Consider the following 57,671-nt stretch of genomic DNA (forward strand, 5'->3'; position numbering starts at 1 on the left):
ATCCAGGTTTCCCGAAAAAAAATTGGCCTAAGGACCAAAAAATCACCCCGGAAAAACGCAAAGCTTTCCCAGCTAAGCGGGTGCAAATATAATCATGTTATTTTTTACCGACAAATAGTTTTGGGGCATTTTTTTTCAAAAAAAATTCCTTACAATGTAAGTCACTGTTTATCAATCCAAATCTTATTGGCATTAATGGAACTTTAAGAAAAGAAATTCCAAACCAGGCCAAAGCGAATCACAAAATCGCGATAGGGATAGTTTGGCGCTGAATAGTAGTTGGGCTCGGAGAAAATGGAATTGAGGTGTTCGGCCTTGAGGTATATCCTTGTCTGGCGTACCTTGGCATTGATAAAGACATCAATCAACGGATATGCCCCAAACTCTTCATTGTTCTGGATGTAAAATTCTCCCAAAAGAGGGTTGTAGGCATTCATATTATATGAGGTAAAGTATTTGAACGTAACCCCTGTTTGCAAAAACATGGCTTTTTTGAATACATCGCTTGAAAAGTAAAGGGTGTTCCTTGTAAGCAATTGCGGAAGATTCAAAACATTCTCGTCTTGGGTGACCTCTTGATATAATAAGGTATTGGCCAACGCCCATTTTCTCCATTTAAATTCTTTGGTATATTTTACCCGAAGGTGATTAACCGTATTGGCTTGCTGGAAAGGCCTTACGAATGCCGTCTCCTGAAAGGCATCGATTTGCTCCTGGGTAGCTGTGGAGGCAAAATAGGTGTAATTGTCGATAGCACTGTATTCGGCTTCCAGCAGGCCCAACCATTTTGAGTCAAGGCCGAATTTAATGTTCTGTATCTGTTGCTTTTCAAAAGAATCGGCATTGAACCAGTTGAAATTCCTGTATTCACTCTGGTAGAGCAGATAGTTGAAATCGGGCATTCGGGATGATAGGTTTATCCCTGCCAGTATCTTATTGTTTTCATTGATTTGATATGAGGCCCGCGCATCCAGACTGTTGCCCGTGAGTGACCCGGAAACTGTATAGTTTAAATCGCCATCTAGTGACAAGGGACCCACGGTTTTGGCATAGGTGCCATTTATTACGATTTCCTCACCCTCCAATTTGTTGGGTATGGTGCCCTCATCTGTAATCAATATACTGTTGAAAAAGTAATTGTAATTGTACAGTCCCACCCCGGCCGATATATTGCCCAACAATCGGTTTGAAAAAGAGAGGGTCCCTTTGTTGAACATGGTCTTGAGCCTTGCCCGGTCCTCTATGGGCACAAGAAATGGGTCTTCACCAAACGCGTCGTTCTGCGAAGTCTGTGTAAAATCATAATACTTGGTCTCATACATAAATTCGTGGCCAATGCCGAGTGTGGTCGGATTGGGGTTCAACGAATCCTTCTTGCCCTTCAAAAATTTGAACTGTTGATCCAAATAATACCGCTTTCCAAGAATTCTGGTATTGGCGTTCGTGTAGCGAACATCCACCCGAAACCTATCTTCAAATTCTCCTTCTTCGTCATTTTCAAACTGATCTCGATTCAACAATCCCCCATTTTCCTGCGCTTCCAAATCTTGTGCGGTTATATGCCCCCTAATGCTATATCTGTCGTTTTGGGTTATATAATTAAAGGTAGTCCTAAAGTTTCCGGATTGGGTCTGCTCAAACCGATATTTCCCCAGGGAGCGAAATCCTTTATAGGCTATGGATGCATTGAATCTTTTGGAAAGGTTGAAGGTCAAAAGTGCATCCAAAAGTTGACCTTGTTCCAAGGTGGTCTTGAACATCAGCTCCGTCATAGGGGTGGCGACGCTGTAATAGTTTATGTCCTCTATTTCAAAATAGTTTGCATGTTTGGCAGTTGCCCCAAGCTTTGGATAGTATGGATTATTGGAGAAGGACCTTCCCAAAATGTTATATGGCTGCCCAATATTAGCAAAGGGCATCAATTCAAAATCGTCTTCCCTTATATAATTGTATTTGTACTCTTTTTGTATGGTAAGGGTGGTGTCAAGATACGTGGTGTCCCCGGCAAAAGAAATGATCTTGTAATCCTTTATGGTTGCTGTATCCTTTTTTGCGACCTTCTTTTCCCTGAATTGTTTGAATCTTCCTTCCCTGACTACCGAATCCAAGGCAGTGGAATCTTTTTTTATGACAACTAGAGAGTCGGCCACAACCACCTTGATGGAGTCCACTTCTTGCTGTGGGGGAAGCGAATCTTGCTGTGCTTGTAAAATCTGACCCAGAAAAAGAAGCAGGACAAAAAATAAAAACCTCATTCCATGGTATTGGTCCGGCAAAGGTATAGGTTTTGTTTCTAAAGAAATGTGAAAAGTTCTTTTCCCGAAGCCATCTCCCCATTACATCAAGGTTTCCTAATTTTAGTGGCTAAAACTACAGCCCCATGGTTGTGGATGGGCATCTCATATGTTGAAAGAACGCTATAAATATCTGGATGAGGCTGGCACCGATGAGGCCGGAAGGGGCTGTTTGGCCGGACCAGTAACCGCAGCCGCCATCATACTGCCCCAAAATTTTGGTCATCTGCTTCTAAACGACTCCAAACAACTATCTGAAGACAAACGGGACCTGTTGCGGCCCATTCTTGAAAAAGAAGCAATCTCCTTCTCCGTATGCCATGTTTTTCAGGAGGAGATAGATAAGATCAATATTTTGAACGCCTCTTTTTTGGCAATGCACAGGGCGTTGGATGCCCTGGAGCAAAGCCCAAGCTTCATATTGGTGGACGGCAATCGATTTAAGCCCTACCCGAATATCCACCACAAATGCATCATAAAAGGGGACGGAAAGTACCGGAGCATTGCCGCCGCTTCCATCTTGGCCAAAACCTATCGGGACGAATATATGCAGGCCATTCATGAGGAATTCCCCATGTACAATTGGAAAAAAAACAAGGGCTATCCCACAAAGGAGCACCGCGAGGCCATACGAAAGCATGGGTTGACCAAATACCATCGAAAAAGCTTCAGGCAACTTCCAGAACAATTGACCTTGGATATTTAAAAATCCTAACTTTGTTTCCAAACTTCAACAATGAAATTTCGTGCACTGTTCTTCGCAACCGCGTTATTGATCATATCCTGCAAAAGGGAAACCGCTACCAAAGAATCATTACTGGGTCATTTGCCCCCCACACCGGCCATGATCGTGAAGATCACCAATCTTTCCAACTTCAAAAGTGAGCTTAAGAACAATGCTTTTTTGGAATCGACCAAAAATTTTGGCCTATACAAAGCCCTCAGGGAAGAGACCAACGCATTACAATATGCCAATACGGAAAACCCATGTCTTTTGGCAATATATGAAATTGGGAAAGAGGACTACGCCATTGCCCTGATTGCCAAGGAATCACCAGATTTTTTCAGCGTTGGGCAGGCCACCAATAAGAAAATAGAAACGCTGGACTACCAAAACAAACAGATCACAAAATATACCTTGGACGACAAAGAAATTTTTGGTTGGAAAAACGATGGGCATATCCTACTGAGCTCTTCCCAACTGCTCATGGAGAATATGGTGCGGACCAACAAGAGCAATCCGGTGGACCCAAGCCTGGAAAAGCTGCTGCAGACAGCGGCTCCTGGTAAATCGGCCACCCTTTTGCTGAACCTAGACAAGGATAGTTCCCTGTTTTCAAATGGAGAAACCGATAATCGGCAAAATCACCCTTTTTGCGAATGGGTTTCCCTGGACTTTACGGCCAATTCTGATGCCATGCGGCTAAATGGGGTTGCCATGGCTTCGGACTCTACCAAGAGCTTCATCAATCTTTTTAAGGGAACCTCACCTTTGGTGGGCAAAACGGCAACGGTGGCCCCTTTGAACTCTCAGGCCGTGGTTTCGTACACTTTTGATGACTATCAAGTGTTTGCACGTAACCAGAACACCTATCTGGATCGAGTGAAATCCGTGGATACCCTTTTTCAGACCATCGAGGAAGTTGGTTTGATATATCTTAATGGACAAAAGGCCGTACTGTTGCATTCCTTTGGCACCGAGGGCCTTTCGCAATTTTTGGAAAAAAACAGGACCGGCACACAAACGTATCAGGGAAGCGAAATTGGCACCTTGGGAAATGCCGACCTGATCAGCGAAGGTTTTGCCCCCCTGGTCCAAGATTTTAAATCCAATTGCTACACTATTCTTGAGAACAGCTTTGTATTTGCCGAAAACAAGGAACCATTGCAAACCATAATCAACAATTACAGGAGTTCCTCCTCATTTGAAAACTCCCCCGTGTTCACCACGGCCAAGGCCCCCTTGGCCAATGCGTCCACCATGCTCCTGGTTTCCGATGCTTCTGGAATGGATTTTCTTGCGGAACAGGGGCTTTCTCCCAAGCTTTCAAACTCCATAAAGGAGGCCGATCTATCGGAATATACCTTTGCCTCCCAACTTGTTGCCGAAAACGATTTTGCCCATTTCAACCTGCTTGTTTCCAAAATTGGACGCACGGTTGAAAGTAACACCGTGACCCCTTTGTTCACACTGGAATTGGATACCGATCTGGCCATTGATCCCCAGTTTGTGAAAAACCACAGGACAAACAAGCAGGAAATTGTGGTGCAGGACCAGAACAACGTGCTATATCTCATTTCAACGGAAGGGAAGGTATTGTGGTCCAAACAGTTGGAAGGACGTATCCAAGGCCCAATAACCCAAGTGGATATTTACAAAAACGGGCGATTGCAATTGGCTTTTTGTACCAACAACCAATTTTTGCTCATCGACCGCAATGGTGAAGAAGTAGCTCCGTTCAAAATCAATTTTGAAGGGGGAAACTTGAATCCGTTGGCCGTGTTCGACTATGAGGGGAAAAAAGATTACCGGTTCGTGATTACGCAGGGCCGCAAGGTGTTCATGTACAATAATCGGGGCCAAAAGGTCAGTGGGTTCACCTTTACGGAAGCCGAAAGTCCAATTATAAGGGCTCCCAAACACTTTAGGGTGGGCAACAAGGACTATATTGTGTTCCAACTGGAGAACGATGTACTCAAGATTTTGCACCGAGTGGGTAGGGAACGTATCAAAGTGGAAGAAAAAATTGACTTTTCCGGCAATGATGTCTTTCTATACCGAAACAAGATTTCCATGACCAACCAGAGGGGGGTGTTGCACCAAATAGACCCCAACGGAAAGCTCACGGCCACCAATTTCAATCTCAATGGAGACCATGGCATGTATGCCACCAGCAATACCCTGGCATTGATGAATGACAATATCCTGAGCATAAAGGGCAAAAAAGTGGAACTTGATCTTGGGGTCTACACCAAACCCAGAATCTTTTACATCTATGACAAAATCTACGTCAGCGTTACGGATATCCAGGCCCAAAAAATCTACCTGTTCGACAGTCAGGCAGAACCGATTGCCAACTTTCCTGTTTTTGGCAGTTCCCTCATCGACCTAACGGACATGGACAACGACAAAAAATTGGAACTGGTGGCCAAAGACCAAGACAATTCTTTGATCGTTTACAAAATGAATTAATAATCCCTGGACAACTATTTATACAATCGTTTAAACCGACCACACAAATTTAAATTTGCCACTGGTTTCTTTTTGTAGATTGACGTGTTTATCCTTACCTTAAGGAACACTAAATCAAAACACTACAGAAATGAAAACCTCATCCCTCATTAAAATCTTTCTTTCCATTATTTTCATGTTTGGATTTGGGCTAAGTGCCAATGCCCAATTCCTTAAAAAACTGGCAAAAAAAGCTGAAAAAGCGGCAGAACGCACTGTAGAACGCCGGGTGGAGCGCGAAACTTCCGAGAAAACAGACCAAGCCTTGGACAGCATCTTGGAACCAGGGTCTGGTGGCAAAAACAAGGCGCCGGGCACTGGAGGGTCCGATTCCCCATCAAGTGGTGGCAAATCTGACCAGGGCAATGACTCTAGTTCATCAAAAACAGACAATTCTTCTGGAGAAAAATCGATAGAAGTATATAGCAAGTTTGATTTTGTTCCAGGTGATGAAGTCATCTTTTTTGATGATTTTTCCAATGATTTTGTGGGTGATTTTCCATCCAAATGGGATACCAATAGTGGTGGAGAAATAGTGACCGTTGGCAATTCTCCGGAAAAATGGCTGGAATTGATTCCCGGTTGGAACACCTATTACCTCCCTAATATTACCTCCCTGCCAGAAGATTATACCATCGAATTTGATATACTAACCGCTGGATTGGATGACAAAACATCCTCGCAGGCCGGATTCCATATCATGCTCAGTGACGACCCAAAGTTCAAGGATGGCTCGCATTATACCGAAGTATGGCTCCCAGTGGGCCAATACGGTTCTTTTGATATCAGGGCCAAAAATTATAAGCAAGGAAAGGGAAGTGAAATCAATAGCGCCGTTAGGTCCGACATTCGAAAGGCCATTCTTAACCGCCCACATATCTCCATTGCAGTCAATGGTCAACGATACCGGCTTTGGGTAAATGAGAGCAAATATGTGGACATCCCCCGTTTTATCCCAGAGGGAAGTGATCTCAAGAGTATCAAATTCAATGTAAATGGTCTAAAGGACGGCAAGGACCGAGTTTTCATATCCAACTTAAAAGTTGCCAAGGGCGGTGTGGACCTTAGGAGAAAACTGCTTTCTGAGGGATCCGTCTCTACAAACGGGATATTGTTCGACAGTGGATCTGCCAACATTCAGCCACAATCGATGGGTATAATCCTTCAAATTTCCCAAGTGTTGAAACAGGAAACTAGCATGAACCTAAATATAGTTGGGCATACTGATGCCGATGGAAGTGATGAAGCTAACCTCAAATTGTCGAAGAGCCGGGCTGAAGCCGTAAAGAAAGTACTTGTTGATGTATATAGGATTGGCAGTGACCGTCTGCAGACCGACGGCAAAGGGGAATCTGAACCGGTTGCTGATAACAATACCCCTGCCGGCAAGGCCAAAAACCGGAGGGTCGTTTTCAAAAGAATCTGAGGTATTTCTATTTCAAATCCAATGAAAAAAGCTAGCCCATTGTTCTTCTGCCTGTATTTTGTTTGCTTCGTAGGGTATACCCAGAGCAATCTCTTTTTCAATCCCAGTGAAGCATCTACAATAGACGAGGTGCAGATAGGGCCGAATAGGGTGGAGATAACCCCAGCCGACTTTGATCCGAACAATATCATTTCATTCGACAAAAAAATGGGGTTTTCTGCCCAGAACAGCTCTGGATGGGAAACCTCATCCGAATTTTTGGTGAATACTGAAAAGGGGTACATGGGAATGGACAATGATATGTTGGAGCGCTTTACAGGCACCAATTTATCAAACGATAATTTCAAAGTTGAATACCGGGTCACGGCTACTAATGGAAAGACCTATTATTTTATTGAGATTGAGGATGAAAAATATGTCATGAACCGATTGCCTTTAAATGAAATAAGTGTTGACGAGACCAATATGTCCTTAAAAAAATTCAACCAAAACTTCTCAGATTCGGGCAACCAAAGGAACATCGGTGACCAAAGTTTTGAATCCAAGGAATATTCATCAAGCAATCCCGACGGCAGCGAAGCGAAAGTATACATCTCGGAACAGGAGAATGTCTCGTTAAGTCCCTCAAACACTCCCAAGACCGTTGGGGTTTTTGGACTGGGTTATATCTATGCGGACAATAAGACCCAAATCGTGACCAGGGTAGAAACCAGCAACGGCATTGGTGAGCTGCAAAGAATACAGAATACCAATGTGTCGTTCAACGGCAACGAATACAAAAAATACGAAGAAAAAGTAGCTGAGGAAGAGGAAGAAAAAAATGAAACCATAGAAGACGTTGCCCGTCAAAAAAGACAGAATATTTCCGAAATGCCCCGTCAACGAGCCGATATTGCCAATAAAGAGCTTGAAATTTTGGAAGTTGAAGAATCTATGCAGGAAAAGCGGAAAGAGGCCATGAACAAGTATTTGGAAGATGGTGCCCCAGCAGAACGCAATGCCGAATACAAGTTGGAAGGCTTTGACCCAAAAGACATGGTCAATGTGCAAAAATTGACCTGCGAAAAACGCATCCTCGAAATCAATAAGAGTTTGGACAGGATGAACCCCAGCAACGCAACTTATGGCAGGTTACAAAATGAGAAAAATTGCCTCGAGGGCAAGATCATCGATTATAAAAATGCCGAAATGGAATTGGAGGCCATAAAAAATCGAAATGCCGATGATCCTCATAAAGGCAACGTAGAAAAAATGAACTACTTCTTCACAGAAGTGTCGCAGAACATCATGGCAAGGCCATGTAATTAAATTAGGGATATCATAGGTTAAGGATACCGCTCCCATGTAAGTTTCACTGAAACGGCTTGGGAGCTATTCTGAGATAAACATTGGTGTAAACCATCGTCAATAGCAAAAACAACATCAAATTGATCTTATCTCGTTTTCCACCATTAAATCATCGCATTATGAGAAACTGTTACATTTATTTCATCGTCGGAATCGTGTCCCTGTTGGGAGAATATACTTACTCACAGTCCTTAACGTGGGATGTTTCCAGTTGTGAAGAACTAGACCTAAGGCCCGTTGAAAGTGTGGCCAATGTAGACATTCTTGGCTCCTTTTATGAAATTGAAGACCCAGACCAAAGAGGTTGTTGGGTACACCATCACCCAAATGGCGCTGACTTTGTGGTTACCCCGAAAATCTGGGGCCGGGTTCCAAACGATGCCAGAATAAAGCAAATCTATGAAGCCATGGAAGCCCTTACCACTGCAAGGGAGGCCTATGGAAAATATGGGGACTTGAGCACCAATCTCTATTATATACTTGATGATGTCAGCAGGAGTCTTTTGGGTGAAGCTTTTTGGATCGTCAACAATAGCTGCTGGATGGTCTCTGGTGTCCCCAACGTCAGCCCGCTTTCGGCACAGCATAGGTTGCAAATTTATACTCACGAAATCGGCCATTGTTTAATTATGGAAAACATGAACAATTTTTCAAGAAGTTATGATCTGAATAATTGGTTTGATGAAAGTGTGGCCGAATACCTTTCTGCGCAAGCTTATCCAACTGCCGAATATGAACATGGTTGGTCCGTTGAGTTTCAATTTTCAGAACCATTCAGGCAACGCTATTCGGCCTACCCACTCTGGCAAAAATATGTAGAAAAAGAGGGCGATGGAATGCTATTCCCCATGATGCAGTCCTTGGTCAATGCCCAAACCTTGGCCGAAAGGAGAAACATAATGCGCAGTACTGGGTTCGATGCCATTTTGCACGACTTCTATTTTGATTTTTTCAGGCATAAAATATTGGATACTGGAAGCAATGTGCCCATTCCTGTCAACACGACCACCCTAAAATCGGTTACGATAAAGCTTGATCCAGACTCAAGAAGGTTGGGAATTGAACCTATGCCCATGGACAAGCTGAACGGATATAATCTGGTTATACCTCCCGGATACGATTTGGATATCAACCCAATGACTGGGCCTGCAGATGGGCTTCACCAATCCTTGATGCAAGGAACTGATTATCATATTGCCAACTGGAATACCAAAAAAACAATCAAGGGCGATTGTGAAAACGATGTGTCCTTTCTAGTACTGTCCTCGCATTTGAACAACAAACCCCTTACCAATCTATATTTTGACTATGCCCTGAGGAAAAAGGAAGAGAGTGACTGTTGCGATGAAACCATTTTAGGGGATTGTGACAAATGTTTGGCTCCCGTCGATGAGGAGAGTGCAATGAGCCCAAACCCAGTGGATAAAATAGACGGCGTCTTTAAATTTGACTACAAAATCGAGGCCTTGGTGAAGTTTCATATGGACATGAGCGATGTCAACACAGAATATGCCCGAGGCAATCCCAACGAATTAATAATGGAGTACTATGTCAACTCCGCCGATGGTTCCATTTTGTTCCCTGGCGGTCCCACAGGATTCTTCAGCACTAACCTTCGAGGAGATATGAGCAAAGTGGATGCTTCCATTTGGTTGGCCAATGGCCAGATGGTCACCTATGGTTATGATGCCAACAACCGCCAAAAACGAGCCGCAACCCGCAAGATCAACCAAACCGCAGACCAGCGAATGGGCTCCGATTACCTCAATATGATGCAGTTTTTTAGGTCGTCGGCAGAATTGGCCGAACATCCCGATCCCATGCCGGCACATATAAAATGGAATAATATAACACAAGGCTATAAGGGAAAAATGATAGAAGGGCATACCGGTATCGAAAATACCTGGACGCTCTATTTTGACACGGAACCTACCCCTATCAAAACAACTTGCACCATGATGGGCTATATGGTAGGTGTGCTAAAAGATGTGCGGGAACAAAACTGCAATCGTTTAATAGTATACAATAGAGTGGATATCGGAGGAGAGGGTTCTGGGGAAGCCATTGAAGCTGAACTTCGTGCCATAAGGCCCATGGGAATGAATTTTGATGCCACCGATTATAAACCCATGTATCTTGGAGGAGAAAGAGGGACAGACATCAATACCAAAATGAAGAATTTTGAAGCACGCATGAAGCTCTTGCTCCAAGAAAAAGAAAGTCTAAAGGAAAGGAGAAGACGTTGTCCTTTGGATGTTTGTCGAGACCGCATTGATGCCCAACTCGAGAGCATAGATGAAGATATAAAACGCCTTAATTGTGAAATTGCAAGGACCGTAGGTATGGAAGACATGCTGGATGACTGTAACTAGATCGCCAAACTATAAATCCCACCGTATGAAAAGAGAAATCACCATTGCCTTTATATCATTGATCGGGATACTTTCCCACGCCCAAGATCTGGAACTGGACGTTCATGTACTCCCAACCTCTGTATTGGGTGACCCAGCCCTGTTCAATATCACTGTCCGCAATATCGATCTAGAACCAGCTGAGGGCGTTGAGGTTCAAATAGAACTGAAAAAAGGATTGAAATTTTCCAGCTTTACGCCAAATAGTTTTGATTTTGATCCCGATACAGGCCATTGGAAGATTGGTAAAGTGGAGCGCCACAAGGCAATGATCTTGAGCATTATTGCCAATTATGTTGCCAAAGAAAATGCCATTTTGGTGGCAGAAATAACCAAGAGCAACGGAATTGACCCCGACAGCACCCCAGGAAATGGCGTTGATACCAATGGAAATGGTAAAATAGTCAACGACAAAGACGATGAAGATGACGGGGATGCCGCCCAAATAGGGCCTTTCAAATAGTCAAAACACCTTGACTCTGGGATTGTATCCTCACCTCACATACCAAACAGTGGTTGGTAGAAGGTATCGGGATGATGAAATCCGAGGATTATGACCGTGATGGTGGCGCTTATCAGTTTCAGCCATGATTTTGGTACTGAATCATGCACGGAATTATTCGGCCCAAATCCGGCATTTGGACTTATATTTTGCTTTGCCATGCAATGAAATCATAATAAATCATAGCCCGTATTGGCTGTCTTTTTTGAATCCTTTGCTCAGTTTATAAATTGATGAACAATGAATCGTTAAGTTTTCTCCATCATCTTTTGAAAACCATATCCATAGGTCGGCTCCTGGGGCATAGTAAAAACCAGAATCCAGTCTAAAGAGGCCAAAAGACTTACCGTTTACCTCAATTTCAAGTGTTCTATTGTCGTAACTAATTTGGGCAACCTGGTTTTCATCGAAATAGTAGCTGCCCGTAATTTCTTCATTTATAAATTCCAATGGCTGTGCCTTTTGCCAATCAGGCAAGCTGCCATCATTCAAGTAATGATTTACATTTCTAACTATTGCTGGCCTAAGCCAATAATCCATATTGGTATTGGTCAAATGGACAATCGACCTTTTCTTGTCAATATCAAAATAAATCATGGTATAGAACCCTTTCCAATCCCCTGTGAAGTGATACGTTCTTTGCCCGTCTGGATTATACCAATGAAGTATGTTGAACTCGCTCAATGAACCTTTTGACTCAAATGCCATAGCTGAACTGTGCTTGGGGTACAGGGAATTTGAAAGGAAAGATCTGCTCCATTTTGATAGGTCTTCAGCCGAAAAAAACAAGTTGCAATCGCCATAGAAAGCTTCGAAATCTTCTGAATCAAATGCTTGTAAGGTATCTTTCTCTTTCCTGTAACCCACTGCACGATTTTTTGGTAGATCCTTTAATAGGGCAGGTCTAAGAAACCAATCATTTAAGCCAAGCGGTAAAGCAATATTTCTTTCAATGAATTCTTCGTATGAAGTATCCCCGATTTGTTCAATCAGAAGGGCAAGAAGACGGTGGTTGAAACCATTGTACATAAATTGACTTCCTGGGGAGAATTCCAACTCAGGTGCATTTTGAACCAGAAAATCCAAAAATGTCCCATTGGTTATGGGCTCGTTTTGCTGCGCACTTTCAAAAACGTAATCATCAGAAACGATTCCCGAAGTTTGTTCCAACAGATGGCGAATGGTAATTGACGGATAAGGGAATTCCCCAATAAAGCTGTTCACTGGGGTATTTAGATCGATTTCCTTTGAGTCGGCGAGCATTAGCATTGTCAATGCGGTAAACGTCTTGGTAATTGAGCCGGTGTCCATTGATGTTGTGGTCTCAAAAGGAATTTGTAACTCAAAATTGGCATAACCGTACCCTCTGGATAGCACTATGCTGTCGCCCTCCGTGACAATAATGGCCCCATTGAAGAAGTCCATATCATGAAGCTGTAGAATTTGTTCCTCTAAACCAATTGTATCCGTATTTCTTTGGCAAGAAATTAAAACGAACAAAATCAAGAAATAAACACGATATTTCATTTAAAAAATTGCAGCCAGCTAAAAGGATGTGGGTCCTTTCCAATGGTTTATATCCAACGCTAAGTGAAGTTAGCTTTTTCCTGTTAAAAATCCAGCTCGAGTTGAGGATGAACTTTAACTAATTGATGGTTGAAAACAAGGACTACGCCTCGCTCTTTTGATAAGTCAATTCCGCCTCAAAAAGTTGTTGAAAATGATGTTGCAACCTTCGTTTCACCTCATCCATGGCCACTTCCTTTTGTCCAAGTTCAACATTCAACGAAGTTACCGCCTTACCCCTGATCCCGCAGGGTATCATCAAATCAAAATAGCCTAAATCGGCATTCACGTTCAGGGCAAAACCGTGCATGGTCACCCAACGACTGGCCCGAACCCCCATGGCACATATCTTTCGGGCGAAAGGGGTGCCCACATCCAGCCAAACGCCCGTTTCCCCTTGGGAACGCTCTGCTTTCAGGCCATAATCAGCCAAGGTAAGGATTACCATTTCCTCCAAAAAACGCAGGTATTTGTGGATGTCGGTAAAAAAATTGTCGAGGTCCAAAATGGGATAGCCCACCACCTGTCCAGGGCCGTGATAGGTAATATCACCACCGCGGTTGATCTTATAAAAGGTCGCACCTTTTTCTTGGAGCACTTTTTCATCCACCAATAAATTGGTGATGTCCCCACTCTTGCCCAAAGTATACACATGGGGATGTTCCACAAACAGAAAATGGTTGGGTGTTGTTATTTGGAGACCCTCCCTCCTATTCTTGATCTTTAAATCAACAATATCCTTGAACAGGGCTTCCTGATAGTCCCAAGTTTCCTTATAATCCTTGTAGCCTAAATCTTGGAGGGCAACTTTTTTGTTCATACCGCAAAGATACGAAGTGCCAAGTGGTCCAACTAATCTTCCAGTTCCACTTTCAGGTCCAATGCTTTTGGATCTTTCAACACGTCCATAAAGTTCACTTCGTAAATGAGTGTTTTTCCATCGGCACTATAGGTCGCCTCTGCTATGGATGCCGATTTGACCCTTCTGGGAAAATGGTACTTTATGGTATACGTGGAACCGGAAAGGAACATGTCCGCCCCTTGCAAGCTGTCCAAACTTTGTTTGAAAAGTTCCTCATCCAATATTTTTGCCGTTCTGGTGAAAACGCCATCCTCAAAATTGTAGTTGACCTCGGTGGGATGCTCTTCCATGGGTTTTGGTGTCGGTTGGTCCGGATTGCTGCCAGGGGTTAGGGCACTGGCCTCCTGAAAGGTATTGAAGGCATCGTTAACCTCGGCAATCTGCCTGAACTCGCTGGAAAGATTAAACTTCATCATCTTCTCCTCGGGATTCATGAGCATGTGCAGGGTAAAGGGTTCCAATTTCTTCAATTTGGCCTGCTCTTCCTCAGATAATTGCGCAATGCTGTCCTTGTTCGCCTCCAGAAAATCCTTGAAATAGATAAGCGAGTCCACAGGTTTTTCATTGGTTTTTTGCATTTCTTCCCCGGCCATTGCCATGAGTTCGGAACCGTCAAAAAAGATTGAAAGTCTTCCGGAACCGTCTTCTTGCAGATGTATCTCTTCTGTAAAATTGCATGCGGAAAATAGGGCCAGGAGCAAGGACATGGCCAAGATTTGGATTCTTTTCATTGGTATTGCTTTAGTTCGTATTGTTCAAAATGACCAGCGCCCCAATAACACCGGGCACCCATCCACAAAACGTTAAAAGTAATACAATAAGGAAAGACCCACAACCTTTTCCGATAACGGACAAGGGTGGAAATAGTATGGCGAGAAGCACTCTCCAGAAACTCATGCGATTACATTTGATTGATGATGTCCATTAGTTGCCCATTTTTGCAATTTGTTACGCAAAACCTTTATTTTTAGCTTGTTTTTTAGTTTTACATGCGGTTTCATTTCTTTTTGTACCTACTTATGAACGCGCCTTTGCTTTTTGGGCAATACCAATTTGCAGGCGAGGTTTCCATGGCCCATTCGGGAAAGCCGGTGTATCTCTCCTTGGTTGAAGATTATCGGAAATCATCTCGGATCTACATTGATCAGATCATCCAAAGAACCTTGGTGGATTCCTTGGGCCATTTTCAGTTTGAAGGGGACCATCTTTTGGATGGGAACCGTATTTACCGAATTCATTTGGACCATTGTTCCGAAGGAATGGGGAGTGGTCATTTTTTGGGAGAATGCGGCAACAGTGAGCGTGTTTTGTTCATAGCCAGTAATCGCGACACCCTTTATTTTCCCACTTCTTTTGAAGACCAATCCCTTTGCACCATCATATCCACCAATCCCAAGGCCTCCCTTCTTTTAGAGGTTGATGCATTATTGGAGGAAATGGCCTTCACTTTTATGGACTTTCCGAGTGGAGCCAACAAAAAGCTCAATCTTAGAAAATGGTTCGCCACCTTACAGCAATTCAGTGCCCAATCCGGTGAACCCCTTGCTGAGCTCTATATCTATGATTTTCTTTCGGACAAAAGGAATGAAACTTTTAGTTTTTATCTCCAAGATCTCGCAGGAAACGCGTTTTATGATTCACTTTCAAACCGTCTTGAGTCTTCTTATCCGAACACCGACTTTACCAAACAATATGAAGCCGAAATTGCCACAGATAAACAATTGGCTTCCTTTTCCGGGGACAAATCCATCAATTGGAACTGGATTTTGGCCACTCTGCTTTTTCTGTCATTGGGTGCAAATGTGTATTGGCTGATTTCCCAAAAGCGAAGCATTTCAAGAAAGAGCAACGCGCAATGGCAAAAACTGACCCCCCAAGAACAAAAAATTGTGGAACATATCATTGCTGACAAAAGCAACAAAGAGATTGCAGCCTCACTTTTTGTAAGCCACAGCACTGTCAAAACCCACATCAACAACCTCTATAAAAAGTTGGAGGTTTCCTCGCGGGAAGAGATAGAGACTCTTTTCAAGAAATAAAAATCAACCCGGGGTCTAGTCCCCATTTCCATCGGCCCAAATCCGTTTTGCGAATTCTTTTTATTGATTTTCGGTCCAAAACCATAAAACCGTAAAATCATGAAGCACTTTGTAATTGCATTGGCCACGCTGTGCGTAGGTATCACATTTTCACAAGAATTCAACAAGGAAATCACACAAGATGATGGCAGCAAGTTCTTGGTAGGGCAAATCAATCTTGAAGGTCTTGCGACCGAACCTTATGCCATTTGGTTCCAACAGGGATTTGAAACCTATCAGGTTGACCAAAACCTGGTCACCCTTTTCCAAAGAAAATTGGGCCAATATCATATCAAACTTTTTCTGGGCACGTGGTGCGGGGACAGTAAACGGGAAACACCCAGATTCATCAAAATATTGAAAGCGGCCAACTTCCCCATGGAGCAATTGGAAATAATTGCCCTCGACAGGCGAAAGGATCATTACAAAAAAAGCCCCACCGGTGAAGAAAAAGGCTTGAACATTATCAAGGTGCCCACCATGGTATTCTTTAAAAAAGGAAAAGAAACCAACCGGATTGTGGAAAGTCCGATTGAAACCTTGGAAGAGGATATGGCCCAAATAGTCCATAAAAAGCCCTACGTGCCCAATTATGCCCAATAACGTATAGCAAGACAGGAAATTAAAGCGCAAAAGTGTAATTTTGCGCTTTAATTTTTTTTCAGCCCATGCAACTATCGGAACAAGAAATCATTCGAAGGGAAAAATTGACCAAGTTAAAGGCAATGGGAATAAATCCCTATCCTGCTGCCCTATATCCTGTTGATGCTACTTCCAAAAGCATCAAGGACAATTTTGAAGAAGGCAAGGATGTAATCATTTCAGGTAGATTGATGTCCCGAAGGATTCAGGGCAAAGCGTCCTTTGCAGAGCTTCAGGATAGCAATGGTCGTATCCAAGTATATTTTAATAGGGATGAAATATGTCCTGGAGAGGACAAGACCTTGTACAACGAGGTCTACAAAAAACTACTTGATATTGGCGACATCATAGGCATAGAAGGGACACTTTTCCAGACCCAAGTGGGTGAAAAAACCGTAATGGTGAAAAATTTCACCCTGCTGAGCAAAGCATTGCGACCACTGCCCTTGCCCAAAGTGGATGCCGAAGGAAAGGTGTACGATGAATTCAACGACCCCGAGCTTCGCTACCGACAACGTTATGTGGATTTGGTGGTAAATCCTGCTGTGAAAGATACATTCATCAAAAGGACCAAAATCACCAATAGTATTCGTGAATTTTACAACAATATGGGGTATTTAGAGGTGGAGACGCCAATTTTACAGCCCATTCCAGGAGGTGCCGCTGCCCGTCCCTTTGTTACCCACCATAACGCCCTGAACATGCCGCTCTATTTGCGTATTGCGAACGAACTGTACTTGAAACGATTGATTGTTGGTGGTTTTGATGGAGTCTACGAATTTTCGAAGGATTTCCGCAATGAAGGTATGGACCGTACACACAATCCAGAATTCACGGTGATGGAGCTATATGTGGCCTACAAGGACTACAATTGGATGATGGACACCACAGAAAAACTCCTTGAAAAAGTCGCCATCGATGCCACTGGAGCCACTAAGGTCAAGGTTGGGAAGCACGAAATCGAGTTCAAGGCGCCTTATCCAAGGGTACCCATTTTAGAAGCCATTAAGACCCATACTGGGTACGATGTAGCTGGTATGGATGAGAGCCAATTGAGGGATATTGCCCAAAAATTGGGTATTGTGGTGGATGAAACCATGGGCGTGGGCAAGCTTATCGACGAGATTTTTGGTGAAAAATGTGAGCATCATTATATACAGCCCACTTTCATCATCGATTATCCAAAAGAAATGAGCCCGCTGACCAAAGAGCACCGAACAAATCCTTCACTTACGGAGCGTTTTGAACTTATGGTCAATGGCAAGGAACTGGCCAACGCCTATTCCGAGCTGAACGACCCCATCGACCAAAGGGAACGTTTTGAAGATCAACTCCGACTTTCAGAAAAAGGGGATGATGAGGCCATGTTCATTGATCAAGACTTTTTACGTGCCCTTGAATATGGTATGCCCCCTACTTCGGGAATTGGTATTGGGATAGATCGCTTAGTAATGCTATTGACCAACAATTCCTCCATACAGGAAGTGCTTTTCTTTCCACAAATGCGACCAGAAAAGAAGGCTGTGGAGCTAACAGAGGAGGAAAAAACCATCATGGACATCCTAAAACGAGCAGGTGAAATGCCCCTTTCTGAACTTAAGGAAAAGACTGGGCTAAGTGGGAAGAAATGGGACAAAAGCACAAAGAACCTCTCAAAATTGGGGCTGTTCCAAGCCGAAAAACGGGAGGATGGTCTTTTTGCGCTTGCGAAACAGTAACCCAAAAGATATTTTCACTTTTACCATATCTTCTTATCTAAGACCCTAGATCAAGCTTCCTTAAATCAGGTTTGGTTTTGGTACGGTATTCTTATAAGTAGGCGTTTCCAAGAACACTTCGCCGACAAGGAATATGGCCATCGAGATGAGCAGCACTCTCGCCTATTTTATTCAATGTTTTTTCCGGAACGTTCCCAAAAATTGTCGCAAATAATTTGGAACAGGGCACAATAATTTTAGGTCTTCACCAAAGGTGAAGATATTGAATTCTCAAAAAAATGCCCTATTAAATAAAAATCAATACCTTAGGGATGTAAAAATTATAAAATTTGAATTTATTTAACAATTTTTATGATTTTCACACATGAACCTAACTCTTAAATAATATGAACATGAAAAAAAATGTACTTACGCTTTTTTTAGGCTTGTTAATTTCTTTTACCGCCGTGGCACAAGAAGTATCGGGAACTGTCTATGATGACCAAAACCAACCCTTACCTGGAGTTTCCATTTTACTAAAAGGAACCACCACGGGTGTGATTACAGATTTTGATGGCAATTTCACCATTGAGGCCGATCAAGGGGATACGCTGGTATTTTCCTATGTCGGTTTTAACACAGTGGAGAGAGCAGTCACTGGCAGTACGCTCGATGTAACCTTACAAGCTGGCCTGGCTTTGGAGAATGTTGTGGTAGTGGGCTCCCGTAATGTAAATCGAACAGCTACTGACACGCCTGTGCCCGTCGATGTTTTGGACGTTACGGAACTGGTACTGTCCACCCCTCAAGTAACCGTTGAAGAAATTTTGAACTATGCCGCGCCATCCTTTACCTCAAACCCACAAACCATTTCTGATGGTACAGATCACATAGCGCCTGCAGCGCTAAGAGGACTTGGCCCAGACCAAGTACTGGTGTTGATCAACGGTAAGCGCAGACATAAAACGGGATTGGTCAATGTAAACGGAACGTTTGGTCGTGGAAGTGTCGGAACCGATTTGACCACGATTCCATCGAATTCCATTTCAAGAATTGAAATTCTGAGAGACGGAGCTGCCGCACAGTATGGTTCCGACGCCATTGCGGGAGTCATCAATATTGTTCTAAGGCGAAATGTAAACGAGCTTCAAGTGGACCTGGCCACCGGTGCCAATTTCACTAGCGAAAGTAGCCCTGAAAAAGAAATCGATGGCGAACAGGTGAACCTTGGACTCAATTATGGGCTGCCAATTGGGGATAATGGCGGTTTCGTGAACTTTACCGGTAGTTTTAATTACAGGGGATGGACCAATAGAATGCTTGAATGGGAAGGACAGATATTCAATTCTTACAATTCAATTGAAAGGGTTGCCGCCGCGGATGGTTATGATACTTCTTTGCTTTTGGATGATGATTTGGCCGATATTTTTCAATATGCCGGTGCTGCTGGGGTAACCTTGACCGGGAGTGAAACCAAAGAGGATCTTCAGGGCATATTGAATGCCGATGTAACAGAGTCGGAACTGACCGCAAGAAATTTAGAAAGAAGTGATTTCAATATGAGGGTAGGGCAATCTGAATTAAGAGGTGCACAGTTCTTTGCCAATCTGTCAATTCCTCTGGGAGAAAACCTTGAACTGTACGGTTTTGGGGGCTTTAGTTTTAAAAATGGTAATGCTGCTGGTTTTTATCGTCTGCCATTTCAGTCGAGGGCATATTCCCCAGCGTACATCAATGGTTTTAGGCCAGAGATCAATTCAAGTATTACCGATCAATCCGCCGCATTTGGTATTCGGGGCAAACTGGGAGATTGGAATGTCGATTTCAGCAATTCCTATGGAAAGAATGCTTTCTTGTATAGGGTGACCAATTCGAATAATGCGTCCCTCGCCAATTCCACGCCTTTTGAGGCCGATTCTGGTGGTTTCAATTATAATGAGAATACTACCAATTTTGACATGAGCCAGTTCTTTGAAGATATTATGTCTGGGCTAAACATTGCTTTTGGTGCGGAATATCGTGTGGAAAACTATGCCATAGTTGCCGGTGAAGAAGCCTCTTACGCGCAGTACAATACGCTCGGTAACGTTCACGACCCGACAGATCCAAATTCCGTTGTGCCCACCGACTTTTTTGGCAGTTCCAGGCCAGGGGGCATTCAGGTGTTCCCTGGATTTAAACCCGATAACGAAGTGGATGCTTTTAGAAACTCCATTGCGGGCTATTTTGATGTTGAAGCGGATTTCACGGACTCCTTCTTGGTGAGTGGAGCCGTTCGCTATGAAAATTTCTCCGATTTTGGTGGTACTGTCAATTTCAAATTGGCGTCAAGGATCAAAGCATCCGAGAACTTTAATATCCGTGGAGGTCTTCAAACAGGGTTTAGGGCCCCCTCGTTGCACCAAATTCATTTTAACTCAACTTCCACTCTTTTTGTGGATGGCGTACCGAACGAAGTGGGTATTTTTTCAAACACCTCCAGGGTAGCTCGATTATTGGGTATCCAAGAGCTCAAAGAGGAAACTTCATTTGGCGTTACCGCAGGATTCACTGCCCGAGTGCCAAGTGCAAACCTCAAATTTACAGTTGATGGATTTCTTGTAAATATTGATGACAGGGTTGTGCTCACAGGGCAATTTGATGACGGGGGCAATGCCGAATTGGCAACGTTATTTGCTCAGGCCAATGCCACACAAGCTGCATTTTTTGCCAATTCTGTGGATACAGAAACCAAAGGGTTGGATATCGTAATAGATCATAACGCCGCCATTTCCAGCAATATGTCGTTGACCAATACGTTGGCCTTCACCCTTTCGGAGACCAGTGTTGAAAATGTGAAAGTGCCGACCGCCGTTGCGAACGCAGGGTTGAGCGATACCTATTTTGACCCGACCAGCAGGATTTTTCTTGAGTCGGCGGTACCTACTACCAAAGGAAATCTTTCACACAACCTTCGGGTTGGTGATAATTGGAATTTCTTTTTGCGAAACAGCTATTTTGGGGAAGTAGAGGAGGCAACAAATAACGATGATCCGACGGTAGATACTACCTTTGGGGCTAAAATAATCACAGATTTAACTGTAGGCTATAACTTTTCACCTAACTTCAGGTTGACCGTTGGGGCAAATAATCTGTTGGATGTCTATCCTGATGAAAACGATCCCGCTTTCAGATCGGATGGTAGGTTCATCTATTCCAGAAGATCTGTCCAATTTGGAACCAATGGTAGGTATCTTTTTGGCCGATTGACCTTCAAGATCAACTAACAACATATCAGTTTTCAATTTATGTAAATAAGGAAGCTCCTCTTTTGGAGCTTCTTTTTTAATTTGAAATGACATCATGATAAAGATAAACAGCCAAATATCGAATCTTAAGCCCTCCGCTACATTGGCAATCAACCAAAAGGTTAAGCAATTGCGCGATCAAGGCCATACCATATATCATTTTGGTTTCGGACAGTCACCCTTTGGCGTCCACCCAAAAATTGTGGATGCACTAATGGCGCATGCGGATAACAACAATTACCTTCCATCCACAGGATTGCCACAGCTCAGACAAAACATTTCCTGCTACCTAAAGAAGTATCATGGCGTTACCGCCGACCCCAACTACATTTACATTGGCCCTGGGAGTAAAGAGTTGTTATATCAAACCATTTTGATGCTTGAGGGAATCTTTTTGATTCCACAGGGAAGTTGGGTAAGCTATCTTCCGCAAATAAAATCAAAGGGGGGAGAGTTTGCAATTTTGAAAACATACTTTGAAAACAATTACAAAATCACGGCATTAAGCCTATCAAACTATTGTAGGGTCAACCCCACGGGGCAAAAAACCTTGATTCTAAATTCGCCAAATAATCCCACCGGTGCCGTGTATTCTCCCGAAGAGCTAAAATCGCTGTCAGAAGTATGTGAAGAACACAATATAATTGTGCTATCCGATGAAATCTATTCCCTGTTGAATTTTCAAAATGGCAGGTCTGCCAGCATTGGTGAATATTACCCCAAAAAGACCATATTATTTGGAGGCCTTAGCAAGATTTTTTCCGCTGGGGGATACAGGCTGGGGTTTATGGCCTTACCAGCGGAACTCGAATTTACACATCAAAACTTCAGCTCCCTGTTCAGTGAAACCTTTAGTGCAGTGGCATCACCTATTCAACATGCAGCTTGTGAAGCCTTCTCATTAGACAAGGAGGTTCTAATGGGCATAAGCAACAACACCAAAATACTAAAGGCTATCGGCAAGTATGTATTTGATAAGTTAATGGCCATTGGTGTCAAATGTACACAGCCCCAAGGAGGTTTTTACTTTATGATCGATTTTGAAAAGTACCGAGCCGGTTTTGCAAAAAAACAGCTATTTACAAGTGAGGAAATTGCAAACTATCTCTTGGAAAAAAGGGGGATTGCCTTATTGCCAGGGACAGATTTTTACTTTGAAGGCCATGTACTGAACTTTCGTTTGGCCTATGTTGATTTTGATGGAAGCATTGCTGCTCAAGGCCTCATAAAAAATCATGTGTTGGACGAGTCTTTTATCCAGGAATATTGTCCAAACATTTTTCATGGTGTAGAACGGCTGATATCACTCCTCGGTGAAATGGAAACTTGATGCACGAAGAATAAAGGGTTTTTGGCCATAAAAAGCATCCCAAACAATTAAAAAAACAAAAAGGAGGGTATTTCATGCGTTTGTTGATTTTTAAATGATCGGCAAAACCCTTAGCTTAGAATTCGATATGGACGTAAGCAAACAATTGGGCCTTGTTCTAGGCCCCATCGCTTTTCTGATTCTGGTCAACCTGCCGATAGAACTCGTTTCGGAAAAAGGAGATGCCGTTATTTCGGTCGCCGTTTGGATGCTCATCTGGTGGATCACAGAGGCGGTATCCATCTCCGTGACGGCCTTACTGCCCCTTTTGTTGCTGCCACTACTGAAAATTTTGCCCATTGCCGAAGTTGGCGCGAACTATGGAAGCCCGATTATCTTCTTGTTTTTTGGTGGGTTTGTCATGGCCCTCGCCTTGGAAAAAGTAAACCTGCACCGAAGGATTGCTTTGAACATAATACGGTTGACAGGCACCACTCCGAACAAGGTCGTACTTGGGTTTATGATTGCCACAGCATCCTTGAGCATGTGGATCAGCAATACGGCAAGTACTGTGGTGATGCTCCCCATTGCCCTTTCGGTAATCAATCTGCTTATCGATGATGAGGATGGTTTTACCAAGAATGACCAAAACTTTGCGCTCAGTGTCATGCTGGGCATTGCTTTTTCTGCCAATGCAGGAGGCATTGCCACAGTGATAGGAACCCCCCCGAACTCCGTTTTGATAGGCCTTCTGGAAAACGAGTACAATACAGAAATCTCATTTTTGAGATGGATGACCATAGGTCTGCCATTTTCCATAGTCATGATCGGCATGTGCTACGTTGTATTGGTAAAATGGATGTATCCAAATCGGGGACTGACCTTCAATGCCTCAAAAGAAGTCATCCATGCCGAATTGGAAAAACTTGGGCCTACCTCGGGTAAGGAAAAGATGGTACTTACCATTTTCGTAATCACTGTATTCCTTTGGATTTTCAGGACACTGATCAATGCGCTTTTCCCGGCTTTGGGGCTAACCGATACGATGATAAGTATGTTTGCGGCCATTGCCCTGTTCTCGATACCCTACAACATCAAAAAAGGAGATTTCATTGTAGAATGGAGAGATACTTCCAGACTGGCCTGGGGGATACTGATACTGTTTGGTGGGGGATTGGCACTGGCACAAGGTATGAGTTCCAGTGGCATAGTGGACATGGTGGCCAATGCCATCGCCCAGAGTGAAATAAGTATCCTAGTTACCGCGACACTGCTCATTGGCTTAATGCTTTTTATGACGGAACTGATGAGCAACGTGGCCTTGATTGCTGTTCTTGCCCCCGTGGTGGCGGGTATTGCCCTTGGATTGGGGATTCCAATTCTTTATTTGCTCATTCCCGTTACCATTGCAAGTAGCTGTGCGTTTATGTTGCCCATGGCCACGCCACCCAATGCCATTGTCTTTGCCAGCGGCTATATCAAAATAGCGCAAATGGCCAAAGTCGGTATCATTTTAAACCTCATTGCCGTGGGGCTGCTTATTTTGGCATTCCAATTTATTATACCGCTGTTGTTCTAAAAATAAATGGCCCTTCCGGTTGGAAGGGCCATTGATAAACTAACTAACTCAAAAAAAAGTAAGAAACTAACTTAACTCAACTTATTCTGCGTAGGGATTAAAATCCTTCGGAAGGAATTCCTTGGTTTCAAACCCCAGCTCTATCTCATCGCAAAGATCCATAAAGTTTATTGCCGATAGTGAAAACTGTCCTTGATATGGATCAAAGTTTTCCGGTAGATATTTGGAGGTATCAAATCCCAGTTCCAAGCTGTGGTCCTCCTCAATAAACTCGATGCTCTGTACATCCAGATCCTGTGCTGTTTTGCTAATATCGTTTGCATGGGCAGTAACTCCGACAAGGGCGGTGAAAACTGCTGTTAGTGCATAATTTCTGTAGGTCATAACGGTCGTTTTTTAATTGTTTATACAAATGTACAACCAGAAAATGCTAAGATTATTACAATTAGATTTTTGTTAACGTTCTGTAGGAAATTACTCAAAAATCAAGTTTGTAATCCTTTGTGCAAAACATTGAAAAGGCAATGATCCCAGATGACAAATTTTACTGGATTATCAATTTTCAAATTCCTTTTTTACCAAGTACACTTGGTCGATTTTAGTGTTATTTTTTTGTTAACGAAGCTATTGCAAAGACCAGAAAATGTGTGAAACTAAAAAGACCCTCCTTTGGAGGGCCTTTTCGACTAACTAACTCAAAAAATTTGTAAAATGAAAACTAATGCATCCTACTTAGTTTGACTCCATATAGGGGTCAAAATTTTCTGGGAGATACGCACTGGCATCAAAACCCAAATCTATTTCTTCATCCTCCATATAGTTGAAGGAAGCTACATCCAATACGCTGGTATACGGATCAAAACCTTTTGGCAGGTAATAGCTGCTATCAAGACCCATCTCCAATTCCACATCTTCCTCTATATAAGGAATGGCACTTAGGTCCACGTATACCTCATAGGGTGAAAACCCTTCTGGAAGATAGTCCTTGGTATTGAAACCCAGTTCCAAATCCTCTTCCTCCATAAAGTTGATGGCACTTACTTCCACAATCTGCGTATGGGCATCAAAGTTTTCCGGAAGGTAATCCCCACTATTGAACCCAAGGTCCAGTTCAACTTCATTTTCAAGGTATATGATGGAATTCAAATCAAAATAGGTGGTATAGGGATTAAAGCCCTCGGGCAAGTAATCGGAAGTGTCAAAACCAAGGTTTATTTCCGAATCTTCCTCTATAAACACTATTTCATCCAAACTCAGCTCATATTCTCCTTCTTTTACCTCATGGCAAAGATTTGAATTTTGCTCTCCAGCCTCAGCATTGATGTACAATGTTGTGCTGCTGTTCTCAAACCTGACAGCGGATTCCATATCGTCTTGTAAAATGGGTGCCGCCGCATTTTGTTGGTCATTGGCTACGGCGGGACTACTTAATAGTACACATCCGTAAATCAGTAATAACTTGTTCATTTTTTGATTGAATTTTTGATTGATGATATATGCTTATAAGACGGTGGAAAAACACAATTGTTACACCTTTTTGGTTTTTTTTAGGAAAAGTATATCGTCCCTGAGACCAGCAATAGATGGGGTTTTCGTTGGAAGTGTCAGTAAAACGCAGGACTCCCAAAGGTTGATTCCCCTGTGGAAAAAAAGGTGCCTTAATAATTATTTAACAGTTGATTTTGTTCCTTTTGGGCTTTCTTCATGGTCCCAAATCCCGATCTAAGATCAAAAAAAGGGCCTAAAAATTCTTAAAAACCACTTTTGGCCCAACCCATATGCCATAGCATTCCGCCCCCACTCGATTCATTTTGGCGCCAAACCATGCTTTTGGTCGATTATACCACGCCTTTTATCTGACACACATCTAAAAAGTGTCCTTACGCAACATATCGTGTGTATTGAAAAACGGTTTGCCTAATTTAGTAATACCAAATCTCAATATCATGACCTATAAAATCAAAAGCCTTATCTACTTTTCGTGTTTTTTGACTGCCAGCTTCGCATACTATATTATTGAAAAGCACGACGAATTCCAAAATCAAATGCAGTCCAAAACCTATGTGGAGGCGGAATTCAAGGATATGGAAATCCCTTTGGAAGAGGAGGCTACCGATTTGGTCTTGGAACGCAAATAGTTCCTTTTCACTGCCTTTGTTAAAACCCTTATAAATAATCGGATGGAGGTTAAACCATCCGTCGTGGCCCGTGTCCAATAATCGAATCATTAAAAATCAAAACATATGAAACGATTGGCAGTATTGCTGGTTCTTTTGACCACTTTGGGAGCCCTGGGTCAAAGGAATGAAGGGCACCGTATGGGAAAAGGACCTTCAAGGGACATGACCCCGGAACAGATGGCAACCTTGCAGACCAAAAGATTGATCTTGGCCCTGGACCTTACCCAGACCCAACAAGATCAGGTCATGGAGTTAAATTTGGAAGAAGCCGAACATCGTAAGGCGCATTGGGAAGAGATGAAGGCAAAAAAAGAAAGCGGTGCGTGGAAAAACCCCACACCCGAACAGCGGTTTGAAATGGAAAATGCCCGTTTGGACCGTCAGATTGTACATCAACAAAGGATGAAACAGGTGCTTACTGAAGATCAGTATAATACCTGGAAAAAAATGAGGCTACATAAATCCGTACACGGTAAAAAGAAAATGCAGGAGAGCGAAAGAAGAGGATAGCGTGTTTTTTGTTGATTTAGAAGTCACACCAGCCATGGGTGTGGCTTCTTTTTTTTGATTCACATCAAAATTATCTGTAAAAAAGCAGATTTTTAATATTATCTGTAAATAAACAGATATTTTTAATTATCTTTGTTTCAGCAGATTTTCAAAACAGTCCATAACGACCATGGTTGCCATAATCACCGGGGATATCAAAAATTCAACAGCGCACAACGCTTCCAAATGGCTGCCCTTGCTGAAAGGGGCATTGAGCCATTACGGCCGGGAACCTTTTCAATGGGAAGTGTATCGGGGTGATAGTTTTCAACTGGAAACCACTCCCGAAAAAGCCCTTGAAGCCGGTATTTACATTAAAGCATGCATCAAACAATTGCGAAATATCGATGTCCGCATGGCTATTGGGCTCGGCCAAAAAACATATGCCGCCAAAAAAATAACGGAATCCAATGGAGAGGCCTTTGTAAACTCTGGAAAATGTTTTGAAGGGCTGAAGAAGCAGAATCTGGCCATAAAGTCGCCAAACAAAAAATTTGACGACCACATCAACCTGCTCTTGGAACTGGCCCTATTGACCATGGACCACTGGACCCCTGCCATCGCCAAAACCGTGGTGAATACCATAGAAAATCCTTCCATGAACCAACGGGAACTGGCATCCATCCTGAACAAATCCCAAGGCAACATCAGTGAGGAGTTGAGCAAGGCCGGTTTTGATGAAATCAAAAAAATGATGCAATTTTACCAAACCCAACTCCAAAATCTATGACACTTCTCGCCCTAAAACTTATCCTTGCCCATTTTATCGGGGATTTTGCGCTACAACCACGCCATTGGGTGGAGCATAAATTGGAAAAAAAATGGAAATCCAAGTATTTATATTGGCATATCGGAGTTCACTTGCTCCTCCTTCTGTTACTGCTTCAATTTAAATACCTGGGGCCTGTCGCTATAATAATCGTCACCCATTATTTGATTGATCTGGGTAAATTGGCCTTTACCAACGAGAAAAACTACAGATGGTTATTCGTCTTGGACCAAATACTTCATTTGCTGGTATTGGCAGCCGTCTTGTACTGGGTCACACCCTTTGAAATTGATTTCAATGTACTCTTTGGAGAAAAAAACTTGCTGTTGATCACTTTTTTGGTGTTTGTCACCTTTGTATGTGGTATCATCATGCGGATGTTTCTCGCTCCCTATATTGATGAAATTGCCAAAGAAGATGAATCCGCCGAGGGCGGTTCGCTCAAAAATGCCGGCAAATACATTGGTATGTTGGAGCGACTTTTTGTCTTCGGATTCATCCTGTTGCAGCAATGGTCGGCCATTGGATTATTGATCACCGCAAAGTCCGTTTTTCGATTTGGGGACCTCAATAAGGGAAAAAACCGTAAGCTCACCGAATATGTGCTCATCGGCACTTTGTTGAGCTTTGGCTTGGCAATACTCTCCGGGATGGCCTATCAATATTTAATGGAATCTATTCAAAATTAACATGATACTTGCCTGATTCTTAGAAATTTGGATTAGCTTAGTGCTAATTCCCTCCTATTTTTTCAAAAAACAATCGTTCCCCAAAAAAATTCCCAAACTAAAAGGTTTGGAAAATTACAAATGGACCAATGGTCGTTAATCCAATTTGTCATGAAAAATCCAATTCAACCTTCAGCAGTTTATTTATTAATTACTTTTTTGCTGCTCTGTAATTGTTCAGAAAAGAAGATAGATATAAACGAATACCATGCTGAAATTATAAGTGCTTGGAACCAAAAAATTATGGATATCGCAGTTGCGGAAGATGGTCTTTCCACCTTAAAAGGCTTAAGGACTGCCTCAATGGCCCACTTGGCCATGCACGATGTTTTGAACACCATTACTCCCAAATACGCTCAATATGCCCACAATAATCAAAAATCGACTGCCAATCCCATAGCATCGGTAGCCTATGCCGCATATACCGTTGCGGTGGACCAATATCCGGATAAAGAGAAAGAACTGGGAGAAGAACTGAATATCTGGATAGCAAACATTTCGGAAAAAGAAAAAACAGAAGCTCGGGAACTTGGCGAGATGGCTGCAAATATGCTACTTACCATGCGCTCCGATGATGGGTGGGGCGATGAAGCGGAATATGCATGGCATCCTATGGCCCCTGGGGTCTACGCGGAGTTCAATGAACACAGTGGGACACCTGAAGGGTTCATTTTTGGCTCTGGATGGGCCAAGGCAAAAACATTCATGCTGCCAACACAGGATCACTTTAGATCGCCCCCTCCCCCAGACATAATGAGTGAGGCCTATACCAAGGCATTCAATGAGGTCAAGGAACTGGGAAGCACGGAAAGCATGACCAGGACCGCCGACCAGACACATTTGGCCATGTGGTGGAAAGATTTTGTAGAAAACTCACATAATCGACTGGCAAGGCAACTAGTGGAAAAGGAGCAATTGAATCTATGGGAAGTGGCACGATTATTTGCATTGCTCAATATAACGGTTTACGATGCCTATATCAGTGTTTTCAACAATAAATTCCATTACAACCACTGGAGACCATATACCGCCATCCGATGGGCAGAAAATGACGGAAATCCCGATACGGAGGCAGATACACTATGGAACAATCTGCATCAACACACTTATCCTTTCCCATCCTACCCCTCTGCCCATGGAACTGCGAGCACAGCGGCAATGACCATTTTGTCAAACACCTTGGGCAAGGGTGACTCATATTCCTTTACCATGACAACACCAGAAGTCGACAAAGCCGGACTATTTTCAGAAAAAATAAAAATGGACCCTCCCACACGTTCTTTCAACAGTTTCTCCGAGGCAGGCATGGAAGCGTCCATGTCCAGGGTTTATTTGGGAATTCATTTTAGATATGATTCTGAGGAGGGATTTATATTGGGAAAAAAGATTGGGGAGTTTGCATCTCAAGGTTTTCTTAAACCCATGGGCCAAAATAAAAGCGGATCCTAAAGATCCGCTTTCTCTGTTTTTTGATTGATGATAAACTCTAGGAAGTAACCGGCTGATTCCAAACCCCGGTAGTAGCGGTTTCCTTCACGTAATCTGAAAAGTCGATAGGTTTTCTGCCCAACACCTTTTCAACATCTCCAGTGATAACCTGATTTTTGGGATTGTCCAAAACCTCAGTGAACAAATAATCGATCAACCAAACGTAATCCTCAGGGACACCCTGCTCTCTGAGCATTTTTGTGTATGCTGGCAATGCAATGGGGGTGAAGGCAATCTCCCTGCCCGTGGCCTGTTCAATTTCCTTTACAATTTCTGCAAAGGTCAAAAAACGAGGACCGGTCAATTCATATATGTTACCATTGTGTTCATCATTCAACAGAGCTTCGGCGGCTACCGCAGCAATATCCCGGGCATCCACATAAGGAACTTGGGCATTGGCCTTAGGAAGTGCTACAAATCCATGTTGAATGGGCTCCAAAAAGAAACTTTCGCTAAAATTCTGGTTGAACCAACTGGCCCTGACAATGGTGTAATCCAAACCAGAGTTGATGACCACCTGCTCAGAGAGCTCCGCCTCTCGCTCACCTTTCCCCGAAAGCAAAACCAGTTTCTTTACTTTTTGTCGTATTGCCTCCTTGGTTAACCCTTCTATGGCCTCCAAGGCCCCGGGTACCGCCAAATCGGGTTGAAACGTGATGTAGACCGCATCCATTCCCTCCAGTGCTTTGGACCAGGTTTCTTGATTGTCCCAATCAAATGCCGGGTTCTGACTTCTTGAACCAATGCGGACATTATGACCCTTTTGGTTTAAAATTTCGACCACTCTTTTACCGGTCTTTCCTGTTCCGCCGATTACTAATACATTTTTTCTCATGATTTTAAATTTTTGATGTTATTATTTATGTGTTGCTTATTTTCCAATTCCCGCAATGAGCAATAGCGTAAATGAGATGGTTGCCGATACCACTCGAATCCTATGAAACTGATTCCACGGTTGTTCAAACTTTTCCCTGAGCGAAGCCAATTGCTGAGCCGAACTATTGATCAAATCCGTTTTATCCAGTACTTGGTTCAAGGGAACATTGCCAAAAACCGTGATGAGCACTACGCCTACAAAGTAGATTGCTACCGCAGCGGTCACCAACCAGAAGTGGGTTGGGGTTATACCTCGATTCATGAAGACCATGGCAATTCCTATTAAAGAAGACCCCATAAAGACCAAGAAGAATAAAGGATTTTCTATGCTACGGTTCATTTTTTGAAAGGCCTGCAGGTAACCCATCTCGTCCAATTGTCCAATGCCAGGCGTTACGGTGTTTCCCCAGGTGAAACATAGTCCGGCTACCAAACCAAACAAAAGTGTTGTGATCAAAAGTGAAATGTTGCTTGTTGTGAATTCCATAATGAATGCTTTTTATGTGATTAAACTGACTTGCGTGATTTGGTATAAACCCTTGCATACCAATACAATGTTGTGGTGGCAATGAATTCCAACCCTATCAACCAGAAACCCATGTCCGTAAAAAAATCGTAGTGGTTTCCACCGTTGGGTATTACCAGAAAGGGCACGGTGATCAAAGCATCCAAAGTGGCAGCAACCAGAAAGAAGGTCTGTCCAATCCAGTACCCATGAGTGCGATTATCTTTCTTATAATAAAACTTGGACCCAAACCACACTAAGGGCATCACGATGACAAACAGTGCCAAATTGGCTTGCTGCTGGGCATCCTCCAAAATGCTTATCAGAAAAGACAGGGAATAAAAACTTACCCCTAATGCCCAGATGACCGTTCCTATACCTATTGCTCTTACGATTTTCATGCTATCTGATATTTTCGTTACTGAATGATTACAGGACAAAACTAGGTTGACTCCATCGGGAAGATTTGTTTGAAATGGAGGAAGATTTGTTCGAAAAGGATACCTTTGAAATCGATGGCAATCTCATTCTTTCATGGCCGCAGATGGCGGATCGTACGTTTCTATTGTGTCGGGTGGACCTTGGCCTTCGTGTTTCTCAGTATTGTGAGAGGGGTAGGCACCAAGGAGTTGGGAAGCTTACAGTTCGATTTTGAGTCCAGTATGATGATCTCCGTTACCTTAGGTCCGATAATGGGCTTGGTATCTGGTTTTGCTCAGATTTTCGTAGAAGAGCGTATTTATGGGCACATCTCCATTCAACGGCTATTGTTGCTGCGCTTTTTGTATTCCATTCTATTTATCGTTTTCTTGACCTTTCTGGCTTATTGGGTGTACCAATTGTACTTTGGCACCTCCATTGATTTTTTGACCTTTGCCTTTGATACGGGCAGTGGGGCCATCTATTTTTATGTGATTTCCATGGACCTGATGCTAACTGTATTGCACCAGGTAAACCTGATGTTGGGCGAGGGAAACCTTCGCAAATTGATACGGGGACGATTTTATACCCCACGGGAAGAGCGACGCATCTTTATGTTTCTAGATCTGCAATCCTCCACGGAACTGGCAGAACGTCTGGGCCATATCAGGTATAGCAAGCTGGTCCAGGATTGTTTCAATGATTTGGGCCTAGCCCTTCAAGATAAGACCGAGATCTATCAATACGTTGGCGATGAGGCCGTGCTCACTTGGGAGTTCAAAAAGGGGACACAAAATCAGAAATGCCTCAAGACATTCTACAATTTCAAACAACAATTGAAAAAAAAGGAGGCCTATTATCAGAAAGAATACGGTTGTGTGCCATTCTTCAAGGCAGGAATGCACTACGGCACTGTAACAGCCACTGAGGTGGGCCGCTATAAAAAAGAAATTGCCTACCATGGTGATGCCCTGAACACAACGGCTCGAATTCAAGACCAATGCAACCCTTTGGGCAGCGAACTGCTGATATCAAAGGAAATGAAAATCCAACTTCAGGAAGACGGCTTCATCTTTGAACCTAAAGGAAACGTTCCCCTAAAGGGGAAAAAGGAAAAAGTCGCCATTTATTCCGTGGTCCCCCATGCGGATTGAAAATTAGCGGCGTATCTCGCTGGGCCGGAAGCCAAACTTTTTGGAAAAGGCGTTCGAGAAAGAACTTAAACTGTCGTAGCCCACATGCCAAGCAGCCTCCTGGACCGAGGCCTCTTCATTCCGCAACAGTTCATGGGCCTTTTTTAATCGCTCGTTCTGCAAGTATTTGAAAACAGGTACACCGAACGCCTGTTTAAAGTTCTTTTTCAATTTGAAACTGTTGAGGCCAATTTGAAGGGAAAGCTCCGACAAGGAAGGCGGATTGTCCAGATTATTGGACAAAATCTCCTTGGCGGTTTCCAACTTTTCCCGTTCGGAAGTTTTCATGGTATCCGTACTCATCATGGCCAACTGACCAAAAAAGTGGGACAGCAAGGCGGTAATCTGACTGCGGAAAAACATCATTTTCGTTTTGCCTTCATATTGGTTATTGAAGATTTGGTTCACAATCGATTGCATCTCTGGGGTCATAAAAAACCGCGGCCCCTCCACATAGTTATCGGATGGATTCACCAGTTGCTCCAAAAGTTCAGAAAAAAGCTCTCCCTCGGCATTCGGCAATTTCTCCAAATTTCGGGGTGAGGTGGCGATTACGATACATTCCAAAGGTTTGTTGGGAGAAACGGTATGCTCGGCTTCAACCGTTTCATCTGCAAAAAAAGACAGGGCCAAGCCTTTGGTATTGCGATACTTTTGCTCCTTATCAGCATATTTCATCGCCAGTTCCACATTTCCTGATCCATAAAAAGCTACGGCAATTACGGGTTCATCAAACCAGCAAGAATCGGTGATCACTTTGTCCGCATTGGCTTCCTCAACCAGTATAATAAAATCATTGATGTTGATAACGTCTCGGGTCATGCCTTGAAGTTAATCAAATTTGAAAAAAGTTCCAGATCAGATCATATTACAAAACAAAAAAGGCCGTGAAAAATCACGGCCCTTCCTAATAGCTTATCCTTTTATTTGACCATAACCTGACTGGATTCAGCTTTATCTGCCACAAAGCGGTTAAGGACTTTGAGCACCTCCTCACTTTTGGCTCCCTCTCCCTCCAAAGCATGTAGGTATGTATAGAGTGGCTTGTCATCCACTTTTTTCAACAAGGTCAAATCGCCTTCGCGATCATACACTTGATTCCATGCCGTGCGGACCTCAGCCCAGAAATCCTTGTGTCCTTGCCACCAGTCCAATGCAATTTGACATTTTTGCGCATCCACTTTTTTGTAGATGTTCATTCCTTTTTCCTGGGCCAATAAAACATCCTCTCCCGTTTCATTTCTTACAATTTTGTCATTGTCCTGCTCATGCACCCATCCGTAGGAGGTGATTTCGTGATGATTGCCACGCTTCATTACATTATAATCACTTCGTTTGGAATACTCCCTACGGGGCAATGGGGAATCACTTTTGTTTTCCCAATAATGTTTGCCATCCACATGCACCCACGATGAAGAACCGGAGTATCGAGGGCTATCATCCACCTGATACACTTTTTGGGTCCATTGCCCTTGCACCTTATCCGCAGGCAAGGAGCTAAAGGTCCAGGTGTTGTCCTGATCATAATGGAACACCTTGGCATTCTCATAGATCCAATCTTGGCGCCAATGTTTGATCACTGAACTGTCGTTAATGACCAATAAATGTTGGATGGATACTTTGTCATCTTCGTTTACAATGGGCAATGCCAACTCCAAGGCAGAAGCGGTGTAGTCGGGTTTTTTTTCATACTCGGCATCCGGAGCGAAGGTTTCGGTGTACTTAAAGGTAATCTCGTAGCAGCCGCACATATCGTTGATGGCCTTCCTATCCAGTTCCTTATTGTTTTGGGCCTCCGAAACATAAAATGTTCCCAGGGCGATGGCTAAAATCAGACTTGTTTTCTTCATAATGGTAGTGAATCAGATGTGTTTAAAAAATTGAAATAAATAATATTGTTTTTATTTAGATTGATTAAAAATAAATATATATTTGTCGCAAATCTAAATAAGAATGAGTCTAAATAAAAATAATTTTCTGATTATTTTTTTCGTTTTTAATGCCCTTGCCACCTTAGGCCAAGAAAAAGCAGCCAACGACTCCATTCTAACCGAAAATTTGGATGAAGTGGTGGTCACGGCCACGCGCACGGTACGCCAACTCTCCTCCCTACCCCTTCCCGTGACCTTGATTCCCAAAGAACAGATTTCCCGTTCCGGAGTAACACGGTTGAATGAGATCCTGAACGAACAGACTGGAATTGTAATGACTCCGGATGTGACCATTGGTGGTGGCGAAGGGGTTCAGATTCAAGGCATCGCTTCCGATTATGTTATGGTGTTGATTGATGGGGTACCCGTGGTGGGCAGAAGCTCGGGAAATTTGGATTTGAGCCGTTTTGCCATCGGCAACATCAAACAAATTGAAGTGGTCAAAGGGCCATCCTCCAGTCTTTTTGGTTCAGAAGCACTGGGCGGGGTCATCAATATCATCACCGAGCGACCGAATTCCGATAAAATCACAGGACAAATCTCTCATCGGGCAGCCTCTTTCAACAATCAGAACAGTACCATCAGCCTTAACCAAAGAAAAGGGAAACTGGGCTATTCTGTTTTTGTGGACCGTTTGAGTACCGATGGCTTCGACCTTACCCCAAATCAAGAGGGGCAGACCGTGAATCCCTTTTTCAATTACACCTTGAATGGAAGGCTATATTTTAATGTCTCCGAAAACCTAAAGGCATTTGCCTCGGGACGCTATTTTTTACAGGATTTTGACATCCCTTCGGGCACCAGTGAGGAGCGGGACGGCAATCTACATTTGCGATTGGACCATAAGCTTACCGACAAGTCCCGTTTTGAATACGAATTCTACTATACCAATTACATCACCAACGAGCAAACCGTAGATCCCATTAATGATGAAATCCTGCTCGACAACGATTTTGACCAAAAACTCTTTCGCCCCGAAGTACGTTTTAACCATGCCTTCCGTCCCAAAAATACCTTGACCCTTGGAGGCGGCTATAATTTGGAAACGCTGAATCGTTCCCTGTTTGCGGATGAGATTACCTTCAACTCCCAATATGTGTTTGCCCAATATGATTTTAGGCTTTTGGACAAACTCAACATCATCGCCGGGGCCCGTTTTGACAACCACAGCGAATATAATTCACAATTGAGCCCGAAACTATCTGCCCGTTACGATTTGAATCCACATTGGGCCATAAAAGGTTCGGTGGGCAGTGGTTTTAAGGCCCCAGATTTTAGACAGCTCTATTTGGATTTCACCAATGCGTCGGGAGGTGGCTATTCCGTGTTTGGCAAAGAAGTGGAAGCCGAGGGCATCCGAAGATTGCAGGCCAACGATGAAGTGGCCAACTTGGCCGTGAACCCCAATGACCTTGGTGAGCCCTTGGATGCCGAGAGTTCGGTAGGCATCAATTTGGGTGTGGGCTTCAAAAAAGGAAAATTGCGCAGTGACCTGAATTTCTTCCGCAACGACTTCGAAAATCTGATTGACACTCGCATTTTGGCTGCCAAGACCAATGGACAAAACGTTTTTGGTTACATCAACCGGGAAAGTGTGTACACCCAAGGGCTGGAAGTGGACCTACAATATAAGGCGTTTGAAAATCTAAATCTTTCCGCAGGCTATCAATTGCTCTATGCGTTCGATAAGGATAAGGAGGATGCCGTGGAGAATGGAGAGGTCTTTGGGCGCGATCCCGAAACCTTGGAAACCATCCGTCTGGAGCGCAGCGATTACTTCGGTTTGGAAAACCGTTCCCGGCATACTTTAAACTTCAAGGCATTTTACGAAGTGCCGGAATGGGGTGCCAATGCGAACCTGCGCGTCGTGTACCGCAGTCGGTTTGGACTTGCCGACCGTAATGGGAACGATGTGCTGGACGAATTGGACAATTCCTTTGTGGATGGCTACGCCTTGGTAAACCTTTCCTTCGGAAAGACATTTTACGAACATTATCAATTGCAATTGGGGGCCAATAACTTGTTGGATTTCCAAGGATCAAATCCATTGGCCACCCAGGACAACGAACAATTGATCAATCCCGGAATACAACTTTTTGCAAGACTCAATATTCAATTTTAAAATCACCATTACATGAAAACTACCTTGAAACTATTCAGCCTATGTACTTTACTGTTCGCCTTTATGGCCTGTAGCGATGACGACGGGGATACCGTTGCGGAATTTACCGTGACCGCCATCACGCCGGACTCAGGAACCGTGGGCAGCGAAATAACCATCACCGGAACCAATTTTCCTGATGTTTCTGCCATCAACTTGACATTCGGTGGCGTACCGGCGACCATAAACTCAGCGACCAGGACCCAACTAGTGGTAACGGTGCCCACAGGCGCTACCTCGGGAGCAGTGACCATATCCGCCAATGGATTTACGAAGGATGCCACCACTTCATTCACGGTTTTGGCCAATGTCGTGAGTGGTAACATTGAAAATCTGGAAGCCCCACAAACAGGAAGCCAAGGGGAACCCGCAGGCGGACCCTTTACCAAGTTCAGTTTTGAAACGGGAGCCGTAACCGATAGCGATACCGAATGGGACATCGCCTTTCGCGGGACCACCATAGCCGTGAACGGTGGCACCGTAACGGGAACCAACGATGAACCCGAACGAAACGGAAACGGGGGCGCGACCATCGAAACGGGATTGTTCACCGAGGTAACCTCAGCTGCTGGACTCACTTTTGACGTGGATGCCGATGGGGCTTTTGCCATCCCGACCGGAAGCGGCGAAGGTTGGTACAACTACAATCCCGCTACGTTTACCCTAAGCCCAGTCCCTGGGCGGGTGTTGGTGTTCCGCACCCATGATGGCAAATACGCCAAGGTGGAGATTTTAAGCTATTACCGGGATGCACCAGCAGTACCCGACCCATTTATGGATGAGTCCCGGGTGTATACGTTCAACTATGTGTACAACCCCAATGCTGGAGAAACCAGTTTAGCCGCCAACTAAGATGAAAGCGATCAGCATACTCTTTATCGTGTTCCGTTTGGTTTTGGGTGGCTTTATGATCTATGGCGGCATTCAAAAGTTCCAAAAACCCATTCCATCACCCGTAGAAGTGGTGGAAAAGGCTGAAAAGTTCACTTCGCCCGAAAAGGAAAGCACCCTACAGAAAATTTTGTACATCAGTGGGGCGAAGCAGACCGGCTATTTTTGGCAGGTATTGGGCATTTGCGAGCTATTGTTTGGCCTGTTGCTCATTTTGCAGGGCAGCAGTTTTGTAGGCGCGGTGTTCTTGTTGCCCATCACCTTGCACATTTTCCTGTTCCACTTGTTTTTGGAACGGGACGAGCTGGGCGAACTGCTCCAGACCGGAGGTCTGTTTCTCATCAACATATTGTTGGTGTTGAAAGAAAAAAGGAAGTGGCAACACCTCTTATGGATCAAACCGATTTAGTTTCGATTTTTTAGCTAGTTAGTTGAAAGACGGGGCTTTGGCCCCGTCTTTTTTTTTATTTCAACTTCCGTTCACTTTCCAAAATGGGCACATCATTGATGCTGGCATAGCGCTTTTTCATCAAACCATTTTTGTCAAATTCCCAATTTTCGTTGCCATAAGCGCGAAACCACTCGCCCTGTTTATTTTGATATTCATACTCAAATCGGACAGCAATCCGGTCGTCGCCATGCGCCCAATATTCCTTTTTCAGTTTATAGTTTAGCTCACTTTGCCATTTCTCGGTCAAGAATTGCTGAATCGCCTCGCGACCATTAACGAATTGCGAACGATTGCGCCATTCGCTGTCCACCGTATAGGCCTGCGACACTTTTACGGGGTCTTGGCTGTTCCAGGCATCTTCTGCCAGTTGTATTTTTTGTTGGGCCGTTTCCAAGGTAAAGGGAGGTATCGGGTGTTTTATTTCTTGATCCATAGTTGTGCTGTTTACAAACTATGTCGGAAACGAATGCAAAACACTACACTCAAAAATGAGCGCCCGGTTTTATCCATTCCATTTCTTTTAACTATCTTGTCGTCAGTTTCTTTCCCCCGCTTTTATAAAAGCTCCCCCCTAAAACAGATAGCCGATTATGAGCAAATACAAAACCCTCCACCTATGGATGCTTCTTCCCATGGTGTTGATGCAATTTGGAATTTTTAGGGATTATTGGGGTGATTTTACGGACAACGCCTGGTCCGTGCACATCCATTATTGGACCGGAACCCTTTGGTACCTCTACCTGATTTTGCAACCGTACTATGCCACCCACGGCAAGTTGGACAAACACCGCACCAACGGAATTATTGGTATGTTCTTGGCCGGAGGGGTATGCATTACCGCGTTGAGCATGCTGCACCGTGATATTGTAAATGCCGACCTTTCTGCAGAACTCGGGGAACAATTTGGACCTTTTGGACCCTGGTTTTTTATGGGCGTAGCTGCCGTGGAGATTGTAATGATTACCGCCTTTGGCTTTGCCGTGATTATGAGCATCATTAAACGCAAAAGTCTGGAAGATCATGCCTGGTGGTTGATCAGTACGGTCTTTATCATTATGATGCCCGCATTGGGGCGTGGCATACAGAATGTGTTTGTGTTGATACATCTAGAAGATTGGCCCAATATAGACATTATGGCTCCGGTCTACTTGACCCAGGCGCTGATCATTGCGCTGATCCTCTTGGCCGCCTGGAAATACCAAAAACTAAAACACCCAGCCACCTATTTAGCCGTTTTGGTAAACGTCTACACCTGCTTTTTGGAACCCTTGGGCCGCTCCGAAGCCGTCGATACCTTTTTACGCTATATCATCAAAGGCTAGAATTCTCTCACATTGTCCAATGATAATTGTTCAATGTTTATTGGCCATTGCCCATTGATTATTGACCATTGCTCATTGCTTACTGGTCATTGTAAATTGTACAAAACCCCCAGTTTTTTTAAGGTTTTTGTGCAATAAAAAAAGGGTGGTATTTGGTATTTTAGGATTCTTCCCCAACAGACCTTAACCCTTACCCCTTATTGGATTAAAAGGATGATGAAATGTGTCGATTGCATGCCAATATGGGCATATAATAATGTACCTATGATGATATGAATAAGTTGGTATTAATTATGAAAGCAAAACTAGTATTCTACAAATCACCTATTGTTCAGTGTTAACTGAATTAATTTCAAAGCTATTAACCATTAAAACCAAACCAAATGAAAACAAAAAACATTTTTTTATTCGTATTTGCCATTTTATTTTCTTCTTGCAATAGTGGCAGAAATCTATTCAAACCATATGGTTCTTGGATAACTGCAAATTCTAATGAATCCTACCAATTAAGAAAAGCACCTGGGGACAACACTGATATTAGAGTACGAAGAATATCATCTCAAAACTTTCCATATTCTTTTTACAAGCAAATAGACAACGATTCCATATTTAAATTTGAGAAAATTGCAGGAGAAAATAATCTTTTATCGATGGAATTTGAAACCGAAGATAAAGGCTATTTCAAGGTGGGTAGTAACGTTGAACTTGCCTATAGAATGGAGAAAAAAGAGGAGCCATCGGAAGAATTGCTAAACGAGGCAATTGCGAGAGAGGTTAAACGAAGATATCCACTTATGTTTAAAAATTTTAATAGCGGCAAAATCAATGGCAATGCATGGCGGTTTGAAAACTGTGACATTAAATTGAGTAAAACGGGAATTATTTCAATAAGTGGCAGACAAAAAGTTAGTCGTTGCACTGGATTTACAGGAAGAGTAGTTGCTATCTTATTGGATGAACAAGGAAATGAGTTAGGCAGAGCGTTTTTTAAAGGACAAGGAATTGACCCAAAATCATTTTGTAAATCAAGAACCAAAGGTTATAATGACGCCTTGAATTTTAGTAACTCAATGACACCTAAAGAATTGAGTGAATTAATTGTTGGAACTTATAGAATTCAACTATATGCAGAAAGGTCGGGCTCAGGTGGTCAAAGAATAACAAAGGTTGTACAGAATTTGAGCAAAATTTCGGACGATTTAGCAAATATTGGTGCAAATGTCCAAAAAATATACAGTTATTTCTAATTACATTCAAATAAATAACTAATGCCAACATTAGCTATGATTAATTGCTCAGTCACTACTCATGGCCGAGACCGTTGGTGATATTTAAAAACTGATGATAGATATTTATAAGTACATCTTTGAAATTCCACTATATCAAAAAGTCGAATTGCAATCTGATGATAAAATCAGTGAAATTGAAGAGTTTATAAACGGTTCATTCAAAATTGATGCCTACAACCCAAGTTTAAAAGAGAATACCACTTATCAAGTTTCTACTGTTCCAAAAAGAAAGCAGTTCACGCAATTAGGGACTTATACGGACTATTATACACATTCGATTAAATGTGTTAGGACTGGAGAAGAGTTTAGAGCTTATTCTTTCTTCAATGGAGACGCTGGAACTCTTCAAAAAATTGGACAATTTAAATCTATTGCGGATTTTCATATATCACAGATTAAACAATATAAATCAGTTCTCTCAAAAGAGAAACTTAAAGAATTCACTCGTGCAATTGGACTTGCCGCCAATGGTGTAGGAATAGGTTCATTTGTGTATCTAAGAAGAGTTTTTGAGACACTACTTGAGGAGGCTCATCAAAAAGCGCAAAAGGGAGAAGGATGGAATGAAGAAGACTACGCTAATTCTAGAGTTTCAGAAAGAATAAAATTATTGGAAAGTTTCCTGCCAAGTTTCCTTGTGGAAAATAAAGAACTTTATGGAATTATGAGTAAAGGTGTTCATAACCTAGAAGAAAATGAATGTTTAGCCTATTATGATACTGTTAAATCAGGTATTGAGATTATTTTAGATGAAAAAGTTGAGGAATTAGAAAAACTAGAAAAAATCGAGAAAGCTAAAAAACAAATTGCGGCTTTAAACTCGAAATTAAAATAAAACTAATGCCAACAATGGCTATAAGTAATTACTTGTTCTCACCTACCTCTGAAAATACTCCCAGATTTTCAGTTTAGTGTGTACTTGCTAAGTTAAGTGCAAACCCACGCAACTACTCATAGCCGAGACCGTTGTGTCCAATTCAAATAAATGAGAAAATTACCCTCTAAATTATACCACTATTGTTCTGTTAAGAGTTTATTTAACATTCTTAACTCTAAGTCAATTTGGTTATCCAATAGTAACCAAATGAATGATGCGGAGGAATCGACTTGGATTGAACAGTATTTTGATTTAATCAAGGTAGTATTCAAAGAAAGAAAATATAAAAAATATTTAGAAGATGCCTTTAATACTTACGAGTGGAATAGGCTTAACCCTTTCATTTTCTGTCTCTCTGAAAAACGAGATTCATTGAGCCAATGGAGGGCATATTCAGCTGACGGAAAAGGTGTATGCATAGGATTTTCAACCAAAGCTCTTAAAATTAAGAAAGATTCGCCTTGGCCAAATATAAATGCCAACCACACAATTGGTCTTCTGCCCATAGAATATAGCGTGAGAAATCAGAAAAGAAAAGTTGAACAAGAAGCGATAGATTTCAAAAAAATATATGATGACCGACAAGAAGAACTATGGAAAGTATCAAGTGCTTTTCTTGGTATGTCATTGTCATCTTTAGCTCTAACTTTTAAAAATCCTACTTTTTCAGAGGAAAGGGAATGGAGAATAATTCATACACCTACGGAAAGTGGATATGAAGAGGAGTCAGAAACTGAAAAGAGAATGTCTGAGTTAAGATTCCGAGTTTCAAATGATAACATAATTACCTATCATCAATATGATTTGAGTAAATTATTTGACTCTAAGTTAATACCCGAAATAGTTTTAGGACCAAAATCAAAAATAGATATTCGAGAATTAGAGCAATTTTTACAATCAAAAAGCTTAAGTAAGACCAAAATTCTATTGTCCGAGTCGACTTATAGATAAAAAACTACGCCCCCACCCGCCAGAATCCTTCTGGTGGCAATAACAATTCCCCGGGCATCTAATTACGCCATTGAAATATAGTTTTCACCGCCTCAATCGTCCTGTCCAAATCCGCATAGCTTAAGGCATCATTCAAAAAGTAGCTTTCAAAAGCGGAGGGTGGTAAATACACCCCGTTTTCCAACATCCCGTGGAAGTATTTTTTAAAGGTATCGTTATTGCCTTTGGCCGAGGAGGCAAAATCCACCACAGGTTCCTCTGTAAAATGCACCGAGATCATACTGCCAAAGCGGTTGATCTGGTGGGTCACCCCTTTTTCGGTCAACACTTGGGCAATGCCTTTATGCAGGTATTCCGTTTTTTCGGCCAAGCTGGTAAATACCTCAGGTCGGTTGTTAAGTTCGGTCAGCATAGCCAGTCCAGCACTCATGGCCAAAGGGTTGCCACTTAAGGTCCCCGCTTGGTATACGGGCCCCTCTGGGGCCAAATGCGCCATAATTTCGGCTTTGGCGGCAAAAGCGCCCACGGGCAGTCCGCCCCCAATCACTTTGCCAAACATCACCATATCGGCATCAATGCCCAAGGCTTCCTGCGCACCACCCTTGCCCAATCGAAATCCGGTCATCACCTCGTCAAAAAGCAGCAAAATGCCTTCTTGGGTGCAAAGTTTCCGCAAACCGTGGATAAATTCATCGGTAGGGATGATACAACCCATATTTCCGGCCACGGGTTCCAAAATTAGGGCGGCGATTTCCCCTTTGTTGGCTTCCACCAAGGTTTTTACGCTCTCCAAATCGTTATAATTGGCCAAGAGGGTGTCCTTGGCCGTGCCTTGGGTCACCCCGGGACTGTTGGGACTGCCAAAGGTCACCGCACCACTCCCCGCTTGGATCAAAAACGCATCCGCATGGCCGTGGTAGCAGCCCGCAAACTTGATGATCTTGTCCTTGCCCGTGTACCCGCGCGCGAGGCGCACCGCACTCATACAGGCTTCGGTACCGCTGTTTACAAAGCGTATTTTGTCAATATTCGGCACCATGGAAACGGCCAACTTCGCCAATTCGGTCTCAATTTCGGTCGGCATACCAAAGGAAGTGCCCTTTTTGGCCTTTTCCACCACGGCATTGATCACGGGTTCGTAGGCATGACCGAGAATCAGCGGTCCCCAAGAAGCGATATAGTCGATGAGTTGGTTGCCGTCCACATCGTAGAGGTAGGCTCCTTTGGCCTCCTTTACAAAAATGGGGTCGCCCCCCACCGCCTTGAACGCACGTACCGGCGAATTGACCCCTCCGGGGATGTATTTTTTGGCTTCAGCGAACAAGGCGCTGCTTCGTTGGTAGATCATATGGTATTTGTATTCAATTTGTCATTCCGCACTTGATGCGGAATCCACGGTGCGATGCTGGATTCCTGCTTTCGCAGGAATGACATTTCATTCCAATTCATTTTCAATTTGTCATTCCGCACCTGATGCGGAATCCACGGTATGATGCTGGATTCCTGCTTTCGCAGGAATGACACTTTATTCCAATTCATTTTCAATTTGTCATTCCGCACTTGATGTGGAATCCACGGTACGATGATGGATTCCTGCTTTCGCAGGAATGACATTTTACTTTGCTTTCTCCCTTCGGATGTTCAACTCCTGTCCAACGGAAATGGTGTTGCCGTCCAAATTGTTCAACTGTTTCAATTCCTCCACCGAAACGGCATATTTTCTGGATAGGGCATAGAGCGTATCCCCTTTGGCCACCACATGGGTAAACACTTCATATTCCTTGGGTTGGCGCACCACCTCAACGCCACCTCCACGCACTACATCCTCATCGTAGCGGTCCAATCCATAGCGCTCGATAATGGATATGAGTTTTTCTGGGTATCGGCGGTCCGTTGCGTAGCCGGCCTGCCGCAAGCCGTGGGCCCATTTTTTGTAATCGTCCCGTCGGTAGTTGAACAAAAAGGCATAGCGTGACCGGGTGGACAGGAAAACACTGTGATCGCGGAAGGAATACATGGGGTGGTTGTACTTTCGGAAGCACTCTCCCTTTTCGTCATCATCGTGGTAGGCATATTCGCCCTCCCATCCGGTATGGCATTTGATGCCAAAGTGGTTGTTGGTCTTCAAGGTGAGCTCGCCACGGCCCGAACCGCTTTCCAAAATACCCTGGGCTAAGGTAATGCTCGCTGGGATTCCGTAGGCCCGCATCTCTTGCTGGGCAATTTCGGCAAAGGTTTCGATATATTCCTCCGTACTGGCAATCGGAAATTTTACAAACCGTTCCGAGTCTTTCGGTTGCGTGGCGGTTTCATTGGTCGAGTTGTCGCTGTGGGTCCTGTCCACCTCATTTGTCCGCTGGTTGACGGTCCTTTTCTTTGAGCCGCAGCCCGTTAACAGCAACGCCACTATAATTGCAAATCCTAATTGCTTCATCCTATGTCCAATAACGGTAAGTTCTTCTTTTTAAATACCTGGTTCATGCCTGTTATCCCTTGCAATCCCCCGGTATGAATAGCCAAAATTTGGGTTCCTTTGGAAAAAAAATCCTGCTTTATGAGTTCAAAAATACCAAAAAGCAGCTTTCCTGTGTAGATGGGATCCAGTGGAATGCCTGTATTTTTTTTAAAGGTGTTGATGAAATGGACCAAATCGGCATCTATCTTGGCGTATCCCCCAAAATGAAAATCGGTGATGGGTTGCCACGGTTTGCCGTTCGTCAGTTTTTGAATTGTTTCTTTCAAAAAATCCCCTTTCAAGGCCGAAAATCCCAACACTTGTTGATGGGGTTTGGCGCTATTGATGAGTCCCGCCACCGTGCCTCCCGTCCCCACACTGCAACAAATTACATCAAACTTTGCATCAGCTTCGGTCAAGATTTCTTCGCAGCCCTTCACGGCCAAGGTGTTGGTACCGCCTTCGGGCAATACATAAAAATTCCCGTAGTGCGCTTTCCATGCATTCAGGAAAGATGGTTCACTTTTTTTACGATAGCGGCTTCGTGACACAAAATGTAACTGCATCCCATGTTTATGGGCCAAACTCAACGTCGGATTCGATGGCCAAGTATCTTCCAACTCTTCCCCACGAATGATTCCGACGGTCCGAAAGCCTTTTTCATGTCCTGCACAGGCCACGGCCGCAATATGGTTGGAAAACGCCCCACCAAAGGTGAGCAAGGTGGTGCGCCCCATTTTTTGGGCCTCAAGAAGGTTGTACGCAAGTTTTCGGTATTTGTTCCCAGAAATCAACGGATGGATGGTATCCTCCCTTTTGATGCACAGGGTCACACCCTTGTCTTGCAGCAAGGCTACATCCACATATTGGTTCGGAATGTTCAAAGTATTGGCTTATCGCGTCAAATAGTCCAAAAACCCAAAGGTTTTTCGCTGCGAAAGATACACCATATCCCTTTCATGGGCATAGGCCTCGCGTTCAAAACTGATGTTCTGGTAGGCACGGTAGCTGTCCAAATAGAGTAGGGTCCTAAACAGCCATTCCAAAATATACCATATATAAAAAGGTACGATCAGCAATTCCCGCTGTTGTTTTAGGTGGATGCGCTCATGGTTGATCAGCACCTCATCCGTCTTCAGGGAATCTTCCTTAAGAATGATAAAGGGCCACAAAGACAGGCCAACGTAGTTTTTGTAGAAAAAGTGTTTAAAGACTAAAATCACTCAGGCTAGCTAATTTTGATTCTAATATAACAGGAATTGAAACAGAAAATTGGGTGCTTTCGATAATAATAATGACATATTCGGTGAACAACCCATTCCATGGATAATTATAAAAAAGTGGGGGGATTACCAGAATAGCTTAACTTTAATGGACGAATAGGGTTCGTATAGATGAAAGAACAGATTCCCCTGGAAGCGGGTGATTTTTATTTTTCCGAGGAGGGATATCGGGTATTCACAGCGCAGTATCTGCTCAAAAGGGGATATTGCTGTGAAAGCGGCTGTAGGCATTGCCCCTATGGTTTTGACATAAAGACAAGCACTACAAAATAGACCTTCTTCGGCATAATATTTGTGGTTGAATCAGGGTTACCTCAACACATAAAAAAAAGAACTATGAAAAACGTAAAACTATTCTCCCTGTCCGTTTTGGCCATTGCCTTTTTGGCTTCGTGTGCCTCGGTCCGTGTAATCTCCGATTATGACCAGAAAGCGGATTTCAACGCTTACAAGAGCTATGCCTTTTACAAAACGGGCATTGACAAGGCAGAAATATCCGATTTGGACAAAAAACGGATTCTAAGGGCCATCGATAATGAACTGAACACCAGAGGTTTTGTAAAATCGGAGCAACCTGATGTACTGATAAGCATTTTCACCAAGGAACGCGAGCGTGTTGACGTATACAACAACAACTTCGGATGGGGTTGGGGCTGGGGAGGCTTCTACAACCCGTGGGTTTGGGGTCCAGGCTGGGGCTGGGGTTGGGGTCCCGATGTAAGCACACGCACCGAGGGCTCACTTTATATTGATGTGATCGATGCCAAAACCAAGGAGTTGGTATGGCAGGGACGTGGTGTGGGCACCTTGAACAATACCAGCAATATTGAAAGGAAGGAACAGCGCATTCGGGAGTTTGTATCCCAAATATTGAAGGACTACCCTCCGAACACCGCAGTAGCCGTAAACTAAAAAATAACGACCGCCCTTTGGGCGGTTTTTTGTTCGCCATATCCAATGTGCCATAGAAATGCGCAAACGGTTTCGTACCTTTATGCAACCAAAAAAAGGTATAATGAAGTACGAGTCGAATCCCATTTTGGACAAACTGCCCAAGCATTTAAAGCAATATATCAAACCACAGAACTACGATGCGTATTCCGCCATTGACCAAGCGGTGTGGCGTTATGTGATGCGAAAAAATGTGGATTACCTTAGCCGGGTTGCCCATGAATCCTATGTGGAAGGGTTGAAAAAAACAGGGATTTCCATCGACCATATTCCCAATATGTATGGTATGAACCGTATTTTAAAGGAAATCGGTTGGGCCGCGGTAGCCGTGGATGGCTTTATCCCCCCATCAGCGTTTATGGAATTCCAGGCCTATAATGTGTTGGTCATTGCCTCGGACATACGCCAGCTTGAAAATATTGAGTACACTCCGGCCCCGGACATCATCCATGAGGGTGCGGGCCATGCGCCCATCATTGCAAATCCAGAATATGCGGAGTATTTGAGGCGTTTTGGGGAAATAGGCAGTAAGGCCATTTCCAGTGCCAAGGATTATGAACTGTATGATGCGGTTCGCCACCTTTCCATAATCAAAGAAGCACACGGTACGCCCCTGGTGGAAATTGAAAAAGCTGAAAAGCATGTTGAGGAGCTTCAGAACAACATGGGCAAGCCCAGTGAGATGGCCCTGATTCGAAATTTGCACTGGTGGACGGTTGAATACGGCCTTATCGGAACCGTGGATAATCCAAAAATCTATGGTGCGGGGTTGCTTTCCTCCATTGGCGAGAGCACTTGGTGCATGACGGACAAGGTGAAAAAGATTCCCTATTCCATAGAAGCGGCTCATACGGAATTTGACATTACCAAGCCGCAACCACAATTGTTCGTTACGCCAGATTTTGCCTTTTTGAGTCAGGTTTTGGAAGATTTTGCAAACACCATGGCCTTGCGGACCGGCGGACTGTCCGGAGTTAAAAAACTGATTGAATCGCAGGCCCTGGGCACCCTTGAATTGAGTACAGGAATCCAGATTTCGGGAGTTTTCAGCAATGTCATCGAACATGGAGGCAGACCCGTTTATATACAATCCGATGGACCGACTGCATTGGCCTACAGGGAAAAAGAGCTTGTCGGGCACGGCACCCTGTCGCATTCCGACGGTTTTGGTATGCCCATTGGCAAACTGAAGGGGATCAACTTGGCCATTGAGGACATGGGCCCCAGAGATCTCAGGGCCTACAATATTTATGAATCAGAGCGTGTGTCGTTGGAGTTTGAAGGCGGTGTGAAAGTGGAAGGAAAAATTGTTACGGGCACTAGAAACCTTATGGGCAAGATTATCCTGATCACATTTGAGGATTGCACCGTTACCCATGATGGTAAGACCTTGTTTGAACCCGACTGGGGACTTTACCACATGGCCGTGGGACAACAAGTGGTCTCTGCTTACAACGGCCCTGCTGACCTGCAAAGTTTTGATTTGATGACCCATCGGTTGACCGAAACTACCATAAAATCCAAGAAAAATACGGAAAGGCTGCAATTGGAAGCCTATTACAAACAAGTACGCGACTTTAGAGAGGGCAAGAACACCACCATCTCTAGAAATAAAGTATTTCAGGAAATAAAGGTTAAGCATCCTGAAGACTGGTTGCTTTCCGTGGAGTTGTACGAACTGGCTAAAAAGGACGACAACAAAGAATATCAAAAAGAGATTTTGGAACACCTGGAATCGGTAAAGTTGAACAATCCCAAAGTGGGGCATTTGATTGATGACGGTATTCAATTGGTGAATGAAACTCTAGTGAGCTAAAATCCAAATAGTTTCAGATTGTTTTGGGTCAGTTGCAATTGGGGCACTCTTGCTTTTTTTGTGGGAAAGTATTCAATTTTTAGGAATGTCCCTTTGCGTGTTATGCCCAAATTAACTTTGTGGTCCATTTGACCATACCAGATGCTCTGTGAAACCATTTCATCCCCGTTGCGCAATCCTGCTTTCCAAGCATTGCCCTCTGAATCTACATTGACAATGGTTTTCTTATCCTCAGCAAACTGGAATCCCAGATGATACATGTTGCTCTCTGGAACGTAATCAAGTTCCAGCTCATCAAACAATTTAGCAAGATTGATTTTTTTGCCTTCAATGATATGCTTTTCAAAGAAATCTTCAAAACCACGGCCCCAGTAAGGTGTAATCTGTTGCACGAAGTAACCATGGTTCATTTTTTGCCCCAAACGCGAAGCATCCGAAAAAATTTTCTGCATTACGGTGTCCAAGCTTACTTGACCCTCTGACCGCTGTTTTATTTTCTGATCTAAACAAAAAGCGAAAATAGCACCCCTGTAGTAGGGTAACTTCGAATAATCGAAGTTGGTCCAAAAATTGTCATAGTTTATTTCGGAATTCGGCACTTCAACCACTGGCGACGAGAACAACTCCCGAATGGTGCGATTGATTTCGTTGATATAGAAATTGCCATCCAATCCATTAATATTGTTTCTTGAAATGTTTTTAAAGGTGTAGTATTCCGTGAAACCTTCACTAAACCAATATTGCTCTTCCTCATTATCATTTTTAATCGTATGCCCTATCCAATTGTGCATCAACTCATGGTTGAACAAATACACTATTTGATCCATGCTTGTAAACCTATTATTGGAAACTGAAGTGGCAAATGAGTTGGTAAGTCCAGTGCCCTGAAAACTACTCCCATCATTCTGTGGGAAGGGTTGCATGATCACCGTAAAGTACTCCTGGGTATGATCGTTCCAAAAATTCCGTTGGCAGGTCAATGTCTGTTTTAGGACAACCAATACCGCTTCTTCCTGAAACGGGACCCAATCTCCCCGTGTGGCCAAACTGATTGTATTCCCCTTTATGCTATCCCTTAAGACCCTGAAATCTCCTCCCACAAAAATTGCGCTGCCAAATTCTTCTTTTTTAATCTTCTCCATGTGCTGCTGGCGTTCCTGACTTCCAAAACTGTTGTGGATGGTGTACCTATTATCCATATCCAACCAGTTTAGGGTTATACTTAGCTCTGGACCCATGTTTTTGGGCACCATGAACATATTGTGGGAAAAAATATGGAAATATTCGGGTGTTATGATAGGTCTATAAATCTTTCGGGATGAGACATCGTCTTCAAAATCTTGTTTCAATTGGTATTCAAACTCCAATTCCTTGATTTTTTTAGGATATTTCAATACAATCCACCCACTATCACTATTTTTTTGAATAGTTCCCTCAAAGTTGACCATTTGCATAGCATACAGACTATTATGCAGTTCGTTTTGACCCCATGCATCATTCGGAAACTCCAAAATGGTCATTCCATTTGCATCAGCAGGAAACCTCATGTTAATTTTTACCAGTGGAATACTATCCTTCAACAAATGCGAAATTTCATATTGGATTCCTGAGTCTTTTGTTTCACATGCATAGAAGACTACGGAAGAAATGAAAACCAGTAGCCCTTTTTTGAAAATCATAGGAACAAGAATTTTTCAAAAGACGATATCGCCCAGTAAATGTTGCAAATCAATTCAAAATTTCCTGAAGATCCCGATATTCTTCAACAGTTCTTTCTTTATAGGTCAGCTCCCAACCCAACGTGTTTATCAACACATAAATCCGGGCAAGTTCACTTACCAATCGATTTTCAGCATTGGACTTTAGCGAAGATGCTTCCACCTTTCGCATAAGCGAGGCAACAACATTTCGCTTTATGGCATTATAATCCTTGGCACTGAAAGGATTGAGGTAATCCGCAGTTACATCGTAGTATTCAAAATCGGGGTTGATTTTGATTTCAGGTTCCGGAATTTTTGTGATATGCACCTTTTTTTGTGCTTCATCTATTTCATATTCCACTAAAGATAAATCATATCCAACGGTGACCTCCGCATTCACAACCACCAAAGCCTTTTTGTCCGCAGTGACCAGATCACCAAACAATTTCTTCGAATCCTTATAATTGTACACTTCGGAAAAATGTCCTTCGGTCACGATCAATTTGGATACGTTTTTAAGTTCCTGTTGAATGAGCATCGAATTTTCACGAAGTATTGCCCTTTCATTTTGTTCCGACGAGCAAGATTTATAGATCAATACGGACGCCAGAGCAATCAAGGCTCCGGCCAATACTTTTTTCATCACTAAAATTTTACGAAAGGTAACTTTTCTTGAAGATATGCAATTTTAGTTCGAAGTGCTTCCTGGAATTTTTGATGTTGCTTGGATTCTGGGTTAAAAGGTCGGTGTTGCAATCCTTTTTGAATGTGGGCCACATCATCCATCATTTCGTAAACATCAGGATTTATCCATGTCGATTTGAACCTCTCCCAAATATAGTCCACAGCCAATTCATTGGGATGCACCAAATCCTTTTCATAAAATCGGTAGTCCCTCAACTCATCCATCATGATTTCGTAAGCTGGGAAGTAAAAAAGATTTCTCGACTGTTCCCGAAAAGACAATACTGAATGAACAGCAGTGATAAGATGGGATTTGCTTTGCTGATTTTGCACAAAACCATCTTTTAGATGGCGGACCGGGGATATCGTAAAAATAAACTGTGCATGAGGGTTGATTTCTTCTACACTTTTGATGATGTTTTCCAAACTCACCTTGATGGTTTCGACGGTAAGTAGTTTTTTGGAAAATTCGTTTGGCGGCACTTTGTGGCAATTTGCAACAGTATTGCCAGTGGCAACATGGTCATACACCCATGCTGTTCCCAGAGTAATGACGATATGGGTGGCATTTTGCAACCATTCGCGGGTCAGACGAAGACCCCTGTTCAATTTTTCAAGGAGTTCCTCTTGGGTTTTGCCCCGGATATCGGAATGTGCATCGAAACAGTACCAAATGCCATCCCGTTCGAAAACCTCGCTCTGTTGGTACTTGGAATCATGGAGTGCCCTATGGATCAATGTGTCTATGGCAAGTGGATGAAATAAAATGCCAAAGGAATTTTGCAGGGTCTGGAATTTGAAGTAATCTAACTTCGAACCCATATTTTCCACAAAACAGGAGCCCAACAAAAGTAATTTGCTTTGATAATCTATTGGATTTTCTGCTTTTTGTAGCGGAACACAGGTTTGGAGTTTCATGCCAGCATGGATTTGCTATTTGCAGTTGTCGATGCTCTCGAGCATGTTCTTGTACTGTCGTTCCAGTTGTTCTTCCAATTGGTGCAACAAACTCAAAACATGAATAAGACCATCGATATTTTTATCCCGGAGTGCATCGGTGGCGTTCCTGATTTCGTTTCTGACCAATTCTTGGGTATTGTAAAGTGCCTGAAGCTGATACAGACAGTCGTATCCAAACTCATGAAAGATACCGGTGGATTTTGAAATATCCCAGGCAATACTGCTCATCTCGGTGACTTCTAAATTGATGGAGGTATCCATATCGTAGCGATAAAGCCCATTTTCTGCCGGAATCGAATCCACCTTTCCTATAAATTCAGGAAATGTCCGGATAAGTTGTTGGATTTCCTCCGGAGGTACCAGTAGTTCGCCATGCTTTTCTTTCAATCTCCCTATTTCAGAATAAAAAGCGGGTATTTTTTGATTTTGGGCACTGTTTTCGACGAGTTCTTCCAGATTGGCCTCAATTTCGCCCTTAATCTTGTTCAGCGCAATCTCCTTATCTTTTTGAATCACTTTGGAATTATTCCAATCGTTGAACCAAATGGCCAAGTTGATGCCCACAAAAAGCAGGAGTATTTCTCCGACTATATATTTCCAATTGAGGGTCTTTGTTTTGAAAAAACTCATTTTTCCACGGTTGCGCTTACGATATCCTTGGCATGGGCAAGGGCAGCTTCAATGCCTGAAGGATTTTTACCTCCTGCGGTAGCAAAGAAAGGCTGTCCACCGCCACCACCTTGGATGTGTTTTCCAAGCTCCCTTACAATGTTTCCCGCATGTAAACCACTGTTGGACGCCAATTCCTTGGAAATGTAACAAGAGAGCAAGGCTTTTCCTTCGGTTTCGGCCGCAAGAAGCAGGAACAGGTTGGAAACCTGTCCGCCCATTTCATAGGCCAAATCCTTGATGCCACCAGCATCCAAATCCACTTTTTTGGCCAAGAATTGAATTCCGTTGATTTCCTTCAGCTCTCCTATCAATTCATTTTTAAGGCCTTTGGCCTTGTCTTTCAACAACTGCTCCACTTGTTTGCGAAGGGCCGTATTTTCATCCTGAAGGCTTTCCACCGCTTTCACAGGGTCCTTGGCATTGTTCAACAAATCCTTGATTTCGAACAACATGCGGTTATTTTGAAAGTAAAATTCCTTGACGGCATCGGAGGTTATGGCCTCGATTCTTCGAATTCCGGCAGCCACAGCGCCCTCGGAAACAATCTTGAAATGCCAAATGTCGCCTGTGTTCTTCACATGCGTGCCCCCGCATAATTCAATGGAGTGTCCAAAACGAACGGTTCGCACGGTATCGCCATATTTTTCACCAAAAAGTGCCATAGCGCCTTGCTCCAAAGCCTCCTTCATGGGCAAGTTTCTATTTTCTTCCAAGGGCAACTGTCCTTCTATTCGGGCGTTGACAAAATTCTCCACCTTGCGTAGTTCCTCGGTGCTGAGTTTGGAAAAATGGGAAAAATCGAACCGCAAATATTTGGAATGCACCGCAGAACCTTTCTGTTCCACATGGTCCCCCAAAACTTCACGAAGGGCCTGGTGCAATAAATGCGTAGCGGTATGGTTGCAGGCCGTCCTCCAACGTTGTTTTTCGTCCACAACAGCTTTGAAAGTTCCCGAAACATCTTTGGGCAACGAAGCCGCAAAATGCACTATTTCGTTGTTCTCCTTTTTGGTGTCCACAATATAGGTGACATCACCATTGGTAGATTCCAGATAGCCTTTATCGCCCACTTGGCCTCCTCCCTCAGCATAGAAAGGAGTCAAATTGAAAACCAACTGGTACTGTTCCCCTTCTTTTTTACTGGTTACTTTGCGATATTTTACCAGTTTCACACGGGCTTCCAACGTGTCGTAGCCCACAAATTCTTGCTCAGTGTTTTTTAGGAGAATGTGCCAATCGCCTTTGGAGACTTCTGATGCAGATCGAGAACGGTCTTTTTGTTTCTCCATCAACTCATTAAATCCTTCAACATTAACTTCTAAACCATTTTCAGAAGCTATCAGTTGAGTTAAGTCTAACGGGAATCCACAAGTATCATAAAGATAAAAGGCCATACCACCCGTAATCATTGCTTTTTCACTTTCAACTTTGGCCTTTAACCTTTGGTCTTCCATGACCTTAATGGTTTCAATTTGAGCTTGAAGTTGATTCATTCCAAAGTCAATGGTTCTTAAGAAAGAGCTTTCTTCTTCTTTGATCACATTTTCAATCAACTGACGCTGATCGCGAAGTTCTGGAAAACTGTCGCCCATAACCTCGCCCAAGACTTTCGCAAGGCGATATATGAACGGTTTCTTGGTGTTGAGAAAGGTGAATCCATAGCGGATTGCCCGGCGAAGGATGCGACGAATCACATAACCAGCTCCGGTATTGCTTGGCAATTGGCCATCAGCAATCGAGAAAGCCACCGCTCGAATATGATCGGCAACCACGCGAATGGCGATATCGGTTTTTTCGTCCTTCCCGTACTTGCTTCCGGTTATAATCTCTATTTCCCGAATGAGCGGAGTAAAAATATCCGTGTCGTAATTGGACTTAACCCCTTGCAAAGCCATGCACAGTCGTTCAAAACCCATGCCCGTATCCACGTGCTTTTCGGGGAGGTTTTCCAAGCTCCCATCCGCTTTGCGGTTATATTGCATGAATACAAGGTTCCAAATCTCTACCACTTCTGGATGGTCCTTGTTGACCAACGACGCCCCTGAAATTGCCTCCTTCTCCTCTTTGGACCTCAAGTCAACATGGATTTCGGAACAGGGACCACAGGGACCTTGGTCGCCCATTTCCCAAAAGTTGTCCTTTTTGCTTCCCATGATGATTCGGTCCTTGGGCACAATTGCTTTCCAAAGGTCGAAGGCCTCTTTGTCCATCTCCAGCTTATCCGCATCATCACTTCCCTCAAAGACTGAAACGTACAGACTGTCCTTATCTATTTTATATACATCGGTAAGCAGTTCCCAGGCCCAAGCAATGGCCTCTTTTTTGAAATAGTCCCCAAAACTCCAATTGCCCAACATCTCGAACATGGTATGGTGGTAGGTGTCCTTACCCACCTCTTCCAAATCGTTGTGCTTCCCGCTTACACGCAAACACTTTTGGGTATCGGCAATCCGTTTTGCCTTGGATTCCGTATTTCCCAAAAAAAACTCCTTGAACTGATTCATCCCGGCATTGGTGAACATGAGGGTAGGGTCATCTTTGATGACCATGGGCGCAGAAGGAACTATTTTGTGCCCCTTCCCTTTAAAAAAGTCTAAAAATTGGGCTCTGATTTCTCGGGATGTCATCGGAAATGCAAGGGTTTTATTAAAATTAACACTTTAAGCAAAACAATTTTTATATTTGTTTGTTTTGTTAAAAAGAGTGAGCAAAAATAGGATAAAATCCCTTCATGTCTAAAGTTAAGTACTATTACGACCCGGATACCCTTTCCTATAGGAAAATAGAGCCCAAAAAGTCCAAAAAGTATAGGAATCTGTTCTTGTTTCTTTCAGGTTCCGCATTGTTCGGATTCTTGGGACTCATTATCCTTTTGAACACCAGTTGGCTGAACACACCCAGGGAGCTTTCCCTGGCAAGGGAGGTACAAAACTACGAACTGCAGTTTGAGATTATCAACAAAAAGATGGAACAGATGGAGCAGGTTTTGGCCAACATCGAAGACCGGGACAACAACATTTATCGATTGTATTTTGAGGCCAATCCCATTCCGGAAGAGCAACGACGTGCAGGTTTTGGTGGGGTGAACCGCTATAAATCCCTGGATGGGTTCAACAATTCAGAAATTATCATCGACGCCTCAAAGCGCTTGGATATCATACAGAAGCAAATGGTCATCCAGTCAAAATCGTTGGATGAAATTGCAAAATTGGCCGAGGAAAAGGAAAAACTACTGGCCTCCATTCCAGCTATACAACCCGTCCGAAATGAAGATTTGACCCGGATGGCATCCGGTTACGGTTGGCGTTCCGACCCATTTACAAAGGCCAGGAAAATGCACTGGGGCATGGACTTTACGGCGCCACGGGGCATTCCCATATATGCCACCGGGGATGGTAAGATAACACGGGCGGACAATGGTTCCTCCGGCTATGGAAAACACATCAGAATTGACCACGGCTACGGATACATGACACTTTACGCCCATTTGAGCAAATACAACGTGAGCGTGGGCCAAAAAGTGAAACGAGGTGACCTTATCGGTTTTGTGGGCAACACAGGGCGTTCTGAAGCACCCCACTTGCACTACGAGGTATGGAAGGATGAAGAGCGCATCAACCCTATTAACTTCTACTACGGAAGTTTGACGGCAGAAGAGTTTGAAAACATGCTCAAGTTTGCCAACCAAGAGAACCAATCCCTCGATTAATGCACGTAGATCTTCCCGAAAAACGATATTACGGCATAGGAGAAGTTGCCAAAGCCTTTGGGGTCAACACCTCCCTTATCCGATTTTGGGAAAAGGAATTTGACGAGCTCCAACCTAAAAAAAATGCCAAGGGAAACCGAAAGTTCACACCACAGGACATCAAAAACCTGCAATTGATCTACCATTTGGTAAAAGAACGTGGGTTTACCCTTGAAGGCGCCAAAATCCATTTGAAGGAAGAAAAACAAAAAACACTCTCCAAGTTTGAGGTGATAAGCAAACTTCAAAAGGTGAGGGCCGAACTCCTCAAAATCAAAGACGAACTCTAACAACTTAAATAAACGAAAATGAAAAAAGGGATAATTGCAATAATCATACTTATTGTATTGGCCGTAATACTTGGAGGTTGGTACGTGCGAACCAACAACACCCTTGTTGATATGAAAGGACAGGCCACCAAACAATGGGCCAACGTGGAGAGCTCCTATCAGCGAAGGAGCGACCTTATCGGGAATTTGGTGAAAACCGTTCAAGGTGCCGCGGATTTTGAACGTGGTACCCTTACCGATGTCATTGAAGCACGGGCAAAGGCAACTTCCACCACAATTGATGCAAACAATATCACCGC

The 57,671-nt window shown here is 43.4% G+C and carries 54 protein-coding genes (1 of these 54 running past the window's edge); 31 read left to right on the top strand and 23 right to left on the bottom strand.

The genetic code is table 11. The annotated features are described in order from the left end of the window. Nucleotides 1-203: 203 nt before the first annotated feature. Nucleotides 204-2,255, bottom strand: a complete 2,052-nt coding sequence (locus K7G75_RS00005) for a putative porin (protein WP_222981455.1) — start codon at nucleotides 2,253-2,255, stop codon at nucleotides 204-206. A 148-nt stretch (nucleotides 2,256-2,403) separates the two neighbouring features. Here K7G75_RS00005 and K7G75_RS00010 point away from each other — a divergent pair, with 148 nt between their 5' ends. The 6 genes from K7G75_RS00010 (at nucleotide 2,404) to K7G75_RS00035 (ending at nucleotide 11,173) form a co-directional block, all read left to right on the top strand. Next, complete coding sequence (locus tag K7G75_RS00010) at nucleotides 2,404-3,000, top strand: ribonuclease HII (protein WP_222981457.1); 597 nt, start codon at nucleotides 2,404-2,406, stop codon at nucleotides 2,998-3,000. Nucleotides 3,001-3,030: 30 nt separating this feature from the next. Further along, nucleotides 3,031-5,487, top strand: a complete 2,457-nt coding sequence (locus K7G75_RS00015) for a ribonuclease HII (protein ID WP_222981459.1) — start codon at nucleotides 3,031-3,033, stop codon at nucleotides 5,485-5,487. A 130-nt stretch (nucleotides 5,488-5,617) separates the two neighbouring features. Continuing rightward, the gene (locus K7G75_RS00020; RefSeq protein WP_222981460.1) at nucleotides 5,618-6,952 is read left to right on the top strand and encodes an OmpA family protein; all 1,335 of its coding nucleotides are present in this window, start codon (nucleotides 5,618-5,620) and stop codon (nucleotides 6,950-6,952) included. Nucleotides 6,953-6,973: 21 nt separating this feature from the next. Continuing rightward, entirely contained in the window at nucleotides 6,974-8,260 is a 1,287-nt protein-coding gene (locus K7G75_RS00025; RefSeq protein WP_222981462.1) for a hypothetical protein, read from the top strand. Nucleotides 8,261-8,418: 158 nt separating this feature from the next. Continuing rightward, complete coding sequence (locus tag K7G75_RS00030; protein ID WP_222981464.1) at nucleotides 8,419-10,671, top strand: hypothetical protein; 2,253 nt, start codon at nucleotides 8,419-8,421, stop codon at nucleotides 10,669-10,671. Nucleotides 10,672-10,696: 25 nt separating this feature from the next. Beyond that, nucleotides 10,697-11,173 (top strand): adaptor complexes medium subunit family protein, encoded by a 477-nt coding sequence (locus K7G75_RS00035; RefSeq protein ID WP_222981466.1) that lies wholly within the window; start codon nucleotides 10,697-10,699, stop codon nucleotides 11,171-11,173. Between the two features lie 219 nt (nucleotides 11,174-11,392). Here the strand turns inward: K7G75_RS00035 and K7G75_RS00040 are convergent, their stop codons facing one another. The 4 genes from K7G75_RS00040 to K7G75_RS00055 form a co-directional block, all read right to left on the bottom strand. Next, nucleotides 11,393-12,637, bottom strand: coding sequence for a serine hydrolase domain-containing protein (locus K7G75_RS00040; protein WP_222981468.1), 1,245 nt, complete (start codon nucleotides 12,635-12,637; stop codon nucleotides 11,393-11,395). Nucleotides 12,638-12,881: 244 nt separating this feature from the next. Continuing rightward, a complete protein-coding gene (lipB, locus tag K7G75_RS00045) occupies nucleotides 12,882-13,598 on the bottom strand; it encodes a lipoyl(octanoyl) transferase LipB (RefSeq protein WP_222981470.1) in 717 nt (238 codons plus the stop codon). Nucleotides 13,599-13,630: 32 nt separating this feature from the next. Then, the gene (locus tag K7G75_RS00050; RefSeq protein WP_222981471.1) at nucleotides 13,631-14,371 is read right to left on the bottom strand and encodes a hypothetical protein; all 741 of its coding nucleotides are present in this window, start codon (nucleotides 14,369-14,371) and stop codon (nucleotides 13,631-13,633) included. Between the two features lie 10 nt (nucleotides 14,372-14,381). After that, complete coding sequence (locus K7G75_RS00055; protein WP_222981473.1) at nucleotides 14,382-14,537, bottom strand: YqaE/Pmp3 family membrane protein; 156 nt, start codon at nucleotides 14,535-14,537, stop codon at nucleotides 14,382-14,384. Nucleotides 14,538-14,659: 122 nt separating this feature from the next. On the opposite strand from K7G75_RS00055, the gene K7G75_RS00060 reads away from it, so the two are divergent. The 6 genes from K7G75_RS00060 to K7G75_RS00085 all read left to right on the top strand — a co-directional run bounded on the left by K7G75_RS00060 (nucleotide 14,660) and on the right by K7G75_RS00085 (nucleotide 24,232). Next, nucleotides 14,660-15,679 (top strand): response regulator transcription factor, encoded by a 1,020-nt coding sequence (locus K7G75_RS00060; protein ID WP_222981474.1) that lies wholly within the window; start codon nucleotides 14,660-14,662, stop codon nucleotides 15,677-15,679. Between the two features lie 99 nt (nucleotides 15,680-15,778). After that, the gene (locus K7G75_RS00065) at nucleotides 15,779-16,321 is read left to right on the top strand and encodes a thioredoxin family protein (RefSeq protein ID WP_222981476.1); all 543 of its coding nucleotides are present in this window, start codon (nucleotides 15,779-15,781) and stop codon (nucleotides 16,319-16,321) included. A gap of 65 nt (nucleotides 16,322-16,386) precedes the next feature. Further along, on the top strand, nucleotides 16,387-18,078 hold the full coding sequence (gene lysS / locus K7G75_RS00070; RefSeq protein ID WP_222981478.1) for a lysine--tRNA ligase: 1,692 nt from the start codon (nucleotides 16,387-16,389) through the stop codon (nucleotides 18,076-18,078). A gap of 392 nt (nucleotides 18,079-18,470) precedes the next feature. Next, on the top strand, nucleotides 18,471-21,323 hold the full coding sequence (locus K7G75_RS00075) for a TonB-dependent receptor (RefSeq protein WP_222981480.1): 2,853 nt from the start codon (nucleotides 18,471-18,473) through the stop codon (nucleotides 21,321-21,323). Between the two features lie 76 nt (nucleotides 21,324-21,399). Then, nucleotides 21,400-22,674 carry a pyridoxal phosphate-dependent aminotransferase gene (locus K7G75_RS00080; protein ID WP_222981482.1) on the top strand — a complete coding sequence of 425 codons (1,275 nt, stop codon included), beginning with the start codon at nucleotides 21,400-21,402 and terminating at the stop codon, nucleotides 22,672-22,674. 127 nt (nucleotides 22,675-22,801) lie between these two features. Next, entirely contained in the window at nucleotides 22,802-24,232 is a 1,431-nt protein-coding gene (locus K7G75_RS00085; protein WP_222981484.1) for an SLC13 family permease, read from the top strand. Between the two features lie 81 nt (nucleotides 24,233-24,313). Here K7G75_RS00085 and K7G75_RS00090 read toward each other — a convergent pair whose 3' ends face one another. Then, nucleotides 24,314-24,616 carry a hypothetical protein gene (locus K7G75_RS00090; protein ID WP_222981486.1) on the bottom strand — a complete coding sequence of 101 codons (303 nt, stop codon included), beginning with the start codon at nucleotides 24,614-24,616 and terminating at the stop codon, nucleotides 24,314-24,316. A 348-nt stretch (nucleotides 24,617-24,964) separates the two neighbouring features. Further along, on the bottom strand, nucleotides 24,965-25,699 hold the full coding sequence (locus K7G75_RS00095; protein WP_222981488.1) for a hypothetical protein: 735 nt from the start codon (nucleotides 25,697-25,699) through the stop codon (nucleotides 24,965-24,967). Between the two features lie 479 nt (nucleotides 25,700-26,178). Here K7G75_RS00095 and K7G75_RS00100 point away from each other — a divergent pair, with 479 nt between their 5' ends. The 5 genes from K7G75_RS00100 (at nucleotide 26,179) to K7G75_RS00120 (ending at nucleotide 29,907) form a co-directional block, all read left to right on the top strand. Beyond that, nucleotides 26,179-26,370: a hypothetical protein gene (locus K7G75_RS00100; protein ID WP_222981490.1), complete on the top strand. Its 192-nt coding sequence runs from the start codon at nucleotides 26,179-26,181 to the stop codon at nucleotides 26,368-26,370. A 105-nt stretch (nucleotides 26,371-26,475) separates the two neighbouring features. Next, complete coding sequence (locus tag K7G75_RS00105; RefSeq protein WP_222981492.1) at nucleotides 26,476-26,922, top strand: DUF4890 domain-containing protein; 447 nt, start codon at nucleotides 26,476-26,478, stop codon at nucleotides 26,920-26,922. 169 nt (nucleotides 26,923-27,091) lie between these two features. Further along, nucleotides 27,092-27,691, top strand: coding sequence for a transcriptional regulator (locus tag K7G75_RS00110; protein WP_222981494.1), 600 nt, complete (start codon nucleotides 27,092-27,094; stop codon nucleotides 27,689-27,691). Next, on the top strand, nucleotides 27,688-28,419 hold the full coding sequence (locus tag K7G75_RS00115; RefSeq protein WP_222981496.1) for a DUF3307 domain-containing protein: 732 nt from the start codon (nucleotides 27,688-27,690) through the stop codon (nucleotides 28,417-28,419). Before K7G75_RS00110 ends, K7G75_RS00115 begins: the two co-directional genes overlap by 4 nt. A gap of 282 nt (nucleotides 28,420-28,701) precedes the next feature. Continuing rightward, complete coding sequence (locus tag K7G75_RS00120; protein ID WP_262420206.1) at nucleotides 28,702-29,907, top strand: vanadium-dependent haloperoxidase; 1,206 nt, start codon at nucleotides 28,702-28,704, stop codon at nucleotides 29,905-29,907. Between the two features lie 37 nt (nucleotides 29,908-29,944). Here K7G75_RS00120 and K7G75_RS00125 read toward each other — a convergent pair whose 3' ends face one another. From K7G75_RS00125 to K7G75_RS00135, 3 genes are read right to left on the bottom strand one after another with little or no spacing between them, the layout of a single operon-like run. Further along, a complete protein-coding gene (locus K7G75_RS00125) occupies nucleotides 29,945-30,781 on the bottom strand; it encodes an NmrA family NAD(P)-binding protein (RefSeq protein WP_222981500.1) in 837 nt (278 codons plus the stop codon). Nucleotides 30,782-30,817: 36 nt separating this feature from the next. Continuing rightward, complete coding sequence (locus K7G75_RS00130; RefSeq protein WP_222981502.1) at nucleotides 30,818-31,309, bottom strand: anthrone oxygenase family protein; 492 nt, start codon at nucleotides 31,307-31,309, stop codon at nucleotides 30,818-30,820. Between the two features lie 20 nt (nucleotides 31,310-31,329). Beyond that, the gene (locus K7G75_RS00135; RefSeq protein WP_222981504.1) at nucleotides 31,330-31,728 is read right to left on the bottom strand and encodes a DUF5367 family protein; all 399 of its coding nucleotides are present in this window, start codon (nucleotides 31,726-31,728) and stop codon (nucleotides 31,330-31,332) included. 114 nt (nucleotides 31,729-31,842) lie between these two features. On the opposite strand from K7G75_RS00135, the gene K7G75_RS00140 reads away from it, so the two are divergent. Then, the gene (locus tag K7G75_RS00140) at nucleotides 31,843-32,901 is read left to right on the top strand and encodes an adenylate/guanylate cyclase domain-containing protein (RefSeq protein ID WP_222981506.1); all 1,059 of its coding nucleotides are present in this window, start codon (nucleotides 31,843-31,845) and stop codon (nucleotides 32,899-32,901) included. Between the two features lie 3 nt (nucleotides 32,902-32,904). Here K7G75_RS00140 and K7G75_RS00145 read toward each other — a convergent pair whose 3' ends face one another. Next, nucleotides 32,905-33,762 carry a helix-turn-helix domain-containing protein gene (locus K7G75_RS00145; protein WP_222981508.1) on the bottom strand — a complete coding sequence of 286 codons (858 nt, stop codon included), beginning with the start codon at nucleotides 33,760-33,762 and terminating at the stop codon, nucleotides 32,905-32,907. 101 nt (nucleotides 33,763-33,863) lie between these two features. Continuing rightward, complete coding sequence (locus K7G75_RS00150; protein WP_222981510.1) at nucleotides 33,864-34,790, bottom strand: DUF6607 family protein; 927 nt, start codon at nucleotides 34,788-34,790, stop codon at nucleotides 33,864-33,866. 103 nt (nucleotides 34,791-34,893) lie between these two features. On the opposite strand from K7G75_RS00150, the gene K7G75_RS00155 reads away from it, so the two are divergent. Genes K7G75_RS00155 through K7G75_RS00165 form a run of 3 tightly spaced genes read left to right on the top strand, consistent with a single transcriptional unit; the run spans nucleotide 34,894 to nucleotide 38,332 of the window. Continuing rightward, nucleotides 34,894-36,993, top strand: coding sequence for a TonB-dependent receptor plug domain-containing protein (locus tag K7G75_RS00155; protein ID WP_222981512.1), 2,100 nt, complete (start codon nucleotides 34,894-34,896; stop codon nucleotides 36,991-36,993). A gap of 12 nt (nucleotides 36,994-37,005) precedes the next feature. Then, complete coding sequence (locus K7G75_RS00160; protein ID WP_262420207.1) at nucleotides 37,006-37,884, top strand: IPT/TIG domain-containing protein; 879 nt, start codon at nucleotides 37,006-37,008, stop codon at nucleotides 37,882-37,884. A 1-nt stretch (nucleotide 37,885) separates the two neighbouring features. Continuing rightward, nucleotides 37,886-38,332 carry a DoxX family membrane protein gene (locus tag K7G75_RS00165; RefSeq protein ID WP_222981513.1) on the top strand — a complete coding sequence of 149 codons (447 nt, stop codon included), beginning with the start codon at nucleotides 37,886-37,888 and terminating at the stop codon, nucleotides 38,330-38,332. A 55-nt stretch (nucleotides 38,333-38,387) separates the two neighbouring features. Here K7G75_RS00165 and K7G75_RS00170 read toward each other — a convergent pair whose 3' ends face one another. Continuing rightward, entirely contained in the window at nucleotides 38,388-38,807 is a 420-nt protein-coding gene (locus K7G75_RS00170; protein ID WP_222981514.1) for a nuclear transport factor 2 family protein, read from the bottom strand. 157 nt (nucleotides 38,808-38,964) lie between these two features. Between K7G75_RS00170 and K7G75_RS00175 the strand changes: the two genes are divergently transcribed. The 4 genes from K7G75_RS00175 (at nucleotide 38,965) to K7G75_RS00190 (ending at nucleotide 42,813) form a co-directional block, all read left to right on the top strand. Continuing rightward, nucleotides 38,965-39,696, top strand: a complete 732-nt coding sequence (locus K7G75_RS00175) for a hypothetical protein (RefSeq protein WP_222981516.1) — start codon at nucleotides 38,965-38,967, stop codon at nucleotides 39,694-39,696. 383 nt (nucleotides 39,697-40,079) lie between these two features. Next, nucleotides 40,080-40,943 carry a hypothetical protein gene (locus K7G75_RS00180; RefSeq protein WP_222981518.1) on the top strand — a complete coding sequence of 288 codons (864 nt, stop codon included), beginning with the start codon at nucleotides 40,080-40,082 and terminating at the stop codon, nucleotides 40,941-40,943. Between the two features lie 94 nt (nucleotides 40,944-41,037). After that, nucleotides 41,038-41,820: a hypothetical protein gene (locus tag K7G75_RS00185; protein WP_222981520.1), complete on the top strand. Its 783-nt coding sequence runs from the start codon at nucleotides 41,038-41,040 to the stop codon at nucleotides 41,818-41,820. Between the two features lie 249 nt (nucleotides 41,821-42,069). Further along, nucleotides 42,070-42,813 (top strand): DUF2971 domain-containing protein, encoded by a 744-nt coding sequence (locus K7G75_RS00190; RefSeq protein WP_222981522.1) that lies wholly within the window; start codon nucleotides 42,070-42,072, stop codon nucleotides 42,811-42,813. A 58-nt stretch (nucleotides 42,814-42,871) separates the two neighbouring features. Here K7G75_RS00190 and hemL read toward each other — a convergent pair whose 3' ends face one another. The 5 genes from hemL to K7G75_RS00215 are packed head-to-tail and all read right to left on the bottom strand — an operon-like array spanning nucleotide 42,872 to nucleotide 46,491. Beyond that, nucleotides 42,872-44,161: a glutamate-1-semialdehyde 2,1-aminomutase gene (gene hemL / locus K7G75_RS00195; protein WP_222981524.1), complete on the bottom strand. Its 1,290-nt coding sequence runs from the start codon at nucleotides 44,159-44,161 to the stop codon at nucleotides 42,872-42,874. After that, nucleotides 44,158-44,427, bottom strand: a complete 270-nt coding sequence (locus tag K7G75_RS00200) for a hypothetical protein (protein WP_222981526.1) — start codon at nucleotides 44,425-44,427, stop codon at nucleotides 44,158-44,160. Before K7G75_RS00200 ends, hemL begins: the two co-directional genes overlap by 4 nt. Nucleotide 44,428: 1 nt before the next feature. Further along, on the bottom strand, nucleotides 44,429-45,247 hold the full coding sequence (locus K7G75_RS00205; protein WP_222981528.1) for a glucosaminidase domain-containing protein: 819 nt from the start codon (nucleotides 45,245-45,247) through the stop codon (nucleotides 44,429-44,431). Further along, nucleotides 45,244-46,152, bottom strand: a complete 909-nt coding sequence (locus tag K7G75_RS00210; RefSeq protein ID WP_222981530.1) for a 1-aminocyclopropane-1-carboxylate deaminase/D-cysteine desulfhydrase — start codon at nucleotides 46,150-46,152, stop codon at nucleotides 45,244-45,246. The genes K7G75_RS00205 and K7G75_RS00210 overlap by 4 nt, the downstream gene beginning before the upstream one ends. A gap of 9 nt (nucleotides 46,153-46,161) precedes the next feature. After that, nucleotides 46,162-46,491 carry a hypothetical protein gene (locus tag K7G75_RS00215; protein ID WP_222981532.1) on the bottom strand — a complete coding sequence of 110 codons (330 nt, stop codon included), beginning with the start codon at nucleotides 46,489-46,491 and terminating at the stop codon, nucleotides 46,162-46,164. Nucleotides 46,492-46,662: 171 nt separating this feature from the next. Here K7G75_RS00215 and K7G75_RS00220 point away from each other — a divergent pair, with 171 nt between their 5' ends. The 3 genes from K7G75_RS00220 to K7G75_RS00230 all read left to right on the top strand — a co-directional run bounded on the left by K7G75_RS00220 (nucleotide 46,663) and on the right by K7G75_RS00230 (nucleotide 49,318). Continuing rightward, a complete protein-coding gene (locus K7G75_RS00220) occupies nucleotides 46,663-46,824 on the top strand; it encodes a DUF5522 domain-containing protein (RefSeq protein ID WP_222981533.1) in 162 nt (53 codons plus the stop codon). Nucleotides 46,825-46,887: 63 nt separating this feature from the next. Then, entirely contained in the window at nucleotides 46,888-47,463 is a 576-nt protein-coding gene (locus K7G75_RS00225) for a DUF4136 domain-containing protein (protein ID WP_222981535.1), read from the top strand. A gap of 103 nt (nucleotides 47,464-47,566) precedes the next feature. Next, nucleotides 47,567-49,318 (top strand): aromatic amino acid hydroxylase, encoded by a 1,752-nt coding sequence (locus tag K7G75_RS00230; protein ID WP_222981537.1) that lies wholly within the window; start codon nucleotides 47,567-47,569, stop codon nucleotides 49,316-49,318. On the opposite strand, the gene K7G75_RS00235 is transcribed toward K7G75_RS00230, so the two are convergent. The 5 genes from K7G75_RS00235 to alaS are packed head-to-tail and all read right to left on the bottom strand — an operon-like array spanning nucleotide 49,315 to nucleotide 55,961. Further along, complete coding sequence (locus K7G75_RS00235; RefSeq protein ID WP_222981540.1) at nucleotides 49,315-50,997, bottom strand: M1 family aminopeptidase; 1,683 nt, start codon at nucleotides 50,995-50,997, stop codon at nucleotides 49,315-49,317. The two genes, K7G75_RS00230 and K7G75_RS00235, sit on opposite strands and share 4 nt — an antisense overlap. A 49-nt stretch (nucleotides 50,998-51,046) precedes the next feature. Continuing rightward, nucleotides 51,047-51,661, bottom strand: a complete 615-nt coding sequence (locus K7G75_RS00240; RefSeq protein WP_222981542.1) for a DUF4230 domain-containing protein — start codon at nucleotides 51,659-51,661, stop codon at nucleotides 51,047-51,049. 2 nt (nucleotides 51,662-51,663) lie between these two features. Continuing rightward, nucleotides 51,664-52,620 (bottom strand): GSCFA domain-containing protein, encoded by a 957-nt coding sequence (locus K7G75_RS00245; protein ID WP_222981544.1) that lies wholly within the window; start codon nucleotides 52,618-52,620, stop codon nucleotides 51,664-51,666. Nucleotides 52,621-52,635: 15 nt separating this feature from the next. After that, complete coding sequence (locus K7G75_RS00250) at nucleotides 52,636-53,292, bottom strand: hypothetical protein (protein WP_222981546.1); 657 nt, start codon at nucleotides 53,290-53,292, stop codon at nucleotides 52,636-52,638. Beyond that, nucleotides 53,289-55,961 carry an alanine--tRNA ligase gene (gene alaS, locus K7G75_RS00255; protein WP_222981548.1) on the bottom strand — a complete coding sequence of 891 codons (2,673 nt, stop codon included), beginning with the start codon at nucleotides 55,959-55,961 and terminating at the stop codon, nucleotides 53,289-53,291. Before alaS ends, K7G75_RS00250 begins: the two co-directional genes overlap by 4 nt. Before the next feature lie 104 nt (nucleotides 55,962-56,065). Between alaS and K7G75_RS00260 the strand changes: the two genes are divergently transcribed. The 3 genes in view from K7G75_RS00260 to K7G75_RS00270 are tightly spaced (at most 18 nt apart) and all read left to right on the top strand, a layout consistent with a single transcriptional unit that may run on beyond the window. Continuing rightward, nucleotides 56,066-57,043, top strand: coding sequence for a M23 family metallopeptidase (locus K7G75_RS00260; protein WP_222981550.1), 978 nt, complete (start codon nucleotides 56,066-56,068; stop codon nucleotides 57,041-57,043). Next, nucleotides 57,043-57,372, top strand: coding sequence for a MerR family transcriptional regulator (locus K7G75_RS00265; protein WP_222981552.1), 330 nt, complete (start codon nucleotides 57,043-57,045; stop codon nucleotides 57,370-57,372). The genes K7G75_RS00260 and K7G75_RS00265 overlap by 1 nt, the downstream gene beginning before the upstream one ends. Nucleotides 57,373-57,390: 18 nt before the next feature. Next, nucleotides 57,391-57,671: the start of a LemA family protein gene (locus K7G75_RS00270; RefSeq protein WP_222981554.1), read on the top strand. 319 nt of this gene lie beyond the right edge of the window; only the first 281 of its 600 coding nucleotides appear in the window; its start codon is at nucleotides 57,391-57,393; its stop codon lies beyond the right edge, outside the window.

The sequence above is a fragment of the Flagellimonas meishanensis genome (assembly GCF_019880545.1).
Taxonomy (GTDB): domain Bacteria; phylum Bacteroidota; class Bacteroidia; order Flavobacteriales; family Flavobacteriaceae; genus Flagellimonas; species Flagellimonas meishanensis.

What these genes read in the sequence shown, in the direction of transcription:
- K7G75_RS00030 (WP_222981464.1), top strand. Translation starts at nt 8,419, where the DNA reads ATGAGAAACTGTTACATTTATTTCATCGTCGGAATCGTGTCCCTGTTG.
- alaS (WP_222981548.1), bottom strand. Translation starts at nt 55,961, where the DNA reads ATGACATCCCGAGAAATCAGAGCCCAATTTTTAGACTTTTTTAAAGGG.
- K7G75_RS00235 (WP_222981540.1), bottom strand. Translation starts at nt 50,997, where the DNA reads ATGATTTTCAAAAAAGGGCTACTGGTTTTCATTTCTTCCGTAGTCTTC.
- K7G75_RS00185 (WP_222981520.1), top strand. Translation starts at nt 41,038, where the DNA reads ATGATAGATATTTATAAGTACATCTTTGAAATTCCACTATATCAAAAA.
- K7G75_RS00165 (WP_222981513.1), top strand. Translation starts at nt 37,886, where the DNA reads ATGAAAGCGATCAGCATACTCTTTATCGTGTTCCGTTTGGTTTTGGGT.
- K7G75_RS00160 (WP_262420207.1), top strand. Translation starts at nt 37,006, where the DNA reads ATGAAAACTACCTTGAAACTATTCAGCCTATGTACTTTACTGTTCGCC.
- K7G75_RS00050 (WP_222981471.1), bottom strand. Translation starts at nt 14,371, where the DNA reads ATGAAAAGAATCCAAATCTTGGCCATGTCCTTGCTCCTGGCCCTATTT.
- K7G75_RS00025 (WP_222981462.1), top strand. Translation starts at nt 6,974, where the DNA reads ATGAAAAAAGCTAGCCCATTGTTCTTCTGCCTGTATTTTGTTTGCTTC.
- K7G75_RS00190 (WP_222981522.1), top strand. Translation starts at nt 42,070, where the DNA reads ATGAATGATGCGGAGGAATCGACTTGGATTGAACAGTATTTTGATTTA.
- K7G75_RS00200 (WP_222981526.1), bottom strand. Translation starts at nt 44,427, where the DNA reads ATGTCATTCCTGCGAAAGCAGGAATCCATCATCGTACCGTGGATTCCA.
- K7G75_RS00230 (WP_222981537.1), top strand. Translation starts at nt 47,567, where the DNA reads ATGAAGTACGAGTCGAATCCCATTTTGGACAAACTGCCCAAGCATTTA.
- K7G75_RS00125 (WP_222981500.1), bottom strand. Translation starts at nt 30,781, where the DNA reads ATGAGAAAAAATGTATTAGTAATCGGCGGAACAGGAAAGACCGGTAAA.
- K7G75_RS00155 (WP_222981512.1), top strand. Translation starts at nt 34,894, where the DNA reads ATGAGTCTAAATAAAAATAATTTTCTGATTATTTTTTTCGTTTTTAAT.
- K7G75_RS00145 (WP_222981508.1), bottom strand. Translation starts at nt 33,762, where the DNA reads ATGACCCGAGACGTTATCAACATCAATGATTTTATTATACTGGTTGAG.
- K7G75_RS00265 (WP_222981552.1), top strand. Translation starts at nt 57,043, where the DNA reads ATGCACGTAGATCTTCCCGAAAAACGATATTACGGCATAGGAGAAGTT.
- K7G75_RS00250 (WP_222981546.1), bottom strand. Translation starts at nt 53,292, where the DNA reads ATGAGTTTTTTCAAAACAAAGACCCTCAATTGGAAATATATAGTCGGA.
- K7G75_RS00015 (WP_222981459.1), top strand. Translation starts at nt 3,031, where the DNA reads ATGAAATTTCGTGCACTGTTCTTCGCAACCGCGTTATTGATCATATCC.
- K7G75_RS00180 (WP_222981518.1), top strand. Translation starts at nt 40,080, where the DNA reads ATGAAAACAAAAAACATTTTTTTATTCGTATTTGCCATTTTATTTTCT.
- K7G75_RS00135 (WP_222981504.1), bottom strand. Translation starts at nt 31,728, where the DNA reads ATGAAAATCGTAAGAGCAATAGGTATAGGAACGGTCATCTGGGCATTA.
- K7G75_RS00080 (WP_222981482.1), top strand. Translation starts at nt 21,400, where the DNA reads ATGATAAAGATAAACAGCCAAATATCGAATCTTAAGCCCTCCGCTACA.
- K7G75_RS00220 (WP_222981533.1), top strand. Translation starts at nt 46,663, where the DNA reads ATGAAAGAACAGATTCCCCTGGAAGCGGGTGATTTTTATTTTTCCGAG.
- K7G75_RS00260 (WP_222981550.1), top strand. Translation starts at nt 56,066, where the DNA reads ATGTCTAAAGTTAAGTACTATTACGACCCGGATACCCTTTCCTATAGG.
- hemL (WP_222981524.1), bottom strand. Translation starts at nt 44,161, where the DNA reads ATGATCTACCAACGAAGCAGCGCCTTGTTCGCTGAAGCCAAAAAATAC.
- K7G75_RS00040 (WP_222981468.1), bottom strand. Translation starts at nt 12,637, where the DNA reads ATGGACTTCTTCAATGGGGCCATTATTGTCACGGAGGGCGACAGCATA.
- K7G75_RS00205 (WP_222981528.1), bottom strand. Translation starts at nt 45,247, where the DNA reads ATGAAGCAATTAGGATTTGCAATTATAGTGGCGTTGCTGTTAACGGGC.
- K7G75_RS00225 (WP_222981535.1), top strand. Translation starts at nt 46,888, where the DNA reads ATGAAAAACGTAAAACTATTCTCCCTGTCCGTTTTGGCCATTGCCTTT.
- K7G75_RS00150 (WP_222981510.1), bottom strand. Translation starts at nt 34,790, where the DNA reads ATGAAGAAAACAAGTCTGATTTTAGCCATCGCCCTGGGAACATTTTAT.
- K7G75_RS00130 (WP_222981502.1), bottom strand. Translation starts at nt 31,309, where the DNA reads ATGGAATTCACAACAAGCAACATTTCACTTTTGATCACAACACTTTTG.
- K7G75_RS00075 (WP_222981480.1), top strand. Translation starts at nt 18,471, where the DNA reads ATGAAAAAAAATGTACTTACGCTTTTTTTAGGCTTGTTAATTTCTTTT.
- K7G75_RS00020 (WP_222981460.1), top strand. Translation starts at nt 5,618, where the DNA reads ATGAAAACCTCATCCCTCATTAAAATCTTTCTTTCCATTATTTTCATG.
- lipB (WP_222981470.1), bottom strand. Translation starts at nt 13,598, where the DNA reads ATGAACAAAAAAGTTGCCCTCCAAGATTTAGGCTACAAGGATTATAAG.
- K7G75_RS00120 (WP_262420206.1), top strand. Translation starts at nt 28,702, where the DNA reads ATGGATATCGCAGTTGCGGAAGATGGTCTTTCCACCTTAAAAGGCTTA.
- K7G75_RS00110 (WP_222981494.1), top strand. Translation starts at nt 27,092, where the DNA reads ATGGTTGCCATAATCACCGGGGATATCAAAAATTCAACAGCGCACAAC.
- K7G75_RS00005 (WP_222981455.1), bottom strand. Translation starts at nt 2,255, where the DNA reads ATGAGGTTTTTATTTTTTGTCCTGCTTCTTTTTCTGGGTCAGATTTTA.
- K7G75_RS00115 (WP_222981496.1), top strand. Translation starts at nt 27,688, where the DNA reads ATGACACTTCTCGCCCTAAAACTTATCCTTGCCCATTTTATCGGGGAT.
- K7G75_RS00105 (WP_222981492.1), top strand. Translation starts at nt 26,476, where the DNA reads ATGAAACGATTGGCAGTATTGCTGGTTCTTTTGACCACTTTGGGAGCC.
- K7G75_RS00085 (WP_222981484.1), top strand. Translation starts at nt 22,802, where the DNA reads ATGGACGTAAGCAAACAATTGGGCCTTGTTCTAGGCCCCATCGCTTTT.
- K7G75_RS00175 (WP_222981516.1), top strand. Translation starts at nt 38,965, where the DNA reads ATGAGCAAATACAAAACCCTCCACCTATGGATGCTTCTTCCCATGGTG.
- K7G75_RS00245 (WP_222981544.1), bottom strand. Translation starts at nt 52,620, where the DNA reads ATGAAACTCCAAACCTGTGTTCCGCTACAAAAAGCAGAAAATCCAATA.
- K7G75_RS00035 (WP_222981466.1), top strand. Translation starts at nt 10,697, where the DNA reads ATGAAAAGAGAAATCACCATTGCCTTTATATCATTGATCGGGATACTT.
- K7G75_RS00095 (WP_222981488.1), bottom strand. Translation starts at nt 25,699, where the DNA reads ATGAACAAGTTATTACTGATTTACGGATGTGTACTATTAAGTAGTCCC.
- K7G75_RS00240 (WP_222981542.1), bottom strand. Translation starts at nt 51,661, where the DNA reads ATGAAAAAAGTATTGGCCGGAGCCTTGATTGCTCTGGCGTCCGTATTG.
- K7G75_RS00100 (WP_222981490.1), top strand. Translation starts at nt 26,179, where the DNA reads ATGACCTATAAAATCAAAAGCCTTATCTACTTTTCGTGTTTTTTGACT.
- K7G75_RS00010 (WP_222981457.1), top strand. Translation starts at nt 2,404, where the DNA reads ATGTTGAAAGAACGCTATAAATATCTGGATGAGGCTGGCACCGATGAG.
- K7G75_RS00060 (WP_222981474.1), top strand. Translation starts at nt 14,660, where the DNA reads ATGAACGCGCCTTTGCTTTTTGGGCAATACCAATTTGCAGGCGAGGTT.
- lysS (WP_222981478.1), top strand. Translation starts at nt 16,387, where the DNA reads ATGCAACTATCGGAACAAGAAATCATTCGAAGGGAAAAATTGACCAAG.
- K7G75_RS00170 (WP_222981514.1), bottom strand. Translation starts at nt 38,807, where the DNA reads ATGGATCAAGAAATAAAACACCCGATACCTCCCTTTACCTTGGAAACG.
- K7G75_RS00065 (WP_222981476.1), top strand. Translation starts at nt 15,779, where the DNA reads ATGAAGCACTTTGTAATTGCATTGGCCACGCTGTGCGTAGGTATCACA.
- K7G75_RS00140 (WP_222981506.1), top strand. Translation starts at nt 31,843, where the DNA reads ATGGCAATCTCATTCTTTCATGGCCGCAGATGGCGGATCGTACGTTTC.
- K7G75_RS00055 (WP_222981473.1), bottom strand. Translation starts at nt 14,537, where the DNA reads ATGAGTTTCTGGAGAGTGCTTCTCGCCATACTATTTCCACCCTTGTCC.
- K7G75_RS00090 (WP_222981486.1), bottom strand. Translation starts at nt 24,616, where the DNA reads ATGACCTACAGAAATTATGCACTAACAGCAGTTTTCACCGCCCTTGTC.